Annotated in this window: 16 protein-coding genes (1 of these 16 running past the window's edge); 13 read left to right on the top strand and 3 right to left on the bottom strand. The window is 61.4% G+C overall.

The features are described 5' to 3' along the window. From BZL41_RS14585 to BZL41_RS28025, 9 genes are all read left to right on the top strand, one after another. Positions 1-785, top strand: partial view of a phage integrase N-terminal domain-containing protein gene (locus BZL41_RS14585; RefSeq protein ID WP_095599963.1) — the 3' portion only. Its footprint begins 148 nt before the window's first position; the window shows 785 of its 933 coding nt (coding positions 149-933); its start codon lies off the left edge, out of view; it ends in the stop codon at positions 783-785. A gap of 20 nt (positions 786-805) precedes the next feature. Further along, entirely contained in the window at positions 806-940 is a 135-nt protein-coding gene (locus BZL41_RS29105) for a hypothetical protein (protein ID WP_256578161.1), read from the top strand. Continuing rightward, a complete protein-coding gene (locus tag BZL41_RS14580; protein ID WP_095599961.1) occupies positions 937-1,152 on the top strand; it encodes a hypothetical protein in 216 nt (71 codons plus the stop codon). Before BZL41_RS29105 ends, BZL41_RS14580 begins: the two co-directional genes overlap by 4 nt. Then, a complete protein-coding gene (locus tag BZL41_RS28755) occupies positions 1,152-3,119 on the top strand; it encodes a hypothetical protein (protein WP_174706173.1) in 1,968 nt (655 codons plus the stop codon). Before BZL41_RS14580 ends, BZL41_RS28755 begins: the two co-directional genes overlap by 1 nt. Before the next feature lie 103 nt (positions 3,120-3,222). After that, complete coding sequence (locus BZL41_RS14565; protein ID WP_095599960.1) at positions 3,223-3,594, top strand: hypothetical protein; 372 nt, start codon at positions 3,223-3,225, stop codon at positions 3,592-3,594. After that, the gene (locus tag BZL41_RS14560; protein WP_095599959.1) at positions 3,594-3,848 is read left to right on the top strand and encodes a hypothetical protein; all 255 of its coding nucleotides are present in this window, start codon (positions 3,594-3,596) and stop codon (positions 3,846-3,848) included. Before BZL41_RS14565 ends, BZL41_RS14560 begins: the two co-directional genes overlap by 1 nt. A gap of 587 nt (positions 3,849-4,435) precedes the next feature. Beyond that, a complete protein-coding gene (locus BZL41_RS14550) occupies positions 4,436-4,666 on the top strand; it encodes a hypothetical protein (RefSeq protein WP_095599957.1) in 231 nt (76 codons plus the stop codon). A 76-nt stretch (positions 4,667-4,742) separates the two neighbouring features. Then, positions 4,743-5,099, top strand: a complete 357-nt coding sequence (locus BZL41_RS14545; protein WP_095599956.1) for a hypothetical protein — start codon at positions 4,743-4,745, stop codon at positions 5,097-5,099. Between the two features lie 411 nt (positions 5,100-5,510). Further along, positions 5,511-6,941 carry a hypothetical protein gene (locus tag BZL41_RS28025; protein WP_143518093.1) on the top strand — a complete coding sequence of 477 codons (1,431 nt, stop codon included), beginning with the start codon at positions 5,511-5,513 and terminating at the stop codon, positions 6,939-6,941. Here the strand turns inward: BZL41_RS28025 and BZL41_RS14535 are convergent. The 3 genes from BZL41_RS14535 to BZL41_RS14525 form a co-directional block, all read right to left on the bottom strand. Then, positions 6,938-7,678: a hypothetical protein gene (locus tag BZL41_RS14535; RefSeq protein ID WP_143518092.1), complete on the bottom strand. Its 741-nt coding sequence runs from the start codon at positions 7,676-7,678 to the stop codon at positions 6,938-6,940. The genes BZL41_RS28025 and BZL41_RS14535 overlap by 4 nt on opposite strands. Positions 7,679-8,052: 374 nt before the next feature. Further along, complete coding sequence (gspD, locus tag BZL41_RS14530) at positions 8,053-9,993, bottom strand: type II secretion system secretin GspD (protein ID WP_095599953.1); 1,941 nt, start codon at positions 9,991-9,993, stop codon at positions 8,053-8,055. A 13-nt stretch (positions 9,994-10,006) separates the two neighbouring features. Next, positions 10,007-10,660, bottom strand: a complete 654-nt coding sequence (locus BZL41_RS14525; RefSeq protein WP_095599952.1) for a type II secretion system protein N — start codon at positions 10,658-10,660, stop codon at positions 10,007-10,009. 533 nt (positions 10,661-11,193) lie between these two features. Between BZL41_RS14525 and BZL41_RS14520 the strand changes: the two genes are divergently transcribed. The 4 genes from BZL41_RS14520 to BZL41_RS14505 all read left to right on the top strand — a co-directional run. After that, positions 11,194-53,757 carry an Ig-like domain-containing protein gene (locus BZL41_RS14520; protein WP_095599951.1) on the top strand — a complete coding sequence of 14,188 codons (42,564 nt, stop codon included), beginning with the start codon at positions 11,194-11,196 and terminating at the stop codon, positions 53,755-53,757. A 90-nt stretch (positions 53,758-53,847) separates the two neighbouring features. Then, complete coding sequence (locus BZL41_RS14515) at positions 53,848-54,723, top strand: peptidylprolyl isomerase (RefSeq protein WP_084335897.1); 876 nt, start codon at positions 53,848-53,850, stop codon at positions 54,721-54,723. Continuing rightward, complete coding sequence (locus BZL41_RS14510) at positions 54,710-55,576, top strand: peptidylprolyl isomerase (RefSeq protein ID WP_143518091.1); 867 nt, start codon at positions 54,710-54,712, stop codon at positions 55,574-55,576. Before BZL41_RS14515 ends, BZL41_RS14510 begins: the two co-directional genes overlap by 14 nt. An 89-nt stretch (positions 55,577-55,665) precedes the next feature. Continuing rightward, positions 55,666-57,671, top strand: a 2,006-nt coding sequence (locus tag BZL41_RS14505) for a thrombospondin type 3 repeat-containing protein (protein ID WP_174706172.1), incomplete at its 3' end; no start/stop codon positions are given.

Here is a 57,671-nt window from a genome sequence, read left to right as displayed (position 1 = left end):
TCGGTCAACGCCACCTCCGTGCACTGGTTCAGCATTGGCAGACCTCAGGCGTAACTCCAGCAACCATCAAAAATCGCATGTCACATTTGCGGTGGTCTTGCGAAAAGGCCGGTCGCGCGGGTGTCGCCAAGATCAGTAACGACGACCTGGGTATTGCTCGCCGCTCATACGTCGCCAAAGAAAGCCGTGCCCGGGATCTGCCGAAAGCAAACCTCGATGCGGTTACCGACCCGTATGTCCGACTCAGCCTACGCCTGCAAGCCGAGTTTGGGCTGCGGCGGGAAGAGTCAATCAAATTCATCGCCGCGGTCGCCGATAAAGGCGGACACCTTGAGCTTAAAGGCAGTTGGACGAAAGGCGGGAAAGCCCGAGAAATCCCGATCCGCACGCGGAACCAAGAAGAGCTACTCGCCGAGGTGCATGTATTCACCCAGATGAGAAGCCTTATCCCAGCCGAGCTCAGCTACAAACAGCAGCTCAAACGCTATGAGCACCAAATCGCAGCCGCTGGCCTTTCCAGGATGCATGGGCTGCGGCACCTCTACGCCCAACGGCGTTATCTCGAGTTGACCGGCAAACAAGCCCCCGCCGTAAAAGCCTCAATCACCGGCCAGCTCCTCGCAGGAGCTGAGTCCGGCTGGCTTGGAAAGGTCGCCATTCCCAGCGCGGAAGCATCAATAACGCCCCCTCTTAGTGATCGCGAAGCCCGGCTGCTCATCTCGCATGAACTCGGCCATGAACGAATCGCAATCACGAACACCTACCTCGGCTCCCCTAACGCCTGATCACACAAGGACAAAAGCCCATGAGCATCCGCAGCCTTCTGAACATGCTTAATCGTCTCGAAAGCAGCAACACACCGAGAAAGCGCAAAAAGCCTAAGAAACAGCGCCGTACTGAGGAAAGGAAACAGGAATCCAGCCAGGAGCACCAGGCATGAAGATCTTCGGCCACGATTACCCACCGTTTCGCCTGGCTCTGCTCGCTGCAAGCTACATCGTCGGCATATGGATAGCGGTCCACGGACGGTCGCTTTTCCCCTGGTTGGGCCCATTCGCCCATACGCCGGGCTTGGTGCTGAGCGTCCTTCTCTTCTATCGGCTCACACCAACAGCTGATGCAGCGCAGACGACCAAGGGGGGAGATGCCTAATGGATAGCAACTCGTTAGCCGGCCTATCGTGGCTGTTCAGTTTGTTCGATGGCGTGGTCGACTTCCTCTTGCTGGCTACAGAGCCATTTGTGGCCATGATTGGCGCAGAGATCAGTGGGTGGCTAATCGCTGTTGGCTACATAGCCATGACCATCATCATCTTTCGCATCCCCTTCGACGGCCCATGGCGCGCACTAGGTAGCGGTCTTTTTATATTCATGGTGATCACCTACGGCCTACAGCCGACCACGCTCACGCTGACCAGCGGCGCGACGGTCCAAACTACCCACGCCCAGCGCATTAGCTACAACCTGATCATGAGCTTCAACCAGACACTCAATGGCGCTATCAGCAAGACCATGGCGACTGTGAGCGTGGATGGACAGTTCATTCCAACAGCTGCCCTGGTCGATCACAGCGTTCAACGCACTGCTGCCCAGTATGCCAACAGCGATTTAGGCAGACTGATACGTGACTACAACGAGCAGTGCTCCCCTTCTCCAACCCTATATGCAAACCCAGCGAGTAGCACAGAAGTACAGGCCTATCACGCAATTGGCCTCCTTGGCGGTGCGGGGCTGGGTATACCCGACGATCAAGTCAGCAGATGGGCACAAGTCAAAATTGTCGGTCGCGGGGTCGCTGATATAGCAGCAGCCCTCAATCCTTGGTCCAACAATACGGGCGGCGTGGACACGATCAACAGCGTCCTGGATGCAGGCGCCATAAGAACACGACGCGCAGAGGGTCTTGCGGCGCTAGAGAAAGAAGACCGGGTGTTTTTTGCAGCTAGCTCCCGCCCATACGTCCTGCCCACTCAAGAGCACTGGGCCGCGCTCGCCTCCGGCCAGTCTGATGCCAAGCTCGGCTATCTCAGCCTCTCAGACGCACCCGAGGATGTCCGTGAGAGCCTGGCAGCTCACGCAGTAGTCTGGACCCCAGAAGGCGGTAAAGAGGCAGGGTTCGGGTACAACCCCATGTCATGCGTAGAGGCCTATAAGGTTGCTCAATTCGCAGCTGAGCAGGCCTACCGCGCCTTCACCGAGATCGGGGACAAACGCGCATCCAACGGACAGAACACAGATACCGAGGCGGGCTCCATCGCAGCAGGCCGCTCCTGGATGAAGATCCAGCAAGCTGTTTTTGCCGGAGGACCAGAACAGCAGCCGGGCCAGGCCAATACCCTTTTTGCAGGCACCGTCGCCAGTTGGCAGATGCTCAAATCATACTTGGGCTGGTTAGAGCTTCAGACGCTTCTACCCGCCTATGTTGCCGCCCAAGCCGGGTTTTTCTGGCTGGTTTTCCTTACCAGCCCCATTGCATTAGCCATGTCCCCGATAATGGGGGTAGAGAGCCTAGCCCAGTGGATTGGCAGACTGTTCTTCCCTGTGCTGTGCATCATCTTCGCTCACCTACTTGCAGTCTCGGCCTCCGTAGCGATGAGCTCAGTAGCACTGGCGCAAGCGGCACTTTCAGCAGGCTGGCAAGGTGGTGGGGCTGACCTCGATCTACTTTATGGCGCCCTGCAAATGGTTTTCGGCGTCCTTCTGGCCGCCTGCACCTGGTTAGCAGCCTCAATGACCCGCGTCTCCATGGGCGCCTTGGCTAGAGCCGCGAGAGGCACTGTGGTTTCTGGTCCCGAGGCGGTCAGTGCATCTCTTAACCTGCTCGCGAGGTCTCTAACCTCAATTGGTCTGGGGTCCGACGCGAGTAAAGGAAAACGCCCTCGGCCGGGCAACAACAATGGCGGCGGCGGAGGTGGCATAAGTCGAGCAGAGCAGCAGCATACGAGCAGATCTATCACCGCTCGGGATACCTACTCATCTTCAAGTAACCGCTGGAAGCCCAGCCCCGAACTATCTCGCCCATCCCACCTAAACCAACCAGCAAGCAATAGCGACCGATTCGCTGCAGGGCGTACACCTCGCAGCCAGAAAAGCCGACCCTCAAAGGAAGATCCGAAATGACCGCGGCACAGGTACTCAGTGCCCCAGGCCGGGAACGAAAAAGGGCTTCTGGCACACATAGCAGCGAAGTAAACAGGCAGCTCGTACACCTACTGGAGCCATCATGCTCAGCTTCCCTGCCTGGTTAACCGCCGACTACGCGTCACATTGGGTTACCTCCGTCGACGTCCGCTACATCCTGGATCAAGCAGCCACGCACAAAGGCCTGTGCTGGCTGCTCAGGGGCGATCCTCATCATCAGCGCCCACAACTGAGTGCGATTGCCTACGACCAAGTCGAGGCAGGAAGCACTCCCGTAGAAATCCGGCCAATTAGCTCACCGGACCTAGACGCTACGGACTGGTTCCTGCTCGTCAGCGAGCTGAATAGGCGAGCTGGGATAGATGCTCGCCGGGAAGAGATCCACGAAGAACACTACGAGCAGGTACTCGGCATGCTGCCGCCCGTCACTGTGCCGTATTGGGGAAAAGCCTGATGAACGCCTCGATGGTACGACGCAGCTGGTTCGCATCGGTGCTGCTCTCAATCCCGGCAGCTAATGCAGTCTCGTGGCTAACGGCATTCCCGGCACACCGCATCTACCTGGCCCTCCTGTTGATGGCTACAGCTACTGCAATAGCTGAATTTCACAAGCGCGACCAAGCCAACCAGGAGCAGCAGTTCACCAGCATTTTCCTGGGCCTTTCGATGGCCCTGTTACTTTCCGCATTTGCGGCTGGAGGTAGTTGATGAGTCTTGAGAAAGCACGAGACCCGTTGCGCGTCGTTGCCTTGCTAACCAGTGATGCGGCAGCTAGGGCTGCCCTGTTGGCGATCCTTGGCGAGAACATAGAAGCGGCTACAGAGGCGCTGGCCAGTTCCATCTGGAGATCAACTTTGTACGCCGGCCTCCAGGCGCTGGAGATAAACCTAATGGTCTGCAGCCCTCTACTGCCAGCCGACGCTCCAGAGCGACACCGTATCCGCGCTACCGCTCTTATGACAGATGAACAACTGATTCGAGTGGTGCTATTGCAGATCTTGGGCGAAACCGAGCCGCAGGCGCGGACTGAGCTTGCAGAAAGCTGCTGGGCACACGCAACTGACGATAGGACGCTCGAGCGAGAACGACTAGCCACTGAGCTCGGAGTCGAGCTCGCGAACGATCAATAGATTAACCTTGATAAATCAATATTAAACTATTGACGAGTCGCGCGGCACCAATATACTGGCCCATAGCAGCGCAACAGAGTATGTAGAGGCTCTGCTGCTAGTGAGAGGGAGGAGGACCTACGGGCCGCCTCCCTTCGCTTTTTCAGCCCCGAGAAAAGGTGGCCCATGCCAGTCAAAGAAGCCGATCTGCGCCAATACGTGGCTGCCGGCATTGTGCAGCGTGCTGTGATAACGAAGGCAGCTGATGGCTGGTTGCTGCAGATCCAGCTCGGAAGCAAGCTACATCCCCTCCAGAGGCAACGCGGTGGTAACCGCATCTTCAAAAGCCTCGATAAGCTCGCCGCTCTGGTTGAAGAGCTCGGTCTGGACGCATTCGAAGTCCAGCTGGCGGTTTGAAAACTCATCTGACAGGCTTCTGTCACGGCGATTTAGCGCGAGGATGCGCCAGTAGTAGCCAACATGGAGTAGAGATATGCCAGTAAAGTACCTGAGAGCCTGCACCCTTGCTGCTATGGCCGTCCTGGCCGGCTGTGGGAATGACTATGACGGTGGCTATTCAGCCGTTAGCGGATTCATGGGGCCGCTCGTTGTGATACAGGTTGCAGGAAGCGAAGCCACAGTTTCCCAGGTGGACATGATCAGGAACCGCGTCATGTACGCGGAGGTCTGGAGCGCCGAGAGCAAGGCCGAAAAGCTCTTGCTTACAAACACAAAAGGCAAAACCTACGCCTTCGTGCGGGCCGTCGACGAGAAAGGCTTAGAGTGCCTGAACTGCGGCCTGGGCACTGGCCTTCCGAAATTGTGGCAGCCACTCAAAAAACCGGAATAGGGACGTTCGCTATGGGCTTTGTAGTTTTCTGGCTGCTTATGGGGGTGATATGCGCAATTGTCGCCCTGGCCAAGGGGCGCAGCGCTATTGGGTGGTTCCTCTTGGGATGCCTTTTTGGCCCCCTAGCTCTGCTGTTTGCAGCAGCCATGTCCGCAGCACCAAAGCACCTACCCACTCAGCAGGCGCATACTTTAAAAACGTGCCCCTATTGTGCTGAACAAGTCCAGCGACAGGCTGTTGTTTGCAAACACTGCGGGAAGGGCATCGGGGACATCATTGATCAACATCCGATGAAGCATCAGTGGGACAATGAATTGAAAAAGCTGCCACCTAGAAAGGTTAATAGGTGGGGATCATCTCCCGACTAAAATAACTACAAAATCGCAGCCTCGCTCCCAAAGAATTAGTAAGATGAGCAAGCCGCTTAATGCAGAAAAACAGAAATTTTTAGGCATATGGCGCCGTGCATTAGCTCTTCCTGCTCTTAGCGACCTTAGTACGGAACTTGTTTCGGATTGGGCTAGCCAAGCAGGACTGCATGTTTTAAGCGCAACGGAAAAGAACGTCGGAGCATTCCGACCAATTCGAACCATAGTATTAGCTACAAATCAAGGCGCAGCATGCTTCCCCAAAGTTCCTCATGAAAATGACTCGCAGTGGCTAGCAAATAGAAAAGCTGCAGACCACCAGGCTGGCTTATGGAAAAAGATGGAGTGGTTTTGCCCGCTCTGGATCGCTCAAGGAAAAATTAGCGAGCTACTCAGAGATGTAGAGTATCGATCAAAAGACGAATCAATAAAGCTATTCGACTATCACACATCAACTCTTTATACATTGTCATTTCAAGCTGTCTGCATAGCACAGCTTATCCCAAGCTCCAGAAGCCTAGCCGACTTCGCCCCTATTGCCAGAGAAGCATATCTAGCCTTCTACTCCGGACATAGAGCATCAAGTATCGCTGCACTGATCCCCGTTATAGAGGGTGCGCTTCAAAGGATATCTGGCGCGACGGCAAGCATGCCGATTCTAGATCAGGTTGATCGAATCATTGATAGGGCCTGCACCCTTGCAGGACGCCTGCATTTCGAAAATATGTGGGTACCACGAGAGTATCTCACTACAAATTACTTATATGGCCAGGATGAGCGAATTTTCGTCTTCGAAACTTTCCGCTCCTGGCTGAAAGACTCATTCTTCTGCCGAACAGGAGAATATGATGGAGTGACATGGCTAAATCGGCATCTTTTTGCCCATGGCACTTCAACCGAATGGCAAAATTCTGCAAATTTCTGCCGATTAGTTGTTGCTCTGGCTACTCTGGGAGTGATTGAGTCTTGGCATGATGAATCACATCGTGTCTCGCTCTTCTTCCCAGAAATGAGCGAAGATAGCAAGCTGCTCTGGCAACAAGCCTTACTTCAAGCCCAAGCCCAGTTCGTCATAAAAAATCTAGAAGAAAAAATGTATCACTCCGAGGGGCGGACAGTACCAATTATGCCCACAGACGACGGAGTGTTGCTTCGTAAAGCGCGTCTACAAGATGAATGTATAAATGACTTGGTCCGCCCGCTGCGAAATGCGGGCTGGAGTGTTGAAGTCGGCGAACCCGATGATAGAGCACTACATGTAAAAGTGATCGCAAGAGCAGAGCACAACAAGATATGCATCGCACTTTTGTATAGCTGCGCCACCGAAAACAAACTCTATCGCGAGTTGGCCCAGTCTTGCGATGCAATACTATATTTGGGCGCTCCCTATCACCAAGACCAGTATGCATATGGCATTGATGTGCACGTTGGGCCTGTTGCGGGGTGGCAACCCCCTAAGGCGCCTTCGAACTAGGCGCGCCCCAAAGAGCAAGGTTTAACCAGCTCGTGAATGGCCACACCAGCTTCCGAAAGCTCGCATAGCCATGACTCGTCATGGATGAAGACCTTATCAAAAATCGAGAAAGCCTCCATCTGCACCAGTAACGGGACTAGATACGACGCGGCGACAACATAGTCCACAGCAGGCAGAGGCCAATTGTCATAGATGAGTAGCCAGTTACTGGGGTACCGCTCATAGCCGCCCCCCACCACCTTAGAAAGCTTTTCCGCTGCGTGATAGGCCATCGCACTAGCCCACTCGCGCTCCGGAGAGTCACCGCACCATCCCTCTCCTGGTAGATCAGCCTCGATGTCGCTTCGTAGAATCTCAGCCGCCTTTCTCGCCTCTCCAGGCTCGAAATGCGGTGTGAAGTAGATATCCGGTCCAAGCCCCCTCTCACGCATGGCCTGGCCGCGTGCAAAGTTAACTGGGACTGCCTCCGTATGCTCCACACCTATGGAGCTATCTGACATAGACAGGTGGAAGTCGGGCTTATCTCGGTGAACGAGAATCAGAGGGAAAGCAAGGCTTGTAGTCGGCAGGGTCGATAATAAATGGGCAATACAGTAGCGCTCCGCGTGATGGCTCTTGCGCCGCTCTGAGCGCGCTGGAACGCCAACGTCCATAACAGCAAGCTTCGCCGCCAGCTCTTCGAAACTATTCGCAATGAGCATGATGCTCACCCCCTCAGCAAAGCCGAGCTTCGGCACTAAGAAATACCAGTCCACATGATTGGCAGAGGTACAGCAGAGGTACAGTGCCTGTATGGAGCAGCCGGCCTAAAATTGATCAAAGCCCAGTATATTCAATGGTTTAGACTGTTGTATCCGGGTCTTGCAAGGTCTAGACTGGACGGGCCTCGGTGCATTAGGCTACGACTTGTAATCAGTAGGTCCCGGGTTCGACTCCTGGTGCCGGCACCATAAAATTGAAAAGGCTTACGAGAAATCGTAAGCCTTTTTTGTTTTCGAAATCCGCTTTGGATAGGTTGGCTGCCGCCATGCCTTTCCAGGTTGATCAGCATTCCTTGCCGATCAACCGGAGGGAGCTTGCGTAGCGGTGGCGAACTGACTCGCGTCGAAAATCAATTCAGCGGAACTGTGTTTCGTATCTCGAGTTCTTTCTTCGCGCTGTTCAGGCGATCCGGCAGGGTAGGTGTCCCAGCGGGTACGTCCTGTTCGGCATAGCGCAACTGTCTGTCACGGATGAAGTTGTACTTGCCTTCGGTCAGTTGGTCTGCGTGCTCGAAGTCATTGATGATGGTCGGTTTGATGAAGACCATCAGGTTCTTTTTGCTGACTTCCTTTCTATCGCTGCGAAACAGCTTGCCGATGATCGGAATCTTCGAGAGGAAAGGAACGCGATCACCGGAGTCGCGCACTTCATCGGAAATCAGCCCACCTAGAACCAGGGTCATGTTGTCCTTGATGAGTACCCTTGTTTCGATCGAGCGCTTGTTGGTCACGATATCGGCGGCACTGGTGTCGTTGGTGACGCTGGATATCTCCTGGTAGACGTTGAGCGTGACCGAATCGCCCTCGTTGATCTGGGGCTTTATCTTGAGCGTGATACCGACGTCCTGCCGCTCGATGGTCTGGAATGGGTTGGTGGAAGGATTGGATGCGCTGGTCGAGCTGCCGGTGACGAAGGGAACGTTCTGGCCGACAACGATCTTTCCTTCTTCGTTGTCCAGCGTGACCAGGTTGGGGGTGGACAGGATGTTCATCGAGTCGTCGGTGGACAGCATCCGTATCAGCGCGCGCAGTGATCCATTGTTGTAGAAGCCCATGCTCAAGCCCGCGTCCAGGGCCATATCCTTGCCAGGAAAGCTGTCGATGGCGTTGCCTTTCAACGACGATTTGAAGCCGCCGAACAACCCGTCTCCACCTACCGCGCCATCGGATGTTTTCCACTGAACGCCAAGTTCGTTCACCTTGTTGGTGGAAACTTCGACGATGACAGCCTCTACCAGGACTTGTGCGCGCCTGATATCGAGACGCTCCACCACCCCTTCGATCGTGGTCATGATGGCTGGCGGGGCGCTGATGACCAGGGCATTGGTGGTGTCGCTGGCCTGGATGGATATCTCGGCGCTGCTCACGCCGACGTCCTTGTCCTGCTTCTGGATGCTGGATGCGACGTTTTGCAGAACCTGGGCAACTTCCGACGCCTTCAGATAATGCAAATATAGGACGCGTGTATCGCGAATCAGGTTGCCGGGCTTATCCAGGCTGGCGAGAACGTCGCGCAGTTGCTGGCGTTTGCTGGGATCTCCCGAAATCAGGACGCTGTTGGTTCTCTCATCGACGGAGATGCTGACCTTGATCGCACCTTCCTGTCCCCCGCCTTGTGGGGTGAGATTGCCGAGCATGCCGGAGAGCTCTTTCGCGTTAGCGAACTTGAGCGGAATCACGTCGATTTCGAATTGCCCGGCCTTGTCGATTTCCGCGACCAGCTTGAGCAGTTGATTGATGTTCGAGGCTCGGTCGGAAATGATCAGTGCGTTGCTATCCGGATAGGCAGCCAAGTGGCCGACCTGCGGGACCATGGGGCGCAGGATGTTCACCAGCTGTGTGGCCGGGACATGCTCCGAACGGATCACTCGGACCACTTGTTGGTCATCGTTGAGGCGGTCGTCATCCACCAGCGGCACGCCGCTCTGCTTGGCGTTGGCGTCGGGAATGACCTTCACCGCGCTGTCGGCTTCGATAGCTGAAAAGCCATGTACCTGCAGCACGGAAAGGAAGACGCGGTAGGCCTCCTCGGCAGTCATCGCCTCATTGGAGATCACCGTGACCTTGCCGGTCACTCGCGGGTCGATGATGAAGTTCTTGCCGGTGGCCTTGGCTATCCACTCGATGAAGGAGCGGATATTGGTGTCCTGCATGTTGATCTTTACATGGCTATCCACCTGTCCGTCCTGTTGCTCAGGTACGGCGCCCGCCGGCTGGGCCTCCTCGGCGGACGCTATGGGAGAGACCAGGCACAGGCTCAACAACAGATACGGCAAGATTCGGTTGGACACTTCAATCACTCAACTACTTGTTTTGCGCAAGCTTGCGCTGGATGAATTGCTGATAAGCGGTCGGTGTGGGCTGTGCGGGCGCAGGCGGTTCCAGAGGCTGGCTGGCATATGGATCGCTTTGCTCGGGTACCTCGGCCAGCGGAAGAGAGGCGGAGGTTGAGGAAAGGCCTTCGATCTCACCGAATCCCTTGAGGCTGATTTGTTCGAGCTTGCCGTTTCGCTTAAGGGTGATGCGATTGCTGTCGATCCGATGGACCAGAATGCCAGGCCGCGCCTCGTCGCCGGGATTGAGGATGAGTTCTTTGTCTCCATCCTTCAGGATCACCGTGCTTTTCCCGGGGTTCGTCTTGTGAAAGATCGCCGATACCGAAAGATTCAAATTGCTTTCGGGAAGCGGTTGATTGGCGTCGCTGATATCTCCGGCCTGTAACTCGGTAGAGCCAAACAGTTGAAGGACTGCCATGTTCATTTCCGTAGTACGCGGCTCCGCCTTGTTGGGGGCGGACGGTGGCGTTTTATCGGCGAAGGGCTGCTGAAGTTGGCGGTAAAAACCAATCGCTTGCCAGCCAAGGCTTCCGAGCATCGCCAAGATCAGCAGAGAAAAGATGGCCAAGCGGCTGAAGCGGGCAGTCGCGAGAGCAGTGAGCGTGAGAGGGGTCGAGGCCATGGACGCTTCCCTGTGATGGCGTGGCAATACTATCGGCACGGGTTTCTGCTGCAAAGACAGAGGCTGATAGGCGGAACTTCACAAAGGTTTTCTTTGAATCGCATCACATTTCCTATCAATTCGCCGATGTAGCGGAATTTTTCCACCTTGAAATGAAATATTACGATCTATAGCATTGTGCCACCGAAAAGGCTGGTTCTATCAATGAACTGGTCTTGGATTTACAAAATAAATGGAACTTTTCATCCGCTATGCCGCACGGATGCAGTTTTACCGGGATTCGACGCTTGCTTGCCACGCTCTTCGCGCTGGCAGCTCCCGCACTCGCGTTCGCTGAATTCGATATCCGAGCCGCAGCGCCTCTTGGCAGCTCCGGTGATGCGGTCGACTACACCCTCGCCATAGCCGATTGCCGTAATCTCGTCGAAGTCTCCATTCCTGCTGGCAATCAGCGTTTTCTGCCTACCGATGCTCTACGTGACGGGGACTCGGCGGCCAGTTGTTCTTTCAACTTCCGCCTGGAAGGCAGTGGCATGCTGCAGCCAGCGGTTCGCCTCTCTTACGCCGATGGCACCAAGAAGGACTACAGCGAAAGTTTCGCTTCCGAACGACAGTTGCCCGATCTGCAACTGACGCAGCTGGCTATCGAGATGGAGGACGGGCAGCAATATCTGGTTGCCAGTTTCGATGCTCAGGATGACGTAGACCTGAGTTACCTGAGTATTTCCTTCACCGGTCTGCGTGCTTCGGATTTGCGTGCCGCAGGTGGTGTCGTGAGTCAGGCAGAGAGCCGGGCTTTCCTGCGTATGCCCGAGGCCATAAGGGTCTTTCCTTCCGTCGACGGGCAGAGCCGCTACAGCTTGCGCCAGCGCATCGAACCTTCTTTGTCGGCCGAAGAGGTCGCTCGTAACGCGTTGGTCATGGTCCAGGCGACAGCCGTGGACGCGTCCGGCAACCAGAGCAGCTATTCGGATATCCGCTTCACCGGAGATAGCGTCGACGAAGCGGCCCGCTCCATCAGCGTCAGCCCCGGTAGCCTGATATTCAGTGACGTGCTGCAATCGGCGCGTTTGATCCCTGAGGTGGATTTCGAATTTCGTGGGCCTACGCCTTTGGCGGGGCTGGGGCAAGGCGTCAGTTATCGTTCCTCCAGCCCCGAGAAGGTTTGGGTCAGCGCCGAGGGTGTCGTCTATCCCCTGCAGGAAACCGCCGGTGAGGCGGTTTTCGTTTATTTGAGCTATCCCGGCCTGGCGGAAATCAGCTTGCCGGTGAAAGTCGATTTCAGTCGCCGTCTGACCTCCCTGAAATTCAACGGGCAGGCATCAGGCCAGCCGTTGGTACTGAGTCGTCTGAATGAATTTCAGAAATTGCCTCCCCTGCTGGCTGTCTTCGATGACGGCAGCGAAGCTCCTCTTGCAGACAGCCTGATCGTAGACATGCAGCTCCCGGCTGGTAGCGAGGGCGTGCTGGAACGTAACGAACAGCGCGACCTTCTGGCGAGGGCGCAGATTCCCGAACAAAGCCCTCTGACCATCCATCTGAATCTGCAGCGCTATCCCGACATTGGCGTTGACTTGCAGATCGCGGCCGAGGATGCCGCACCTTCCGTCGATCTCCAGCCGCCAGCCAGTATCGCCGTTGGTTCGGTTCTCGAATTGGCGGCCAACGCCACTGACGATGTCGCGGTGAAAACCGTCGAATTCTGGCTGGATGGCAGTCTGGTCGGTCGCCGCGTAGCGCCGCCCTATGCCTTGAGCCTGCCTATCGAGCAGGAGTTGGAAGGGCGTGAGCTGCATTTGCGCGCCGTGGCGTTCGATAGCGCAGGCAACAGCCAGAGTTCACCCGAGCGAACGGTCCGGGTCGTGGCGAAGAGCAACCCCACCGTCCCGGCCTTTACGTTTGAGACGCCGGTCGATGCCCAGCGCGTCGTTGAAAACAGCCAGATTCGTGCCGTCATCGCCGCCAGCCTGGGCGTGTTGCCGGACGTGGAGTACCAGAGCGGCATCAGCCGCGTCGAGTACTTCATGGATGGCCGTAAGGTCGGCGAGACGATGTTCCCTGTTCTGGAGCAGCGGCCTTTGCCGAACGACCCGAAGCAGAAGGAGCTGTTCGAGCTTTGGTTGGTAGATCTGACTGTTCCCGATATCGCCGTGCGGGAGACCAGCCTGGCGCTGTCCGCACGTGTGTACTCCCGTAATGGGGGCGTGAAAGACGCCCCGGCTCGTCTTTTGCGTGTTCTGCAGAATCAGCGGCCGACTGCCCGCATCACGCAGCCCGCAGTAGGTAGTCTGGCTACTGTCGGTCAGACCGTGACGGTTACCGTCGAAGCCAGCGATGACACACTGGATGCCGGGACCGACCTTTTCCTGCAGGTCAATGGCGAAGAAGTCCAGTCGTATCGCCACCAAGTCAAGAACTACGATGGCAATGCCTTCGGAGTTCGCAGTGCCACCCACTCCTTCCAGCTCCCCATCAAGCCCGAATGGCTTGGCACCACGCTGGAGTTGCGGGCTCGGGTGGTGGATCAGCACGAGCAGAGCAACCTTTCCGAGAAGCTGCTGCTGCCTGTAAAGGGCGATCAGTTGCCCACGGTCTCACTCAGTCATCCGGTAGAGGGTATGCATCTGGTCTCCGGCCAGCCGGTCGAGCTCCGGGCCAATGCGACCGATGACCTGGGCATGCGCCAGGTCGATTTCTTCGTCAACGGCAAGCTGGTGGGGACGGACCTGCGGGCGCCCTTCGCCGTCGTGTACCAGACTCCGCAAGGGGTAGTGAAGGAAGCGCCACTGGCGATCCATGCCGAAGCCACTGACAGCGCCGGTCAGCTTGCCCGTAGTGCCGTGGTCAATGTCACTCTTGGCAAGGACGAGGAGCAGCCCGTCCTCAACCTGGCCTCTCCGAGCATAAACGTCAGTGACGCCGGCAAGGATCTGGCTCCGGTCGTCGAGAACAGCACCTTTGTCCTGAAACTCACCGGTTACGACAATGTTGGCGTGGAGCGCCTGGATCTCTATGGCGTCGCCAAGCGCGATGGGGTGGGGTATGTCCTGACTGGTGACCTGCAGGATCACCTGAGCAATGTGGATGGCAACCTCACGCTGCAATCGATTCCTGGGACGCTCAAGGCGTTTTCCGCGCTCAAGGTTGTTGCGGCGCCAGCGTTCAAGCACCTCGATGGCGTGCGTTATGACACCTATCCGATTCGGGCCATTGCTACCGACGGCACCGGCAATACCTCGGAACTGCAGGCACTCATTGGCATTCAGGATGATGCCAAGCCCAGGGTTCGTGCCATCAATCCCACTCAGAGCCGGGTCTACAGCCAGGACGATGTGGTCGTGGAAGTCATCGCCACCGACGACATCGCCGTCCATGCGCTGGAGGCCAGCTTGTGGCAGGAGGGAGGCGCTGCACCCTTATGGGAAAAACGCATTGATGCCCAGGCAGGTCTGACACCGGGTCCCGAGACCGTCAACCGCCTGACCATTCCCCTGAAGCCATTGGCGCTGGGCAATCAGAACCGCACCTTGAAGCTCCGTGTGGCCGCGGTGGATGACGGTGGCCAGCGCGGCGATGTCGTGAATCTGGATGTTCCAGTGATGGCCGATGTCCTGGGCCCGCGCCTGGCGGTGTTGTCGCCGATACAGGGTGCGCCGATCTATGCCGGCAACACGATCAGCATGAAAGTGCGGGGCGTGGACGATACACGGCTGGTGTCCCTGCGTGCTCTGGCGGGCGCTCGGACGCTGTATAGCGTCGATAACCTCGCGGTTGCGACTTATGAGCAGTCCTTTGCCGTCACCGTTCCCGAGCAGGGTGACGAGCTGGTGGTCGAGTTGCGTGGTGCGGACCAGTACGGCAACGAAGCCGAGCCCACCTTCTGGCGCTTCCCCATCGAGCGGGATCAGCCACCGTTGGTCAGCGTCCGGGCTCCAGCTCCGGGAGCGCGACTGTACGAGGGGGAGTCCTTCAATGCTCAGGTTCTGGCCCAGGACGATCGCAAGCTGACCCGTGTGGAGTTCTTCCTCCGCCAGGGGGGCCAGACCGCGGTCCTGCGCGCTTTTACCGGCAGCGAATTGAATCAGGACCAGGGAAGTTATCTCAGCGCTTCGTTGCGCGTGCCGAACAAGGCCGCCGCCGGGGACGATATCGGTGTGCGGGCCTTCGACAGCGCCAACCAGGTGACCGAGGCGATGTTCGAACTGGATATCGTCGACGACACAGAGGCGCCGACGCTGCAGATGAACAAGCCCATTGCGGACTTCAGTCTAGAGCCGGGGAAAAGCTTCGATCTGCAAGGCAGTGCCGGCGACAACCAGTACGTCGATGCGATCGACGCCGTGTTGATCGACCCCCAGACCCGCGAAGAATACAAACTGCCCTGGGAAATTTTCAGCCGTAAGGACCGTGTCGAGACCGTCAGGATTCCAAACCCCGGCACTCTGGGGTCGATCATTGCAGGGCAACGATTCTATGCCGATTTCGATGCCCGGTTGCGTCTGACGCCTGAACTGAGCCGTCGTTATGCGGGGCAGGTGTTGCAATTGGTCGTGCTTGCCCGTGACCGTGGCATCAACGAGACCCGTAGCAAACCGATCAATATCAAGGTCCTGGCGGATGAGACCGGACCGCGCATCACGATCCAGTCACCGTCGGAGCGGTTGTTCGAACGTCAGACCGTCGAGCTGCGGGCCAGCCTGCAAGACGAAACGGCCGTCGCATCCTATGAGGTGCGGCTGCTGGATGATCAGGGGCGCGACGAAGTGCTCGCCCAAGCGAGCGATCTCAGTGCAGCGGATGTGGCGATTCCCCAGGGAGCGGCTGTCATGCTGGACATTGCTCGCTACCGTCCGCAAGAGGAGCCGGTCGCGTTGACGTTGGTCATCAAGGCCAAGGACCTGCTCGGCAACGAAAGCCAGCAGACCCGACGCCTGCTGATCCAGCGCGACCTGCCACCGAAGTTGGCATGGCGGGACGGCCAGCCGGGCGATAGTCAGCAACGTGGCCAGCCGCTGCGCGGAACCCTGCAGATTACCGACGATTATTCCTCGGGCAATTCGCAGGATACGATCGATCATCTGTTGGTGGTCAGCTCCTTGCGCGAGTTGGGTGGTGCTGCTCGCGACATTCGGGGACTGAGTCGCCAGGAGAGCCAGCCCGCACGCAGCCGTGCCCGTATCAGCCTGGCCTATCCGGAAGCCCAGGGGTGGCAAGGGGCTCTGCTTCTCAATAGCAAGCCGTTCGTTCAGGTGCAGGGCGACCGCCTGTTGTTGGATGGTGGGGAGGAGTCGCAACAACCCAGGAATTTGCGGATTGGCGACCAGACTGGCATCTGGTCGGTGGAGACCTATTCGCGCAGCCTCTGCCAGGCCCGACCAGCTATTCGCGAAATAGAAGCACCCAATGGACTGCTGGCGCTCGATACGCTGTTCAATACCGACACCACGCGTCTGGTGCTTCGTCCTCGTAGTGGCCTTCCCGCTTTCATCCGCGGCATTCAGTTCAGTCTGCAGGAGAGCTTGGCAGCCGATCTGCCGAACGCCAACGGCGCCCGTGTGCCGGGTCGTTATGCGGTCAACCTGCTGTTGCAGGATGGCATGGGCGCGAGCGAGCAGGTCGCATTCCTGCAACTGGCCAATAGTGCCAACCTGCCAGGCGTCGACCAGCGTTATTCATTGCTCATGCCGATTCCGGCCGAGGTACAGAGCGGCAGCGTGACACTGTTCGGTCATGCTATCGATCGCCTTTCCGGCGAGCGCGGCGAACAGGTGCTCCAACCGCTGTTGCAGCAGTCCCTGAGCCTGGATGAGATCGCTCCTACCGCTAAGATCCTGTCTCCGGTAGTCGGTAGCGTGGCCATACCTCTGCAGCAGCTCGATATGAAGGTCGAGTTCAACGACGATAGCCGTGCACTGAAAAGTCTCCGCCTGCTCGAGAACCGCAGTCGGACGATCCATGACCTCGGCGTGACCTTCGGCCAGCGCAGTTGGCAGATTCCCTACCAGGTACCCAAGGCGTTCGACAGCGGCGAACTCGAGCTGACGCTGATCGCCGAAGACTGGAGCGGCCGCAGCACCCAGCACAGCATGGTGTATCCGCTACAAGCCAACGAGAAGCCCGAACTCGCCATCACCGGTTTCAATACCTACTGGGTAGATGGGGTCTACAAGAAAGCGCTGACAGAACCTGCGCGCATTAACTATGGCGAGTTCTGGGTACGTACCAACGAGAAATTCCGCCTCGATACCCGGCTGCGCGACGACGCAGGGCTGGCGGCCTATCGCGTCCAGCGTCTGAAGCGTGATGGCAGCGTTGCCGCTACGGTATACGAGCGGACCTTCCCAGCCCCCTGCCCGCAGCCTGCACCGCTGTCTGCCGAGGACAAGACTGAAATCCTCTTCGACCAGACCGAGCCGACCGAATACCGGGTGGAGCTGGTCGATACCTATGGCCATGTCGCGCAGCGTACCCTGCTGATCCATCCGCTGGTCAACGTGGTGCCGGAAGTTCGTATTACCGCTCCGGCCGAGGAGCAGGACATCGCGGCAGGCACCTTCCGCATCCGGGTTGGCCTGGTAGCGGCGGACGACCGGTTCCTTTCCTCTGATCGGTTGAAAGTATTCGCCAATGGTGTGCCGTTGCCGTTGCTGTCTTCCGCGAGCAATACGGCTGCGGGAGGCGATAAAGTCGTCGAAGCTGCCTTCCTCAGCATTCACGACAGTTTCGCGGCCAACTACGACGCCGACATTGCCGCCGATTTCGGTCGTATGGAAAGTCCCTATGCGCTTCAGCGAACCTTCGTGCTGGAGGTGCCGCAGGGCCTGATCCGTTACAACGAGAAGCTCAAGCTGACCGCGCAGATCACCGACTCCGATGGGGCGGTGGGCCTGTTCCATCGGGAATTCAATGTCGCTGCGGACACCATCGCGCCCAAGGCCGCGATCACCAGACCGGGCGTCGGCTTCGGTGCCATCGAGGACAGCGACTTCACCGTCGGCGTGCAGGCTCTGGATAACGTCAAGGTCAACCGCATCACCGTGTCGCGCGCTTACAGCGTGCTGGTGAAGGGGGAAGCACAGGCACGCATCCAGGACTTCGTCCAGGTGCGCAACATCGAAGGTATTCCGGCGGATGATTACAAGCCGGTTTCCACGGTCGACATCGATACTCCGGAATACACCCAGGTGCTCCATGTGGATCGCCTGCAGCAGATTCTCGACAGTTTTGGCGTCACCCACGATCAGGTGAGTGCCGTCGAGGTCTGGGTCAAGGTGGATGCCTACGACGTCGCCAACAGCTACTCCACCCGCGTCAGCTATCCGGTCCGTGTCGATGAGCGCCCCGTGCTCGATGTGGTGGAACCGCTGGCCGGCGCCAAGGTGGTCGAAGGCAACCCGTTGTATGTCAACGTCAAGGCTTTCGACGATGTCGGCATCGAGTATGTTCATTTGCGGGCCACGTACGGTAATGGCCAGCAGCCCTACGAGATGCGGCTGCGCACCGCGCCATACAACTTCTCCGTTCCGATGCCGGCCTTCGACCCCGCCAATCCGGCGACCAACCGCGTTCACTTGAGCATCGAGGCGGTGGACACCTACGGCGTTGCTCATAACGATCTGGACAAACACCGTGCGGAAGAAGGGCTGGATGTGGAAATCGTCCAGGACCAGGCGCCGAGTGTTGTCATCGGCACACCGAAGGACGGCAGCCAGGTCATCGAAGGCCAGATGATGCTGGTGCAGGTCAACGCGGTGGACGATGTCGGCGTCGACCGCGTAGTGCTCAACGTGGCAGGTCTCAAGGGCGGGGATCGCAGTTTCACCGATCTGGTCTTCCCCTATGAATTCCTCGTCGAGATTCCCTATGGCCAGGCCGGCACCGATCTCTTGCTGACCGCCAGCACGCTGGAGCGCCGTGCCAATGGGCAGGCGCGTAGCGTTAGCACCCCGCGTCCGGTGCGAGTACATACCTTCAAGGACGAGCAACCGCCGCAACTGGTGGTCAAGCTCCCGGTCAGCCCCGGTGCCAGCGCGTCGGAGAAGCGCGCCTTGCCCTATCAGCTCGAAGTCGAGGACAACGTGCGGGTTGGCTCGGTGGGGCTGGGGCTTTACGTGGATCGCGATGGCGATGGCCAATTCCAGGACAGCGAGCGTGTCGCCGACCGGTTGATGATCGCGGCCCCGTTCTTCGGCAGCCTGCCGCTGGGCAGCATCGCCGAGTATCTGGGACGGACCGATGCGTTGCCCGAAGCCTTGTCCATGCAGTTGCGTATTACCGCAAGGGACGGTGCGGGCAACGAAACCGTACAGAACATTCCGGTGACATTGCGCAAGAACCAGCTTCCGGAAGTGAACGCCATCAAGCTGCTGGATGCCCGTGGTTTCGCCATGGGTGATGTCAGCTCGTTGACCGAGGGCCGCGGCATCGTCATCCACATCCAGGCCAGCGACCCGGAAGTGGGCGTGGACAGTGCTTCGCTCTTCTATTCCATCGGTGCAGCGGATGCCACCCCGGTCTACCAGCCGTTGGGCGAGGATTCCGCCGCACCGTACCAGTTCCACTTCAAGGTACCGACCGGGCGGGTGGGCCAAGTGTTGCGCCTGCGGGCCAAGGCCCGCGACCTGGATGGCTACGAGTCGCCCATGGTGGACCTGCCGGGTGCGCTGAAGATCGAGGCGGACCAGGCGCCCCAGGCTCGTATCGTCAAGCCGGACAACGACAACAGCGTGGTGATCGATGGCGAGGATGTGGAAGTCTTCGTCGAGGCCTTCGACGACCTGGGGCCCGAAGGGATCGATCATGTCACCTTCTACGTGAACGGCATTCCTGCCTACACCACGGAGCAGAGCTACGGTCAGCAAACCGGCAGCCACGCCCAGGACCATGTATACCGGGCGCAACTTGCCGCGCCGTCCGGCGTCCAGGGCTTTACCGTCCAGGCCATTGCTTATGACGTACTCGGACAGGCCGGCGAGTCCCAAGTAATCCGCATCGGTCGGCTGGAAGACACCGTGGTGCCGCGCCTGAGCGTACTGGCCCCGATCGACCGCGACGTGTTGACCATGGGCGAGAGCCTGCGGGCGGTGACCTCCATCGAGGACATGGGCGGTGCGATCCAGCATGTCTACATGACCTGGCAACGCGAATACCAGGACGCCAGCGGTGCCTGGGTGGTAGCCGGAGACGACGCCTACAAGCTGGAGCTGTTCCGTAATGACGAACGTGCCGCCGGCGATAGCACCCCGGTAAGCCAGCCGGACAAGCACTACTTCGTCTATTGGGCCGACTTCAGCGACGGCAAGGTATTGCGCCGGACCGGTCTGCGCAACGAGCGTGTGCATGTGCTGACCGAGGTCATCACGCCGAACCACACCGTCAAGAAAGACACCTACCACGAGATAGGCTGGCCGCTCAGCGAGCGGCGCTACATCCTCCCGACTCCCGGCGCCCAGGCGTCCGCCAAGCAGGTTCATTACACCGCCGTCGATCAATATCGCGGCCTTGCGCGCAGCGGTGCCATGCTGGCCGCCTGGTCCAGTGTCGATCCGTTGCGGATCGAGCAGAGGCTCGACCTGCTGACCAAGGGGCAATTGGCTACGACATTGCCTCCGGCCCGTACCGGCATCTTTATTCTCGATGCCGATAATGAGGCGCAGAGCAACCAGAGCGGCGATTTCTTCAATTATTCACCACTGCTCAATGGCGCCGCCGAAATGTTCAGCGGCAGCATCGGGGAGCTGATGACCGACGAAAACATCGTCCTGGCCAGTAAGTCCGGAGTCGCGGGCGGGGCTTGCGAGACCGGTTCGGTGACCTGCCAGTTCATCAGTCAGATGACGGCGGAGATCCGCAAGGACTGGGTCGGCGGCGATCGCCCGAGCGAAGGCACGGGAGCTCTCTATCTGGACAATGACGCCGGCGAACTGCTGCTGTTCGGCCAGAAGAATGGCGATGGCCAATTCGGCCTGCCGTATCTGCTGATGGGCCGCGTGGACATGCCGTACCCGGATGTCTACGGCCTGACCCGCAGCGGCAACTTGGCGCTGGTGGCCAACGGCAACGGCGGCGTGCAAGTCATCGACATCAGCAACATGAGCGCGCCTTATCACGTGGGCTATATCAAGCCCAACGGCTTCAGCCGCGATGTGAAAGTCGTAGGGCATTACGCCTACATCGCCGCCTCCGAAGAAGGGGTGGTGGTCGCCGACCTCAGTACGCCCGCCATGCCCATCGTGGCGCGCGTCGATACCCTGGGGATCGCCAACCGCCTGCATCTAGTCGGCAACCAGCTATACGTCACCGACATGGCGGGCGCTGGCGATAGTGCGCGCCTGTCGCGAATCGATATCAGCGAGCCGGACCAGCCCCGCGTGGCCCAGGTGGTGGAGATCGAGCCGAACCGTCCGGACCTGGCGCCTGACGGTCTGTACGACGTCCATGTTTCCGGCAACCTGGCTTACGTCACCCAGCTTCTGTCCGATCAGGAAGACAAACCGAGCCAGAGCCTGGTGCAGATCATCGATCTGGCTCGTGTCGGCGAGAGTGGGCTGGATGCCACCGTGCCGGTGATGGTGAAGCGCAAAGCGACTGTCGACGATTTCGCCGTGCGTGGCGTGACGCTGGCCCGTGGCGCTATCCAGGTCGCTGCAGGCAAGGGGGGCATCGGCCGTATCGACCTGCCGTCCCTGACCATCCTGCAGCATGCTCCCCAGTTAGGTGAGAACGACGTCAGTACCCAGTTGCCGGCGATTCTCATCGAGCTTTCCGCCGTCCTGCCGGAGCACACGGTCCTGAGCGATTACGTCCAGGTGCTCGAGGGCGATGCCCAGATCGGTCGCGACGTCACTGCGCAATTCGTCCTTGCCTTCGCTGCCCGTGGTGCCGACACCACCAAACGGCGCATCCAGTTGACCCGCAAGGAAGGACAGAGCCTCCTGCCGCGTCAGCGCTACTACGTTCGCATCAAGCAGGGCCTGACTCCGGTTACCGGGCAGCCGCTGCAGGCCGATTACGTATTCAATTTCAACACGGCCTCCGCCGATGCTCGCTATCCGGACATTCTCAGCATCTGTACGCGGGAAAGTGCCGAGCGCGGTGCCTGTGTGAATGCCGGCGACGTTCGCGGCGGTACCGAGCTGATCGTGCGTGGCGTCGATTTTGGTGACACACCGCGTTTGCTGGTAGGTGGCGAGCCGCTGGTGATCGAGAAGCGGGAGCTGGATGCACAGACCGGCATCATCGCCCTCTATGCCAAAACAGTGCCCAATTATCCGGGTCCGGCCACTGTCACCGTGACCAACGATGGCGGATTGAGCGACACCGTGCTGGGCGGCTTCGTCTTCGTCGACGAGCTATCCATTTCCCACCTGACGCCGGCCGTGGTGCGTGTTGCCCAGACCGGTCGGAACGATCTCGTCGCCGTGGTCGGCAAGGGCTTCCATGCCGGCATGAAGTTGACTGCCTATAAGAGCGGCGAGCCGGGCTCGGCACAGACTTTCGAAGTAGGATCGCCCGAACTGCGCCTGTACAGCGCCGAGCGGATGAACTGGCTGGTACCGGAGCTGCGTGACGACGATGGCGCCGGATACCGCGGCTTCATCGATGTGGAGCTCGAGGATGAGCTGGGACGCCGTTATGTGCAGCGCAATGCGTTGTTCTATGGACGCCTCCAGTTGGATCGCGGCCTGGAAAGCGAACCGGCGATGTCGCGCGACATCATCGATCAGCGCCTGCGCAAGCTGGAGAATGGCCAGCTCACCGATTATGTCCCCGACCCATTGAAGCTGCCGCCGGGCAACATCGTCGACCTCGCAGTGGATAGCGACCTGCGCATGGTTTATGTGCTGGGTCGCGGCGAGCTGGGAGACGGCGTGCCACGTCCGGACAAACTGGCCTCGCTCGACGAGCTGAAGAATTACTATGCGCCGGGCTGGCTGAGCCTGGTCAAGTATGACCCGGCCCGGATCGACCAGGCGGCGCCCCGTCACGGCCTGGGTTACTACAACCTGCCCCAGGATCTGCAGCCCAGTGCCATGGCGCTGGCTGAGCATCATGTCTATGTCGCTGCGCGGGGTTACAGCTTCCCGTTCATCGACACCGAATACGAAGGCCGTAGCGTACTGCTCGTCTATGATCGCGAGATTCGCGATCCGGACGATCTCGGCGAACAACCGCCGGGTAAGGATCGCGGTATCCGCTACAGCCTGCCGCTGCCCTTCAACGAGGTGGCGGAAAAGGTCGTGGTTCATCAAGGCCTGGCCATTGTCGCCACGCGCAAGGAGGGCGTTGCGGTCGTGAGTCTTGCCGATCCGCTGCGGCCCAGCGTTGTCCGGCGTATCACCCAGGCGACCCTCGATGGACGCAGCCAGACGTTGAGCTCGATCAGTGATATCGCAGTGATCGGCGACACCCTCCACATCGTGAACGCCAACCGTCGTGTGGTGTTCGACCTGAGCAAGCCATCCCTGCCGCAACTGAGCGATTCCGACAGCGCCGGACTTACCGCATTGGCGGCAGACGGTAGCCGCTTCGCGACCGGTAACGACTTGAAGCTGTATGACGCCAGCCGGCCGGCTTACATCCGGCAAATTGCCCGTTACCAGTCGGGAGGCTTCAGCGTTCCGGGGCAGAGCATGGGCATCCAGGCCTTCGCCACCACCGGGGTGAACCTGACCCGTGCCCCTGCGGCTTCCGAGGAGAAATGCGAAGAGTCTCCGAGCGAATACCTGGGCTTCTACGATTTCAGTCGTCCGGACAACATCAACCTGTTGGATGCACTGGTACTGCCATACCGATGCATGGGCACACCCAACGGTTTGTTGACCAAGAGCAACGCGCGTTATCCGCTGCTGGTCACCGAGCAGGGTATCGGTGTGTTCGCCATGATGGACAAAGCCAAGAAGTCCCATCTGGGGTTGGTCGACCTGCTCACCCTGGAGCTGGTCTCCAGCGTGCCGCGCGACCAGGCCGATGGCGTGCCGCTGGATAGTGCGCTGGAACTGTATTTCACCCGTTCGCTGAACCGCTTGTCCGACGACGACCTGCGCGACTACCTCGTCCTGCAACGCGAGGCGCAATCGGGACAGCCGCCGGAAACTATTCCGTTCGCTCTGGAGCGTAGCGACGACCAACGCGTCCTGCGCATGCTTCCTGAGCAGCAACTGGCTGCCTCGTCGAGCTACCGCATCATCCTCAAGGGCGACCTGGCCAGCCGTCGTACCCGTGGGCTGATGGAACATACGGTACGCTTCCGTACCGGCCTGGCTACGGGCCCGCGCATCGAAATCCTCGGCACTTCGCCATCGACCCTGGACGTATCCGGGGGCCCGCTGACCGTGGTGCTCTCCGGTGTCACCGGCCAGCCGCAGTTCAGCGTTTCCGGCCAGGTGGCTCAGGCCGCACTGGCTGAGACGAGGGCTGACGGCACTGCCCTGTATACCGTCCAGGCGCCGGCCAGTACGCCGGGTGCGGCCAGTCTGCAAGTGGTTTCCGGCAATGGCAGCAAGGCCTCGAAAGTAGGGGCAGTGCAGTACGTGGAGCCGCTGCTGCTGCGCTCCCTGGCGCCGGCGCAAGGTTCCTTCAACGGCGGAACCCGCGTCCTGATCAAAGGCCAAGGTTTCCGTGCCGATCCCGGGGCGATGACCATCCTGTTCGGCGACACCGAGGCGACCCAGTACAAGGTGCTGGATGCCGAGACCCTGGAAGTGATCACCCCTGCATCGTCCCTGGGAACGGTGGACGTCCAAGTCAAGTTGAACGGCAATGCCCAGCAGGGCACCTTGCTCAAGGCCTTCACCTATCAACAGCCGCCGCAATCGTTGATCCGCGACACCGGCCGCGTGTATGACCTCGCGCTGGACCCGTCCGGCAGCTACCTGTTCTCGGCGCAGGGAACCGCCGGCGTGCTGGTCTACGCGGTAAATGCCGGCGACCAGGTAGCCAATCCCGACGATCTGCTGCGTTTGATCGACCGCGACAAGAACAAGCGCGACGACCGTATCCTGTCCCAGGTGACCTTGCCTGGTGGCTTCATCGCCGTGGGTGTGGAGCCCTTCTTCGAGCGTGGCAGCGATCGTGCCTACATTACCGGCGTGCGTCTCGATGGCAGCGGTAACGCCCTGGAATCGCGGCTGTTCACCGTCGGTTTCGACTCGCTGAACCCGGCCAACAGCACGCTGCTCAATTCTCTGGAGCTACCGGGCAAATCCGCCCGTGGCCTACGAGTGCGTAACGCTCGCGTCCTGCTGGCAGCCGGCGAGGCAGGTGTCGGTGTCGTCGATTCGTTCCTGACGAACAAGACTTATCTGGTGGAAAGCCTGGCCAGCGAGCCGAACGTGCCACTGCTGGATGTCGCGACCCAGGATGCGCCGGCCGGAGAGGCGGGCTTGCTGGTAGGCGTCGGCGGTGCCTTCAACTTTGCCACTAACCGCCTGACGACCACCGAGGCCAATGGCAGCGGTGGCTTCCAGGTCTATCGCCAGGACAAGACCAAGGGGCTGCAACGCGTCGCCCATCTGGACCTTCCGGGCACCCGTGTTTCCCTGCAAGGGCGCTACGCTTACGTGGCGGCGGGCGCCAGCGGTGTCGCCGTGGTGGACCTGCAGGATCCGGCCAAGCCGCAGGTGGTCGCGCGGGTCAACGATATCGGCTATGTCTACGATCTCGATTTCAATGGCAACACCCTGTATGTCGCCCGTGGCAACAAGGGTGTGCTGACCATCGATGTCACCGACCCGTTGCGCCCGCAGCCGGGCCGCAGCATGGATGCACCTGCTGGCGGCACCATCGAAAGCGTAGTGGCGGACGCCTACTCGGCCCTCGGTGGTGGCGTCGATGCGACTGGCAGCGTGGTCCAGGTGGTGCCTGACGTGGTCTTGCGCCTGCATCGTGTGGACCCGGTGAACGGTATCCTCGATCGTCAGCCGGACGGCAGCCTGCTGGTCATCGCCCGCTTCAGCAAGGCCATCGACCTGTACCCGGCCAACCTGGCGCGCTTCGCATTGCTCGGCCCACAGGGCGAGACGCTGAGTTCCACGGTGCAGATCATCAACAACGATGCGCGGCTGGTGCTGAACGATACGAGCGCCGGACAACTGGCGGTCGGTTCCCGGCTGACGCTGCTGGTGAAGGCTGGCCTGGCCTCGGTGAAACCGATGAGCGGGCGCGATCCGCTGGTGCTGCATACGCTTGCCCAGGACCAGCGTGTCTCGCTGGTCTACCGTGGCAGCCGCGAGGATGCGCTGTCGCTCGAAGCAGTGGTGCCGCGCCGTGTGGCAAGGGACAAGGCCAGCCTGATCACCGTCAGCGCCCGCGGCTTGCCGGCGAGCATGGCCGACGTCCGTCTGTATGTCGGCGACCAACTCCTGCAGATCGAAGAGGTGGTGCGTGAAAGCGACACCGCCCCCGCTGTACTGAAGGCCAGCGTGCTGCCGCTGCCACGGGCGGGACAGTACAACCTGACCCTGGCCGTAGTGCGCGACGGCGTGACCCAGCAGGACGTACTGGAAGGCGCGCTGCTCGTGGATGCGCCCATTCGCCTGGATGCCCTGACACCGTTGTGGGGGCCGGTTGGCGGCGATACCACCGTTACCCTCACCGGCGAGGGCTTCGAGCCGGGCAACAGTGTCATGGATGGTCTCAAGGTGCGCTTCGGCGGCCTGCCGGTCGGTCGTATCGACGTGCTGTCCAGCACCCGCATGCGCGTGACCACGCCGCGCGGCATGCCGGGCAAGGTCGATGTGCTGGGCGAGGACCGTTACGGTAACCAGAGCCGCCTGACCGGTGACGACAGCTTCGGTTATGGCCTGCGCAAGTTGGCCGAGTTGCATCCGTCGCTGATTTTCCCGAGCGATATCTTCATCGATCGCGAGACCGGCGTGGCCCTGACCAACGGCGGCTTCATGGTGGAAGGCTATGGCAAGCAGGTGCTGCAGGCCGGTGGCTGGATGCCGGAAAACTACCGTGCGGCTGCGTTCTCCGTGCAGAACCCGACCCGTCCGGAGCTGGTGGGTGGCTCGCCCGCCTTGCCGAGCGATGCCCAGCGCCTGAATCTGAAGAACCAGGCACTCAAGATCCAGAAGCGTCTGGAAGGCAGCTTCCTCGGTAGCGGCACCCTCGAGCCGACCGCGGAGGAGCAGGAAATTCTCGATCGTGCGGCGGCACAGGACTTCCGCATCGCCCTGGATTCGCTGCAGATCGCACCTACCTTGGAGTGGGAAGAAAACACTCTGCGTAAGCGCCTCTACGTGGCCAGCGGCCTGGGCGGTGTGGCCCGTCTGAACCTGGACGAACAGAACGGCCTGCAGGTAATCCATGAGGAAGAACTGAGTACGCCGATCAGTCGCCTGATCAAACAAGGCTATGGCCTGATCGCCGCCGGGGCTTCGGTCGAGGCCGAGCCGCCGGACAGCCAGGAATGCGCTTTCAAGACGGGTGGCTCGAACGGCACGGGTCTGATGGCTCTCAATTATCAGGATGGCGAAGACCCGGTTCGCGTCGATGCGCCCGCTGCGCTCTCCGGTGCCGGCGTGCTGCGCCTGGAGGATGGCTGGCTGATCGGCGGGGGCAACATCCGCAGTGCTGCATGGCGCAATTGCCCGGGGTGGAGCGAGTCGCTGGTCAAGGCTAACGATGGCGAAGCCGGCAAGCTGCAGATGCTCAACCTGTTCGACCCGGCTCAGCTTCGCAGCTATGAATTCGAGGCTAACCCGCAGGACGTGGCGATCTACGGTCGTTACATGATCGTTGCGCTGGGCAGCCGAGGCTTGGAGATCTTCGACCGCGACCAGCCGCAGCAGCGCCTGCGCGTCGATCTCGGCAAGCAGTTGCAGGCTTCCGCCGGCCGTGGGGTACGTCTGCGCATGGCTGGCAGCCTGCTGTTCGTCTCGGCCGAGAGTGGGGTCGTGGTGCTCGACATGCGCAACCCGATGCAGCCGCATGTGGTCTCGGCGGGTAACCAGGAACGTATCGAAGCGCTGGACCTGTTCAACAACCGCCTGGTGGCCGGCTCGGGGACGCAGGGCCTGACGGTTCTGGAACTGCCGGGGGCGCTGGTTCTGGATGCGTCGGTGAAGCAGGACGGTGTCCTGCCGGCTGGCGAGCAGACCTTGCAGCTCACGTTCAACGAACCGGTCACCCTCGATTCCCTGCGCAGCGAAGGCGCAATCCGCCTGCTGGATATCGGTAATGGCGAGCAGAACCTGCCGGTGCCGGAAGTCGTTGCCCTCGATGGCGACAACCAGTCCGCGACCCGTGTCGCCCTGCGTTTCACCCCGACTCCGGGCGCCCGGCTCAGCCTGCACTTGGACAGCGCGCGCAATCTGCGCGGCAGTGGCCTGTGGGCGCCGTATCAAGTGGACTTCCGGATCGCACCGGCCGGTGCCAGCCAACCGCGTATCGACTACCTGAAGAACGCGCGTTTCCATCGGGGCCAGCAGGCCACGGTGGAGATTCATGGCTCGGGCTTCTCCCAGTCGGTGAAAGGTTTCGTCAACCAATATCCGATCGATCTGCAATGGGTCAGCGACAAGGAAGTACGCATCGCCGCCCATGCTCTCGACCTGCTGCCGCTCACCCCCGGTCAGTGGCACTTGCGTCTTGAGGACGGTGGTCTACGCGCCGACTTCCTCGGCGCCTTGATGGTGGGAACCGAGCAGCCGCTCGAACAGGTCAAATTCACTGTCTCGCCGGATTCCGCCAGCAAGGCAGGTGGCCAGAAAGTCGCCATTACCGCCAGCCACGACGCCCTGATGCCGGGTACCCGAGTCGTGCTGCGCGCCCGCCACAGCGATACCGAGATCTATACCGGCAGAAGCCCGGTGGTCGAGGCGCCCGGCGTGACGACCATCGATCTGCAGGACGACGTCGAAACCCTGCGCAACTTCAGCTTCACCCTCCCGGGCGTAATCGATCCGGACATTTATGACCTGTACCTGCGCATTCCCAGCGGGGCGGAGACCCGGACCATCAAGGTCGGCTCGCTCTCCTACACGCTGCCCAAGGGCCTGGGTGTCATCCTGCCGAACTACCCGCCGATGCAGATCGGCGCTGCCCAGAGCATCGGCGACCTGCTGTTCGTTGGCGTGAAAGCCGGTTCGGCGCCGACTGCCGGAAACCGTTTCCTGATGACTGCCGGCCTGGAGATCTATGACATTGGCCTTTGGGAGCGCCCGATCCGTCTGTCGCAGCTGCGTCTGAACGATGCGGTGCTGGGGCTGGAGGTGCTCGACAAGGTTGTCTATCTGGCTAACGACCGTGCCGGGGTGAGCGTGGTCGACGTCAACGACCTGAACCGGCCGTTGCTGGTTTCCAGCCTGGCATTGCCGAACCATCGCGCACTCGATGTCGCCATCGAGCCGACCCGCCGTGCCTTGGCCGTGGCGGCGGCGAATGATCTGGGGACCGGCTATGTCCGCTTCCTGCCGCTGGGTCGTAACGAATTGGGCGCCCAGGCGCCGCTGCCGACCATTGCCTTCGATGGCAGCCTGCGTGCCGACCTGCTGGGTGCGCCCGTGGACCTGCAATGGCTGAACGGCGAGCTCTACGTGCTGTTCCTGCGCAACACCCAATTGCACCTGGCGATCTTCAAGGGCTTCGGCGATCAGTTGGAATACCGTGTCCAGGCGATCGAACGGGGCACTGTCTCCGCCAGTTCGGTGAGCGAAGCGCTCAGCCTGGCGTCCCTGCAGGTACAGCAGGGCCTGATCAGCGTATCCACCGGCGACCGCTACCTGCTGCTGGAAGCCAACGCCCAGGGACAATACGAGACCATCTACTGGCAGACCCAGAAGACCGGTGAGCTGCTGGGCATGGGCGGCCAGGTGATGCAAGGCAACGGCAAGGGCGTGGAGATCAACACCCAACCCTACCTGGCCGTGGCTTCCAGTACGCCGGCCAGTGGCGCGGTAATCGGCCTCAACGAGCCGGTGCTGATTGCCTTCAACAACCTGATCAACACCGATGCCGCCCATCTGGCGCAGGCGGTGAACGTGCTCGACGAGCAGGGCCAGCCGCTGGATGGTGCGGCCTATGAAATGGCCGGTACCAATACGTTGCGCGGAGGCCTCATCGAGTTGCGCTTCAAGGGCGAATACCAGGGCAGATTGCGCATCGAGGTTACCCAGGCGCTGCTCGACCTTCAGGGCCACAGCCTGCGCCAGCCGTTCGTCCTGCAGCTCGAGCGCCGCACTGGTGTGCGTCCGCTGGTGAATCAGGTACGTCGCGTGGTCAATGATGTGACCGGTCTGCATTACTTCCATGCCACCGGTGGCGAACAGGCGTTGATCAGTGGTAGCGGCTTCGGTGTCGCGGCGGAACAGCTGGCGGTCTGGATCGGCGAGGTGCGTCTGCAGCCCGAGCAGATCGTCAGCGTCACGGACCAGGAACTGCGGGTGCAGGTTCCGGACCTGCAGCTGGGCGGGATCAGCGCTACCTTGCCGGTCAAGGTGGAGCGTCTCGACCAGAATCTGGCCTACCTGCGGCAGGGCGCGATCACCGTGCTCCCGCAGGTGGAAATCGATGACCTGCAACCGAAGACCGGTCCGCCCCAAGGCGGCAATCTGGTCACCCTGTATGGACGTGGTTTCAACCACTACGTTCAGGTGCGCTTCGCCGGTGCCCTGGCGGGCGATCTGAAAGTGCTCAGCAGCAATCGGCTCGAAGTGCGGGCACCGGCCGGCAGCTTCGGCAAGGCCAAGGTCACGGTAGAAAGCCAGCTATTCCCAGGAGAGCAAGCCGAGGCGAAGGTCGAATACTTCTACACCGGCATACCCACTGGCTCCGTCAATCTGCCGTCGGAAGTGGCCAGCCCGATCTCCGCCATCACCCGCCTGGACAATGCCGAGTCGCAGTTGCTTTACGTCATCACCGGCGGCAGCTTCGACAAGCTGGATCTGCAAGGGCGTGTATCGCGTATCACCAGCAAGGATGCCCGGCTGATCGTTGCCGACATCAGCGATCCGGTGCACCCGGTGATCCTGACCAAGAAGTTCCTCGACACCGAGAAGTACTACCACTACGAGGCGCCGAACGGCCTGGCGCCACGTGGCTTCGTCGACATGACCATCACCGGCGATCAGCTCTTCCTCGCCGGCGGACGCAAGCTGGTGCAGTTCGACCTGACGTTACCGGCCGAGCCCGAGCGCATCGCCGAGATGGAGCTGCCTGCGGACATCAATGCCCTCGCCAGCGGCGATGGTTTGATCTACGTGGCCTATCAACAAGGCGTCCGCCTGTATCGCCTGACTGCCGAGCTGAAGCTGATCGATCTGGGTCTGCTGGATGCCACCCGTCTGGGCGGCATCCCTGGGCGTCTGCGCCTGGCGGGTTCGAGCCTCTGGGCAACCCTGCCGCAGCAGCGGCAACTGGTGGAAATCGAGCTGGCCAGCGGCGAATACCGCATCAAGCGTCGGATAAACACCCGCGATGCGGCAGGCAATCCCTTCGTGCCGGAAGACATCCAGGTCCTGCCGAACCATTTGCTGGTTTCCAGCGGCAGCACAGCCACGGTGCAGTTGTTCGCGCTGGACAGCGATACCGATGCGACCCCCGTTACCGATCTCAAGCTGACTTACCTGGTCAGCCGTGGCGATCTGTTCGCCGGCCAGTTGCAACTGGCCGGGCAGACCCTTTACGTGGCCGGTGGCCAGGGCGACGTGCAGTTGTTCGATATCTCGCCGTGGCTGAACGGTCAGTTGCAAGCGACCATCGCCCTGCGCGACTACTTCAGCGTGATGGGCAACGTCACCAGCCTGTCCCTGGGCAGCCAGGCGCTGTATGCCGGTAGTTCCTTCGTATTCGTCAACGGCGAGCCGGCGGAAAACCCCCTGGAGGATCTGGGTGCCGCGACTCAACTGGGCGGCAGCCTGAATACCCTGGCCTACCAGAACCTGGCGATCCTTTCCCAGTTCCCGCGCCCGATGGGCCGGCTGCCCCGTGAGGCGGCCATCGAAGTGCAGTTCAACCGCCTGCTGGATAACCAGCAGTTGCGTGACCTGGGCAACCAGCTGGTCCAGTTGCGTCTTGATGGTGTGGCTGTACCGGCACAGGTGGCACAGGTCGGCGTCGGACGTCTGGTGATCCGGCCGAACGCGCTCGTTTCGGGTAAACAGTATGAGGTAGTGCTCGGGGCCGCCCTGCAAGACCAGCAGAAGCGTGCGCTGGGCCATGACTACCGCTTCCGTTTCATCGCCGACAGCGAAGCCCAGATTGCACTCGACAGCTTCGGCCCGCGCCAATCGAGCTGGCGCGGTGGCTCCGAGGCGACCCTGAGAGGGCGCGGTTTCGGTGAAAACCTGATCGTCGAGGTCGGCGGCCAGCGGGTGGCCGCCACCGACATCCTGTATCGCGATGAGAACGAACTACGGTTCCGCATTCCGGGACTGGCGGCGTCGCCGGCCAGCAACCGTCTTGTGGGGCTGCGCCTCATCCAAGGCGGCCAGGAAATCTTCCAGGCGGGTGCCCTGACCTACGTGGCCGATCCGCGGATCGACCAGTCCGGTCACTACCTCCCGCTCACCGGTACGCTCAACCCGAGTGTCAAACGCTTCACTTATAACGCCGGCGAGTCGATCGGCCTGCAGGGCCGGGGTTTCGGCGAGGCGACCCAGGTCAGGATCAATGGCCGCCTGATCTCTGGCGTCCGCCTGGAGCGCTCCGATCTGCTCAGCTTCGTGGTGCCGGAAGACACCCTGGGCAGTCTGCAGGTGCAAGTCAGCAACCAGGGCTTTACCGATGACGTGGCGCAGGATGCCACCCTGCGGATCGATTTGCCGTCGCAGCGTCAATTGGACAGCGTTGCGACGTTCCGCCGACAGGGCGACCTGCTGCTGACGGCCCATGACTACGACGTGCAGCTTTACAGCCTGCGCGACAGCGCCAGGCCGCAACTGCTGGCCAAGTGGACCAGCCAGGCCAAGGTGCAAGACATTGCCCTAAGCGAAGGTTACGCGGGTGTCCTCGACGAGAGGGACCAGATCCGCCTGTTCGACTTGGCCAACCTCTATGCGCCGCGCGAACTGGCTCTGGTGCCGAACAGCCGGAAGATCGATTACCAGGCGTTGGCGCTGGCTGACGATCTGATCGTGGCGAGGTCTGGCGACCGGGTCTTCCATGGCCAGGTGCAAGGTGCGGAACTGCGTGAGCTGAGCCTGGAAACGCCGGACAAGTTGGTAGACGTTACCCTGGACGAGCGCGCGCTCTACCTGTTGTTCGAAGATCGCCTCGAGGTCCGCTCCGCTCGCGACCCCGAACAACTGCTCAGCCGCCATGAACAGATGCTGAGCGGTACCCACCGCCTGTGGAAGGATGGCAGCCGCCTCTACCTGCAAGGCAGCGATACGCTGCAGGTCCTGCATCGCGCGGCTCTGCTGCGCGGTCGTGGCGATCCGTTGCTGGGCGAGCTTTCCATCAGTGCCACGGCCAACCTCGCGTCCCAGGGCGAATTGCTGGTACAGCACCTGAACAATGAAATGCAGGTGTTCGACCTGGGCCTGCAGGCCTCGTCCTCGAAGCTGTCCCGCCGACTGCTGGCGGTCATCCCGGCGAGCGGTACGATCGAGCAACTGCAAATTCACGGCAATCTGTTGGAATGGCGTGTAGGCAAGGCCTACTCCAATGCCACACTGCCGATGAACAACACGTGGGCCTTGGCGCCGTCGAGTCTTGCCGCGGCGGACGAGACGCTCGGCCTGCGGCTGGTCGGTCCGGACTATGCCTGGCTGCCGGCACGTGCGCGTTTGAGCGAACTGTCCGGTACGGCCATCGACAGCCTGTCGCAGGCCCAGGGTGCCGAGTTGCGCGTAGCGCCGAAGCAGGCGGTATTCGCTCCGGCCGGCCTCTATCGGGTGGCGGTGGACCAACCGCCGCTGGATTGGCTGCAGGGCGCCGAGGTGAACTTCGACCTGCCGTGGCTGGTGGACGGTGTCGACTTCTTCGGGGCGGCGCTCGTTCGTCTGGACAATCTGCAGCCCAATCGAGCGCTTTCCGGTCAACCTCGTACCTATGTGCTCCGTGGCCGCCAGTTGCAGCTCGTCGATCAGTTGCAGATCGGCGAGCGCGTCCTTGACCGCCAGGCCCTGAGTGTCAATGCGGCCGGCGACCAATTGAGCTTCACCTTGCAGCTCGACCAGGCTGGGATATACGGCGTCCAGGTTCGGTATGGACAGCAACGTGCCCTCCTGCCGACGGCCCTGGTCGTGGCCGAACCGCTGGCGATCGAGAGCGTGCTGTCCGGCAGAGCGGATGGCACCAGCGTCAGCGACAGCGGCGGCACGCCGGTACAGGTCAAGGCCCAGGGACTGTCCGAAGGAATCAGTCTGCATTGGTATCCGGCTGGCCAGGGCATCCAGCCCAACGCTTCCAACCGAGTCGACTTTACCCTGACGGACGAGGCCATCGCTTTCGTCACGCCGCCCAGCCAGCCGGGGTGGAGTTACCAGATCAGTCTGGTGCGTGAGTCCAGCGGTGAACGCGTGGACAGCCAGTCCGCACAATGGCTGACAGTGGTCGACGATACCGCTCCGAAGGTTCGTCTGGTTCGCGCCCTGGATGCCGTCAACTCGCTGATTCTCGAATCCGACACGCCGCTGAGCGCGGATGGTTTCAGCGTGATCAAACAGTTCAAGGATTACGAAGCGCACCCGCAGCCGACCGAAGACGTCAGCGCCCGTTTCGTCGCACCGGCGAGCCAGGGCAACCGCCTGGAGCTGCGTCTGCGCAGCGATGCGCTGTTGGAGGCAAACGCTCACTACGCCATCACTCTGAACGGCATCCGCGACAAGGCGGGCAACCTGGCCATTGGCGACGGCATCCAGGGCGGAACCTACCAGGCTCTGTACAAGGCCGAGGATCGTCTGCCGCCGCGCACCGATTCCCTGGCTGTCACGCTGCAACCGGATGGGCAGCCGCTGAGTCCCGCTGTCCAATTGAAGGTGGGCAACCGCTACAGCTTCAACGTGTCCGCTATGGACAACGTGCAGGAAGCCGACAAGCTGGCCTTCTCCTACCGGGTTTCCGCCGATGGCGGCAAGACCTGGCTGAACGATTGGACCCTGATCCAGAAGCGCGCCTTCAGCCTCGATCTGATCGGCGAGTACCAAGGTTTTGCCCTGTTGCTGCGTGCCAGCGACGGCAAGAATGCAAGCGAGCGCCGCTTCGATGCTCAGGTCAGCCTGCCGAGCCTGCGGCTGCGCCAGTTTGCCACTCAACCGTCGCCGGTGGAAGAAAGCACCACGGCACAGCTGCATTTCGAGCTGGAAGGCGACCTGGATCAGATTCGCAGCACGGAAGTCCGCCTGCAGGACGGCCGCTACGTCGCCGCGCCGCTGGATAAGCAGAGCGGACTGGTCAAGCTGGCGCAGGATCATCCGCGCCTGCGTGACCTGCCGGGTGCGCCATCGGCTCCGTATCCGCTGACTGCCGAACTGCGTGTGGGCATGGGGCTGAATGGCTCTGCCTACCAGTACTTCCAGGGACGCTACGACCTGGTGGCCGACCAGACTCCGCCGACCCTGGCGATCGTTGCGCCGCTGGATGGCGAGTTCGTGCCGCGTGGCGAGACCACCGACGTGATCCTGCGCAGCGCCGACCGCTATGGCATCGACCATGTCGACGCCTGCGTGAACAGTCAGGCCGCCGATCCGTTCAGTGATGCCCTGGCCTGCCGGCGCCTGGCCGATCCGAGCCGACTCCGCGTACCGGTGGCCGCCGACGCCTCCGAGCCGCTGCAAATCGTCGCCCGCGCCGTCGATCTCAACGGCCTGGTCAGTCCGACTGCCGCGATCACTCTGTTGCCCTACGATGCCAAGCAAGGCGCGCCGGAGCTGAGCCTGCTCAGCCCTGTGGACGGTCTCACCGTGCACGGCGGCGAGCCGTTGGCCGTCCGCGTACGCCTGCGCCAATTGCAGCAGGCCACGCTGGCCCTGCAGGTTGGTGGCGATCCACAGCATCCGTCCAATCCGGCTCCGCTCCAGCTTGCTCGCGGGGCGGACGATGACGAATACCTCGATCTTTCCATCCAGGTGCCGAAGGTCGAGCGTGACGGCGTACTGGTCCTGCGCCTGCAGGCTCCATGGCAAGGTCAGACCCTTACCGCCCAGCGAATTCTCAACCTGCGTGCGGATCAGGGCATTGACGAGGAGCCGCTGCTTGACCTGCAACCGGCGCAGAACCTGCTGTCCGGTACCCAGCTATGGATCGATGCACCGCCGCCGGCCGGTATGACGGATTTCAGCGCCGATTCGCGCGTCGAACTGTTCGACCCCAGTACCGCTCCGCTCGTCCGGTCGCTGCCGTTCAGTACCGTGAGGCAGGTCTGGAACAGCGCCAGCGACGGTGATGCGCTGCGCCTGGATGCCGTGTTGCAGGATCGCTCCGGCAATACCAAGACCACTTCTCGCCGCTTGGCCAAGCTGGCCTACCTGCAAGCGGAGGCACGCCGTATCGCCATCGAGCGCGGTTATGTCGCTGGCCTGGCTACTGCTCTGCCGGGGCACCCGCATGGCCTGGCCTGGGTAGAAAACCACGGCAGTGCCGGCTACCGCCTGAACACGCTGGATGGCCTGCTGGAAAGCCGCGACAGCGGTCGCATCGAGCGTCTGTCCTTCACCGGCACCGGGCTGGTGGCTCAGGTTCGTCGCGAGGGCAGCGATGTCTTGCGCTTCTGGCGCTGGTCTGACGGTGCCTGGCAGCCGGCGGTCGAGCAGGCCACTGCCGGTACGCTGGTTGGCGGTAGCGGCGATCTCCTGTTCGTACGCCATGGCCAGTTGTTGTCCGGCTTCGCTGTGACCGGCCAGGGCTTCGTCGAGATGGCTGGATCGAGCCTGGAAGGAGACATTCGCCACGTACAAGTGGATGGCCAGCGTGTGGCCGTCCTCACCGATACTGCGCTGGAGCTGCTGCAATTGGGCGGCGAGCTGCCGGCCCTGCGCCGCGTCGCACGTCTGCCATTGGCGGATCGCGATGGCTTCGCATTGCAAGGTAATCGCCTGCTGGCCTGGAGTGCCGATGCGGTCGAGCAGCGTGAATTGGCCCACGGTACCGAAGGCTGGTCATGGGGCGAAACCATGGTGCTGACGGTAACCGGAATGGTTACTGATGCACGATTCGATGGCGAGCTGGCCTGGCTGCGCGTAAGCGAAAGCCAGTACGGCGATAGTTGGCAGGCCTGGCGCGGCGACGAGCGCGTCGGCGCTCTGGCAGCCTACGAGTCCCTGACCGTTGCGGCTGGCGCGTTGTATGGCCTCCAGCATGGTGAAGACGGCCAGGCTCTGGTGATGTTCCCGCTCGAGGTGAGCGAGCCGTCGCGTACGGAGTTGACTGCGGTGGTCAAGCGTCTGCCTGCCGGCGTACTGGTGGGTGGCCTGCCAGCTTCCTTCGAGGCGGCACTCGGTCAGGCCGACGTGGCCTTCCTCGATGAAGAGGGCCGAGTATTGCCGGTCCAGGCCCTGTGGTACCAGGGCGAGCTGGATGGCTATCTGGGTGAGTCCTTCCCGACTGGGCGTGCCTGGCTGCTGGCCAACCCGCCGGCGAACCTGAAAGTGCGGGTCCGCGACCATGCGGGCGAGCGGAGCCTCGATCTCGTCGTACCGGCTGCCGATGTACAGGCCGCGCAACTGTCCCTGGGTGACGGTGCCGTGCTGACTGCCGGCGCGCGCGTGCCGCTGGTCGCCACGTTCCCGATTGGCGCCAGCGCCGAAGCTGCTGGGCTGCAGCGTGAGGGTATTGCCCTGGCCGGTCTCGCCAGCCCGGCCCAGCGCCTGTACTGGATCGATATACCGGAAAGCGGTCAGGCGACCTATCGATGGGAAGACCCGTCGGCCAGCCAGACTCTGGCCCTGCATGCCCAACCGAACCAGGCAGTTGCCACCCTGACGCTCTCGGGAGCCGGCAATAACCAGATTTTCGCCGAAGGCAGTGCCTTGTCGCTGGGCTACCAGGTCAGCGAAGCGCCGACCTGGGTCGAGGTGGAATTGCGCAGCTTCAACGGCACGCCATTGGCGCGTCTGCTCGCGCTCGGACAGCAAGGTCGTTTCAGCCTGCGTCTGCCACAGGTCGTCACCCAGGAAAGCCTGGTGCTTCGTGCCCGCGCTTATTTCGCCGACGACTTCCACTACAGCGAGCAACAGCTCAACCTGCGCGTGGCACCCCTGCAGCAATTGCCGCAGCCTGTTCTCAGTGGTCTGCCGTCGCAGCTCTATGCCGATAGTCAGGTCGAGCTACGTCTCTCCGGCGTGGATGGCGACCGTTATCGCATGTCGTTGGAAGCGTTGGACGATCAGGACCGCCCGCTGGCCAGCGGTACCGATCGTATCGGCCTGCGCTTGCCTGCCGGCATCGCGGAACTGCGCGTGCGGGCGTTGTTCGACGATGAACTGGGCAATCGTCATGAGCAGCGCTGGAGCGCACCGGTGATCGATGCCTGGCGCTTCCAGCCGATGTCCGAACGCTTGCCGTTCGATGTCATGCTGCCCAGCGTGGGCGGCTACTGGTTAGCCCGTGGCGCTGAGCTGCACGATGGGCAGGGGCTGCGCAAACGCCTGCCTGGCACCATCGCTGCAATGGATTACCTGCAGGGTTACCTGCTGCTGAGCGTCCGCGGCTTCGGCCTGACGCTTCTCGATCCTCGTGACGGACTGAGCGTTGCCGGCGAAACGAGCGCCGCTGCACCGCTGACTCACCTGGCGGTACAGGGCGAGCGCATTCTGGCCGCCAGCGGTCGCGATCTCCATTGGTTCGATGCCCTGGGCGCCCAGCTCAAATCTGCCGGAACGCAGGCATTGAGCGACGATGTGCGCCAGATCCAGGCGTTTGGCAACGGCTTCCTGGTCCTGACCGGCAAACAACTGCTGTTGTTCTCGGCGTCTGGACAGACCGAAGCCACCTTCAACCAGTCTGGCCTGCGTGCCCTGACAACCGTTGACGGCCATGTCTATGTGACGGACTCCGCCGAGCGTCTCTGGCGCCTGACCGGTATCGCCAACAAGACGTGGGTTGGCGACTCCGTGCCCTTGGGCGGCGGTGCCGAGCGTCTGTTCGTCCTGCCGGGCCAGTTACTCGCCCTGACGAGCGATCGTATTCAGGTGGTGGACCTTGCGACCCGTCAGCGAGTCGCGTCCTGGCCGTTCGCCCTGGCAGAGCCGGCCCGTGCCCAGTGGGCGTCCGGCAAGCTCTGGCTGGGTGGCAGCGACGGGCGGATTCTGCAGCCGCTTTCCGGCTCGGCAGGTTTCCTGCCGCTGTATGACAGCAGCCGCGCGGCGGAGCCCACTCACGGTGCGGTAAGCGGGCTCGCTTTGGCTGGCGGTCAAGTACTGGTGGCGGCCGACAACTTCGGGGCGCAACTGCTGCGCCAGGACAGCAACGGTGGTTGGTTGTCCACCCTCTATCCGTCCCAAGCCTTTACCCAGGCTGCCGGACAGGTAACGGCGGGCGGCGACTACTGGTTCGTCATGCAGCCGCAGCAGCAGCGTGTGATGGCGTTGAACCGCAGCACCCTGGCGGCGCAGACCGTCTTCGACAAGCTGGTCGTCAACGATCTGGCCGCCAATGGTTCGCACCTAGTGGTGGCCAGCGGTGGTTCGCTGCGCCTTGCCTCGCTCACTCAATTCGGTCTCAAGCGCGAGTTGGTGGTGACCTCGCAGGAAAGCCTGCGCCAAGTGGCGCTTTTCGGCACCCAGGCCGCCGTACTGAGCGAAAGCGGCCGGGTGTTCCTGGTCGATCTGCGCGAAGAGAACGCACGCCCGGTTCAGGAGCTCAGTGCTCAGTTGGGTGGGGAAGTTCGTCAGTTGGCCTTCTCCGGCGATGCGCTGTTCTATCGTTCCGGTGCCGCCGCGTGGCGCTATGACCTGCATTCCGGGCAGCGGTTCCAGTTGCTGGCGGGTGACGCCATCGACAGTCTGTACTGGGCGGCGGGCCTGCTATGGGTCGAACGGCCCCAAGGGCAGGGCTTCGTTCTATCGGCGCTCGATCCCACTACTGGCCAGCCGATCGCCGATGGCTCGTTGCCGCTGGCACAGCGCACCACCGCCGTTGCCGTGGAGCGTAACCGCCTGGCCGTAGGCCTGGGTGCTCAGGGTGTGCGAGTCTTCACCTTGCCCTATGGTGTCGCCGGGGGCGGCGCTGCACCGTTCGCGCCGTTGGCGAATGCGGTCCTGGCTGCCAATGCGCCGCTGAACCTGAGCCTGGATGGGGCCAACCTGCGCGGCCTGGCCTTCATACTCAATGGGCAGCCGGCCGGCGAACTGAAACAGCCGCTCGATCAGGCCAGTCTGCGTCTACCCGCGAACCTGCCCATGGGGCAGACCTTCACCCTGGGTGTGCGTACCGAAGACGTCCATGGCGTGATCCGTGAATCGGCGGCACGCTCCCTGTATCTGCAACCGAACGATGGCGTGGCGAACCCCTTCACGCTGGCACTGAATTACCCGGAACACAGCTGGCTACCGTCGCCGCTGAACGTCAGCGCCCAGATCGGTGCCAGCCAGCAGCCGATCGCCCAGGTCGAGTTCCTTGTCGCGTCCGCCAGCAGCGGTCCGTGGCAGCGCGTTGCGTTGCGCCGGGCCGAGCCATTCCAGGCCAGCCTGGCGTTGGACGAAACCTTCTCCGGCCAGTACCTCAAGGCTCGCGCGGTAGATGTGTTCGGCAACAGTGCGGAAACCGTCCCGGCGCGCTTCTATCGCCATCTGGATTCGATCAAGCCGACAGTGGCTTTGAGCTACGAAGGCAGCGCCATTCTCGTTGATGTGAAGAAGGCGGTACGTGGCTTCCCCTTCACCGTGAAGGCGCAGATGAGCGACAACGGCGCACTGGACAAGGCCACGCTGTCGCGTAATGGCCAAGTGGTCGCCGTGGCATTCGGTCAGAACCAACTGAGCTACCAGGAGACCGCCTCCACCCTGGGCGAGCAGGTCTTCACCCTGGACGTCAGCGACCGTGCCGGCAACGTCGCCAGCGCCGAGCTGCGCGTTACCGTGATCGACGATGCTTTCCCGGTCGTGGAAAGCCTGACCGCACCGGCACAGTTCATCGAGCAGGGCAGCTTCGACATCAGCCTGACCACCGAAGACGACGTATTGGTCAAGGCGGTGGATATCGTGTGGAACGGCTTTACCGACCACTACGATTTCAACGACAAGCGGCTGGCGAATCGCGTCTTCACCGTCACGGATCGCCGTACCGAGCGTGTGCCGGCTGCCGGCCTGACCCAGGCGCTGCAAGTCAAGGTCACCGATAACCGCGGCCAGGTCACCGAGGCGCAACCGAAGTCGATCAAGGTCTCTCGCGATGCCGCGCCCAACGCCCAGGCCTTGCAAGTCACCTTGCCGGCACGTGGCGTCTTCGGCGGGCTGGCGCGCCTCGAACTGGCCAACCTGAATGCCGCAGACGATACCGGCAGCGTCATCGTGCGCGTAGCACAAGTGGTCGGCGGCCAAGTGCAGGAACTCTTCAGTTGCCAGCTCGCCGCCAACGACTACTTCTATTGTGGCAATGCTGGCGGCTACTGGGACTCCCTTGCCCGCGACCTGCGAATTCCGGACACCTTGCCCGAGGCCGACCAGAGCACCTACCGCCTGCGCCTGGAACTGGTGGACCGTGTCGGTCAGACGGCCAGCCGGGACCTCGGCATCGCCTTGACCCAATCGCCGAACCTGGTTCGTTTCCAGCAACAGCAGGCGAGCGACAACCCGGCCATGGCCCGTGTGCAGGAGCGACCGGTCTATCGCGTCCAGGTGCTGGATGCGGCCGCGCGGCCGGTTGCCGACCAACCTGTGCGCTGGCGCCTGCGGCGTCTGTCCGATGGTGCGCTCTGGAGTCTCGGCACCAGCAATAGCGATGCGAGTGGTTATGCGGCCTGGACGTTCAATGCCGACCGTACCGTGGGCGACTACCAGATTTGGGCCGACCTGCCGCAGTTCACCCAGATCGCCCGTGCCGAGCATGACCTGAGCATCCAGCCGGGGCCGACCCGCAATCTGCTGCTCGGCTATATCCCGGCGATGCCGGCCGGCTCGACCATGGCCGTGACCGTGAAAGCCCAGGATAGCGAGCTCAATGACAACGGCGCCGACCAGACCACCGTTCTGACGCTGACCCTGCCCACTGCGGACTTCCACGTCTTGCCGGGGGATGGGGTTCAGATCGGCACCGTCACCAGCAATGGCCAGACCGTCGAGCGGGTTCAGGTGGCATTGAAGGACGGCCGCGGACAATTCGTATTGCAGGCCGGTCAGACTGTCGGCCAATACGGCCTCGCCTTTGCCAGCACGGGCAACAATATCCGTTACACCTACGACAGCCGTGGCTACACCACCTGCTGCGCATCGACCTTCAACCTGACCGTCATCCCGGCTGCAGCCAGCCATCTGCGGTTGCTCAATGAGAGCGGCCGTCCGCAGGAAGCAGGGGATGTGCTGGTCCGTGGCGTGAAGCAGGATGTGCGTCTGCAGGTTGCCCTTCAGGACCGCTTCGGCAATGCGATCAGCCAGCTTGACGGCAAACCGGCGAACCTGACCGTACAGGCTCGTGCGTCCGGGTCGGCTCAGGTCAATGGGCAGCCGTCGGCCGCACCGATTTCCTTGGTCAACGGTCTTGCCTCGTTTGCCGTCAGCAACGAGATCTACGAAGAAGTTACCGTCAGCCTGGCCGGGCCGGTGGCGAATCTGCCGCAACTCGACCTGGACAGCACCTTCCGGATCAACTTCACGGTTCAACCGCCGGAAATCGTGCGCAGCGTCATCGAGGCCCGCGAAGGGACCCAGTTGCGCGCCTATTTCGAGTACGACGAACCGGTAAGCCTGCCGAGTGGCGAAGCGCTGAAGTTCTATCAAGGCACGACGCTGCGCACGGGCACGATCAGCCTGAGTGGTGACGGGCGCACCCTCACGTTCGTACCGCAACAGGCGCTCGAATTGGGCCGTTGCTATCGTTTCGATACCGCCGGCTCCGGTCTGCGTGGCGTGGCTCGCAACGACGGCGTTCGTGAGCAGGCGGGCGATATCTGTGCACCCCATGCCCTGTTCAACGTCGTAGGACCGGTCAAGGTGCTGGCCGGACAGAACTACCAGGTGCCGTTGCTGCTGGCCAACAACATCAGCTGGTCAGGCGTGAGCAATGGCCGCGCCGAACTGGCCGGTCGTACACAAGGTTTCAATTGGTACCACAGCCCGACGCGTACGCTGGTCGTCCCTGCATTCTTCACCGAGGCGGATAACACCGTCGTCGACGGCAGTGTGCACCCGCTCACGCTCAGCGGCACGCTGTCCGGGTCGCCGGCCAAACCGGTGGTGCTGGGTAACGCCATGCAGTTGCAGGTGTTCGATCCGCTCGCCGACTTCGATGGCGATGGCCTGACCAACAAGCTGGAACTGGAAACCGAAGGGCTCGATCCGAGCCTGCGCGACAGCAATGGCAACGGTATCGACGATGGTGCCGATGACCTGGATGGCGATGGCCTGTCCAACCTGGAAGAGGCCACCCTGGGCACCAAGCTGCGCGTGGTCGACAGCGACGGCGATGGACTATCCGATGGCAGCGAAGTGCGGACCCATGGCACCAATCCGCTGAATCCGGACACCGATGGCGACGGCCTGTCCGACGGAGCGGAAGTCAGCAACATCCCGGCATCCTCTCCGCTGAAGAAGGACACCGATGGCGACGGTATTCCGGACCCGCTCGAACTGCAGGTCGGGCTCAATCCGAACGATCCTGCCGATGGCCTGGCCGACAAGGACAACGATGGCTTGACCAACGCCCGCGAAGCGCTGCTGGGCACCAGCATCAATAATCCGGACACCGACGGCGACACGCTCTCGGACGGCGTGGAAGTCGACCAGCTCGGCACCGATCCGCTGAAGGCGGATACCGATGGCGATGGCCTGCGTGACGACGAAGATAGCGAGCCGCTGGTCAAGGACACCCAGGCCCCCGTCGTGCGGCTGCTCAATCCCGCACCGGGCCAGCAACTGATCAAGGGGCTGCGTCTGACCATTACGCCGAGCCTCCAGGACAACGGCCGTGTGGCCAAGGTCTCGGTACTGCTGAATGGCTCGCAGATCGCATTGCTCACCAGCGCGCCCTTCACCTATCCGATGAACCTGCCTACCGAGGCGGACAGCCTGCGCCTGGAACTGGTGGCCACCGACACCAACAACAACCAGGGGCGTACCGGCGAACACACGTACAGCCTGATCGAGGACCCGCTGACCACCGTGATCGGCCGCGTACTCGACAGTAGCGGTCAGCCGGTTGCCGGTGCCCAGGTCGAGGCCCTTGGCCTGACCGCGATCGCCCAGAGCAACGGCAGTTTCGTGATTCCGGGAGTGCCGGTGGCGCCCGGCAAGATCACGGTCATCGCCAACGGTCTATTGGGTAACGAGGCGGTAACCAATGCTTCGGCCGAGATCGATCCGGTCTGGGGCGGTACCACCGACGTGGGCACCATTACCCTGCAATTGCCGAAGGTACGGGTGGGCTACTTCAATGCCCGCTTCAACGCTGGTCAGGCATATCAGCAGGCGATCATCGAGCGGGCCGGATTCGAGCCGGTGCTGGTGAGCGATCTGGCGACGTTCGATCTGTCCCAACTGGACATGTTGATCGTCGACAGTTCGCGTAATAACCATGGCAATAGCAGTTATTCCAATAACCGCAGCAAAGTGTTCAGCTTCGTGCAGAACGGCGGCGTGCTGGTGCTCAACGAGCACTACAACACCACCAGCAACCTGGCCGATATACCGGGCAGCCCCTCGGCCAGTTCGGTATGGACGGGTAATTCCATCAACTTGCGTCCGTTCTATCGCTGGTCGGAGGTGAGCGAGGGCAAGGTGGGCTCCTGGTGGCCGCAGCGCACTACCGGCTATTCCGGATATGCCTATCTGCCGCTGGATGGCCTCGATCCGTCGGTGACGCCGCTGGCCTTCAGTGACGCCCGCTACGAGAAGCGCGTAACCGCCATTCGTTACCCGTATGGCAATGGCCATGTGTACTTCGGCTATGCGCCGGCCGACCCCTGGTACGTCAACGCCTCCAATGCGATACACAGCGTCTACCACCCGAACGTGCTGGTGATGATGCGTGAGCTGACCCTCAAGGACAGCGACAACGACGGCCTCAAGGACATCTACGAATTCGCCCACGGCACCAGCGCCTTCCAGGTGGACCGTGATGGCGACGGTTTGCTGGACGGTTTCGAGGTCAAGTACGGCTTCAATCCGTTGGTGGCGGGCGAGCAGCACCTGGATACGGATGGCGATGGCCTGAGCAACCTGCGCGAGCAGGAACTGGGCACGCATCCGCGTCAGGTCGACAGCGACGAGGATCAGTTGTCCGACGGTGAAGAGGTCGATCTGCGCAACAGCGATCCGCTGAGCGAAGACACCGATCTCGACCGTGTGCTGGATAACGCGGAAGTGGCGAATAAATCGAATCCGCGCAAAGCCGACAGCGATGACGACGGTATCAGCGACTACGACGAGATTTATACCCACACCACCAGACCGGATCTGGCGGACACCGATGACGATGGCCTGTCCGATTTCATCGAGCTCAAGGGCCCCTATGCGGACATCCTCAATCCGAAGAACAAGGCGGATGCCAACCAGGATTACGACGGCGACGGGCTGACCAACAAGCAGGAGCTGCTCGAGACCCTGACCAACCCGAAAGTCGCCGATACCGATGGCGACGGCATGACCGACAAAGCCGAGATTCTGGCGGGACTCGATCCGCTCGACCCGGATACGGACAAGGATGGCCTGCTCGACGGCGAAGACAGCCAGCCGTTGGAGGAGGATCTCGAACTGCCGCAGGTCAGCCTGACTTCGCCAGCCGCCGGCACCAGCCTGGTACATGGCCAGCAGGTTCGTCTGCAGGCCAGTGCCAGCGACAACGGACGCGTGGTCTCGGTGACCTTCTATGTCAACGGTTCCGCCGTAGCCACATACGACGAGGCGCCGTACCAGCACGTCATCGTCGTGCCGACGCAGGGCAGCGAGTTGCAGGTTGAAGCCAGCGCGGTCGATACCAACGGCAATGAGCGGCGCACGCCGGTTTCCCGTTTCGCCCTGATTGCCGATGTCGGCACCCAGGTCACGGGCCGCGTCGTGGACAGCGCCGGCAATCCGGTGGAAGGCGCTGCTATCTCCATCGTCAATAGCCTGGGCGGCAGCAACATAGAGCCCATGAGCTACGTCATCGACAAGGCCACCTATTCCTCCTACCGGGATGAGTCGGGCGGGCAGTTGATCGATAACCAGATCGGTGTGGCCGGCTACAACGTCAACCTGGGGCAGGGCAACGCCTACGAGTGGCTGGGCTGGAACAACCAGCCGACCATCAATATCGATTTCGACTTCGGCCGTAGCGTCGTCATCGACACCATCAAGGTCGGCTCTACCCAGAGCAGCACCACCGACCGCGTGCTGCCATCGATCGAAGTCTTCCGGAAGGTCGGCGATAACTGGGTGGCTGCGGGTAGCCTCAATGTGCCGGTGAGCAGTGCCAATAACTTCAGCAGCGGTTCCACCGCTCCGCGTCGTTCCCTGGATATCGGCGGGCTCAATATGAGCAGCCGTTACGTCCGGGTAACGCTGAAGGCGAACGGTAACTGGACCTTCGTCGACGAGATCGATTTCTTCCACAACGGCCCGGTTTCCAGCGATGGCGCGGCAGTGGCGTCCACCGACAGCCAAGGGCGTTTTGCTGTCCAAACCTCCACCGTCCTGCTGGAGCCTCAGGTCAAAGCCACGGCGCGCTTCGGCAACCAGAACGTCACGGCTCTGAGTGCGGTGTTCGACGTGGTGCGCGGCGGTTCCCGCGATGTCGGCGACCTGGTGCTGGCTGCCCAGGGCCGCCGTGCGCTCGAGCCAATCCAGGCTCGTCATCTGGCTTACGAAGCCCGCGAGCAGAATCGCTACAAGACGCTGAGCAATCAGCAGCGTTGGGATTTCGAGACTTACTACGGTGTTGTTCTGAATGGCACCAACTATGCGTTCAATAATGCTCAGTATCTGGTAGTCAACGGCTCCCACTACACCAACGATTCACCGTACCCATACCTGCTGCGCCTGTCCGGTCGCGAGCTGGCCCTACCCGAGAGACAGATGGGCTCGGTACGTGTGAGCCGTAAACTGCACGTGCCTGCGGATCGTAGTTATGCGCGTTACCTGGATCTGTTCGAGAACACTTCGGATCAGACCGTCAAGGTTCCGGTGCGGATCGAGGGCAATTTCTATAACGGTGGGCGAATCATCACCGCCACTTCCTCGGGCGACCTCGCGTTCAATACCCTCGACCGCTACCTGATCACCGACGACGGTACAGACAACGGCGGTCGCACGGCGTCCGGCATCCTGTTCGGCGGTTTGAATGCCCCCGTTCAGCCGAGCTCGGCGTCGGCCAGCGCGAGCAATTACTCAGTCACTTATACGCTCACCCTGCCACCGCGCAGTCGCAAAGCGCTGCTGCACTACGCCGTGCAGAACAGCAGCCGGGCTGAGGTCAAGCGCATACTCGAGGAGCTGTCCGCAGCCAATTACGAAGAACGGGACCTGACGGTCGAAGAGCACCGCGACATCGCCAACTGGACGACCCAGGTGGACAGCGACCTGGATGGCATCGCCGACGCCGATGAAGTGCCGCTTGGTCTGCTTCCGAACGTGGCCGACAGCGACGGCGATGGCCTGCTCGATGGTTTCGAGCGGCGCTACGGTTTCGATCCACATGCCAATGATGGCCAAGCCTCGCTCGACAGCGATGACGACGGCCTGACCAACCTGCAGGAGCAGGAAGCCGGCAGCCATCCGCGCGTGACCGACACCGACGGCGATGGTCTGAACGATGGCGCCGAGGTGCTGGTGCACCTGTCCAATCCGCTGACCCGTGACACCGACCTGGATCGTGTCCTCGATGCCGACGAAGTCAGCCGCGGAACCCTTCCGGGCCAGCCGGACAGCGATAACGACGGCCTGGATGACTACGCAGAGATCTATACCCATGGCACCGACCCGCTGAAGCCGGACAGCGACGATGACGGCCTGCCGGACAAGTTCGAGGTCGATCACAACCTGCTCAACCTCAATGCGTCGGACGATACCGACAACGATGGCCTGACCAACCTGCAAGAATTCCAGGCCGGTACCTTGCCGCGTACTCCCGATACCGACAGCGACGAGATGCTGGATGGCTGGGAAGTGCTGGGCGTGCCGCCGAGCGACCCGTTGAAGGCGGATGGCGATGCGGGCGGCCGCCGTGACATCAACGAGCGCTTCGTCGATGGTACCGATCCCAAGCAAGCTGGCGACGATCGGCCGAATATCAATGGGGCTCGCACGGTCAGCGACGAGAACAACCGGAGCTGGACCTTCTACTACAACGGCTATGTGAACGGGACCACTGGCTCTGCCGTCAGCGGCAATGCGGCGTTCCAGCTGTATATCAATGGCAACTACTACGGCCATTGGCAAAATCATGCAACCAGCTCGGCCAATGGCCGCGAGTACCACTATGAGGCGCGCCGGATCAATGATCTGATCGTCAGCCGTCGCGTGCTGGTGCCGAATGTTGGCGGAGCCTATGTCCGCTACCTGGAAATTCTCGACAACCCGACCGGCCAGGAGCAGGTAGCGACCGTGCGGTTGCAGTCCTACTACGGCGCGGCGAGCGACAGCCAGGTTGCCGTGGTGACCAGCAGCGGTGACGCCCAGCTGACCACCGAGGATGACTACCTCGCTCTGCGCGACACCTCGGTGGCGACCCGCCCGGTGCTGTTGCACGTATTCGCCGGGAACGCCCAGCGCCGCCAGGGCGTCAGCTTCGTCAACCAGAACGGCCGCCTGTGGCAGACCGACTATCAAGTACGCATCCCGGCGGGCGAGCGGCGAGTGGTCATGCACTTCGCCACCCTGGAAGGCTCTGCCGAGGCTGCGGTCGCCACGGCGAACAAACTGCGCAGCCTGAAGAACCTGGGGTTGGATAACCTCGATACCACCCTGGCCGGCAAGGTGGTGAACTTCTTCGCCTTCTATGACCAGGACGAAGACGGCCTGAGCGATGCCGATGAAATCCGCCTGGGTTCGGACATCAACGACCCGGATAGCGATGACGACGGTATTCCCGATGGCCAGGACTCCGAGCCGATGGTGCCGGATGCCGTGGGCCCGACCGTCAGCATCCAGCCGTTGACCCCTGCCCGTCGCTACGGTGGCGATCCGCTGGAGGTGACTGCTCTCGTCGCCGACAACGGGATCGTTGCCAAGGTCGAATTGCTGCAGGACGGCGAGTTGGTCGAGACCCGCACCCAGGGCGGCACCCAGACTTTCTCGGTGATTCTGCCGAACACCGAGAACACGCTGCTGCAAGTCCGGGCGACCGACAGTAATGGCAACGTCAGTACGGCGGAGCTGAACGTCCCGATCAATACGGTGCCCGAGCTGCACTTCAGCGGCTCGGTGGTGGACAAGCTCGGCAACGTGGTGGCGGGTGCGTTGGTAGAGGTGAATGCCGTTCAGGCGACCACCGGTAGCGACGGACGTTACAGCCTGGTGGTGCTGAGCAGGGAGACTCGCCTGGAGGTTCGTGCCAGTGCCCTGTTCGGTGCCCAGCGCATGACGGCGCACCTGCCAGTGGATGTTCCGGTCGAAACCGAAGAGGTGTCCGTACCGCCGCTGCGGTTGGAAGCGGAAGGTCGCCGCGCCAGTGGCCTGATCCCGGATAGTGCCCTGAGTTATGAAGGAACGGTTGGGTTCACGTACAACCTTTACGGCAACAACTATCGGTGGGATATCACCAGCACCGGTGGCATCAACGATGGCTCCAGCGATGCCTACGATGGCGGTCAGAATCTGACGGTCAATGGTCAGGGCTTCCCCAGCGGCAGCCAGGGCCAGCTCCGCCTGAACGGGCGTGAAGTGACCTTGCCGGCCCGGAGCATGGCAGGTGGCTTGCTCGTCAGCCGGAAAATCTACGTGCCGGAGAATCGGAACTACGCGCGCTTCCTGGAACTCATCGAAAACCCGGGCGACAGCGCGGTGACCGTGCCGGTTACCATCAGCGGCAACCTGGGCTCGGATGGTTCCACTTACCTCATCAACACGTCCACCGGGGACAGGTCGTTTGGCGCCAACGATTACTACCTGCTGACCGACGACTCCTCGTCCGGTGAAGCGGGCAGTGATCCGGCCATGGGGCATCTGTTCGGCGACCCGCGCTCGACGCTCAAGCCTAGTGCCGTATCGCTGAGCGGCGATAACTACTCGATGACCTTTACGCTGACCCTGCAGCCGCGCAGCCGGCAGGTGCTGATGCACTATGCGGTGCAGAACTATAGCGGCGCCGAGACTCAGCGCATTCTCGACGAGCTGAGTTCGGCCACTTTCGAGGAAGTAGGGCTGACCTACGAAGAGCACCGGCAGTTGGCCAACTGGAGCGGTTTGGTCGATTCCGATGGGGACGGCATGCCCGATGCGGAGGAAATACCGCTCGGCCTGGATTACCAGAACCCCGACTACGACAACGACGGCATTCCGGACGGTCGCGACAGCGAACCCAAGGTGCCGGATAGCGTGGCGCCGAGCATTACCATCAGCCACGGCGAAGGACCGTTCTACGCGGGTGATCCGATCACCTTGACGCTGGACGTACAGGATGCGGGCATCGTGGGGCAGGTCGAGCTGCTGATGAACAGCGAGCAACAGGCCGTCTTCAACGGTGCGGGCCAGCATGTACAGCAGTTGACGCTACCGGCCGAAGGCACCGTGCATTTCGAAGTTCGTGCTACCGACAGCAATGGAAACGTCGGGGTGCAAACGCTCGACCTGGATGTGGAAGCCATCCCGCCGAGCAGCATTGCAGGCCGCGTGACCAATCTCCTGGATGCTCCGTTGGCTGGCGTGAAGGTCACGCTCAGTCGTGGCGGTAACGTCGAAGCGCCTTCGCTGATGGCGACTCTGTTCGGTATTGGCGAAACGTCCGTCGTCACCGATGCGGACGGAACCTTCGTCTTCGACGACATTGACCGCCGCGAAAATGCCGACTGGACCGTCCACGTGGAAAAAGAAGTGCTGGGCTTCCCGGTAACGGTTGAGCGCCAGGTTCATCTGGCAGTCGATGGGCGGGCCGAGGTGGGGGACATCTACCTGTCCGCCGACGAAAGCTACACCGCGCCATTGACCGGCGATCTGGGGCAGGCGTACCAGGACAACTATGTGTCGCTCACGTTGCCGGATGACTTTGCCTTTGCCAGCAAAGCAGTACAGGTCAGCATCATCAATCAGGAAGTAACGATTGGCGGTATCACCGAGGTGCCGTTCCAGTATTACCGTCGCGATCTCGGTAACCGTGAGTTCCATGTTGCCAGCCTCGAAGATCGGATCGTCCTGAGCTGGACCGGCTGGAAGGCGCCGTTCGCCGATTCCGATGACGATGTCGTGGATATGCAGGTTGTGTTGCATCGTGACGGCCGGATCGAGAACCGCTTCTATCGAGTGCCTTACGACACTGTGTGGGGATGCCAGTCCAGCTACTCCATGTTCCGTAATGGTGGCTATGGCCTTACGGATGAGGTCCATTTGCGCGATGTCCAGGGTCGGTATGTTTTCCCGAATGTGACGATGCAGCAGAGCCATTACTGCACTGTGGACCTTCAAGGGATGACCGCCACCTATGTACCGGTCGCCGATGGCTCTTATCGCCTGCAGATCGGCCGGCTCCCGGGCCATGTGGACAGCGACGGAGACGGTATTTCCGATATCAACGAAACCCTGCTGGGAACTGAGCTGGACGAGCGGGACAGCGACGGCGATCTGCTCTGGGATGGGTTCGAGCTGTATCACGACCTGGACCCGCTCCAGGCTGATCCGGGTGTTGCGCAGGAGGATTGGGACGAAGACACGCTCACCAATCTCCAGGAGCAAGAGCTGGGTACCGATCCGCGCAACAGTGATAGCGACGGCGACACCTTGCGCGATGCCGACGAGGTCAATACCTACGAGACCGATCCGACGCTACGCGACACGGATGGCGACTGGCTGACTGACGACCGGGAGATTCAGGTCGGCAGCAGCCCGCTCAAGGCGGACACCGACGACGACGGTCTGTACGACTACGACGAAGTCGAGCGCTATGGAACCCGCCCGGACAAGCGCGATAGCGACGACGACGGCATGGAGGACAAGTTCGAAGTCGACTACGACCTTATGAACGCCTCGGCTGATGGCGACGAGGATGGCGATGGGCTGAGCAACCTGGAGGAATTCCGGAACGGCACCCATCCTCGTGTCCTCGATACGGACGGCGATGGTCTGCCGGATCGATTCGAGGTTGACTTCGGGCTGTCGCCGAAGAAGTTCGATAGCGACGGGGCCGGTCGTGGCGACGGGGATGAGCTGTTTGTCGATGGCACCGATCCGGAGATGCCATCCGATGATCTAGGCGTGGTTTCGTCGGGAACAGAACTGTCGTTACCTACTGAGGCTGGCCTGAGCGTCTATATCGACTCAAGTGGTCGTGTAACTTTTAATGAACCTCATAACTATGGTGAGATCGGTTTCCGGCAAGCGCTCGAACTAGGAGGCTACTCCAGCGAATCCAGTGGCGAGGTGGTTACTCGCGCGGCAAATGATGCCCGCATGCCTCGTCGCTACAGCCAAGTTGCAGATATGCCGATCTGGCGTGGACCTTTGACGGCTCTGAGTGGGGATCTCCTGGTCAGCCGTGAGTATTACGTGCCTCCCACAGGCCGGGCCTATATCCGGGTGTTGGATCGATACTTCAACTTGAAGGGGGCGGCCGCTACAGTCCAACCGGTATACCGCTCTGCGCCTGTTTACTGGCCGATTGGTTATGTCCAGCAGACCTCAAATGGCGACAGTTCTCTAAATGATTTGGATAGCTGGCTTAGTCTGCGTCGAACTGAATACGAGGGGCCGTCTAGCCCAATTTCATCTTTGTATGTTCTCTCCGATGATGTTGGGCGACAGACGTTGGATAGTGAAGTCTTATATAGCGATGCCTATTACGATGTGAGAATCGGCTATCGCTTCGAAATCCCAGCCAACGAACACCGTGTGGTGATGTCCTTCATGGCTGTGGAGCAGGACGAAAGCCCGGTCAAGAACGGGGCCAGCGTGCTGCAATCGCTGGGTGAAAATACCTTGTTTGGCATACCTGCCGAAGATCGCTCGCGCATCGTCAACTTCACACCATGCCCAGACGACGATCTGGATCTGCTGTGTAATGCCGATGAGTTGCAACATGGCAGTCGAAGCAATGCTTCGGATAGTGACGATGATCGCTTCGACGATGCTTTGGAAGTACGTTTAGGAAGTGATCCGGCCAGTGCTCAGTCAATACCGGAGTTCGATGTATATATGGCTGGCGGCAATGATGAGTCCAGCCGCCTGCTTCGCCAGCGTGGTTTCAATGGTGCACTGAACGAAGTAAAGGTGCTCGACGCGACTTATCGCAGCGTCGATATCGATAACACGGGGGCCTTGTGGTTGGCTGGGGCAGATACGTCGGATGGCTTCCGTTACGAAAAATATGACTTGGAAACATTGGCGCAGCGTGACGAGAGCATTTGGGATAACAATCGTGTCGATCTGCTCGAGGATTCAATGAGCAATATTGCGCATTATCTGTATCTCATTGATGAAGAGAGCTCCGAAGAAGGTGATGAAGCTAAGCCGGAGTTGGTTATCAATAGCCTTCGGTCTAGCCGGTGGGGAGAAGAGAGCTACCCAGTAAGAAGCGGTATTCCCGCTGACCTTCGTTGCGGTGCCGCGCTGGCGAATTGGCAAGGCACTCTCCTGCTGCTTAACGGCTGCAAGCTGAGCTGGGACTACGGTGAGAAAGACATCTCCTTCACCCAAGACTTCGGCAACCAACCCCGCATCCTCTCTATGGACGACATGCAGCAGGCCAATGGCGTGCTGGCGCTGGTGGAAGACGAAGTGGACGGATCGAAGCGCCGGAGCCTCGGCTTCATCGACATGAAGACCGGCGAGGTGGAGCGGGTGAAAGACCTGCCGATGGATGTGAAGAGCCTTTCGGTGAAGTTCAAGGGCTTCCAGAATCAGCCGAAATGGCCAGTTGATATCGTTCCTCAGTAAATTGTGAGCGGCGTCACGACTCTGTTCGTGGCCGACCTGTATACCGCAGCCGCGATTAAAAGGAATTTGACCTTTAAAGGTGGTGACCCCATGAAGCAGTTCCAACGCCTCGCCCTGGCGACCTCCCTCCTGGCCCTGACCCTGGCGGGCTGTGACTCCGGTGGCGATTCCATCGCCGTGGTGAACGGCAAACCCGTTTCTCAGGAACGCTTCGATGCCTACCTGAAACTCAAGCGCGTGCCCACGCAGAACAGCGAATGGGTCGAGCGCGAACTCGATGAATACCTTGAACGTGAAGGTCTGGCCGGCCAGATCGAGGCCCAGGGCTTGCTGCCGGTGGAGCAGGTCGAGGCCGAGGTCGCCGAGTTCCGCAAGCAGATGCTCATCAGCCGTTACTTCGAAGAGTTCCTGCGCGAGCGGGTGACCGACGAGGCGGTGCGCAATTTCTACGCGACCAATCCCGACCAGTTCCAGGCCAGGAAGGTCCATGTCGCCCATATCCTCCTGCGTACCAATCCCGGCATGAGCGACGGCGAGCGCCAGGCCTTGCTGACCCGTGCCCAGGAGGTTTACTCGCGGGCGAAGGCCCAGGAAGACTTCGGCGCGCTGGCCAAGCAATTCTCCGAAGACCAGCTTTCCGCCCAACAGGACGGCGATCTGGGCTGGTTGCAGGAAGGTGCCATCGACCCGACCTTCAGCACCAAGGTGTTTTCCATGAAGGCCGGTGAGTTGTCGGAGCCGGTGGTCACGCCATTCGGCTTCCACGTCATCAAGGTCATCGAGGGGCCTCAGGTGATCAAGCAGCCGTTCGAGGCGGTGAGCGGCGACATCCGCTACCGGCTACGCCAGGAGGCCAAGCAGGCCGAGCTGGACCGTTTGAAGCAGGCGGCGAAGATCGAGAAGAAAGAAAAACCGGAAGCCGAGAAGACCGCAGCCAAGGATGACGAAAAACGTGCAGACAGTTAAGTGGGCCTTGGGCTGCGCCATCGCCGGCCTGCTCCTGAGCGGATGCAAGGAGGACTCGCGGGAGGCCTTGCGGGACGTCCCCGTCGAGCCATCCGCGACCCTGGTGACCGTCGAGGGAACGCCTATCACGCGGGCCCAACTGGAGCAGACGATCGAGCGCACGCTGGGCGACTCCGCACCTCTCGTGGCCAATGACGAGGTGGAGCGCAAGATTCTCGAGAGCCTGGTAAGCAGCCGGGCCATGGCATTGCTGGCCGAGCGTGAACTGGGCGCTTCCGAGCGCGAACAGTTGGAACTCAAGACCCAGGCATACCGGGAAGAGCTGCTGGTGCGTCACTACCTGCAAGCCCATGCCACACCGGAGCCGGTTACCACCGAAGCGGTGGCTCAGTATTACGAGCGCCATCCCGAGGAGTTCGGCGGCGGTATCGAGAAAAGCTTCGAGATCATCGCCAGCTCCGGCGAACTCGACGAGAAGCAGCGGACCGAACTGATCGGACTGCTCAGCGGTGCCGAAGTGAAAGGCCAGGACTGGGCCGCTCTGGTAGCCGGCTGGCGGGCGGCCGGCAGACCGCTGGAATACCGGCAGAACCGACTGAAGATCGAGCTGCTGGACCAGCCGTTGCGCAGCCTGGTGGAACCGACAGCCGTGGGCTCCATTGCACCGCTGTATGCCGATGGCCAGTTGCTGTTGGTCCGGGTGACCGGCGAGGAGCGCTTGCCGGGCAAGCCCTTGGCCGAAGTCAGCGGCCTCATTCGCGAAAGACTGGCGCCCCAGGCCCTGAAAGCAGCGGTGAAGGCCTTGAGCGAGCAAGCGATAGAACAAGTGAACGTGCAATACAGCTCGCACTGAGACGAGCGATGCCAACTACGGCCGTCATTTCGCCGGCTGGTTCAAGGGACAGCGGCAGGGCAGCCTGTATCTGAGCGGATGGAAAAGCTATGGGGATGCTGAAGGGGGAGGTCAGGCATAGCCGGCTGCTGGCGGGGTTGGCTTGGCTGCTGCTGTGCGCCGGAAGTCTGGCCCAGGCGGCGGATGCCTGCCGTGCCGTTTTCAGCGGCGGTTTGCAGACCCATGGCAGCGGCGGTGTCGTCTTCCAGTGGGGCGCACAACTGCTGGGCAACACCAACCCGGTGATCGATACCCGCAGTGTGCGGAACCCGTGGGGCACGCCCACGTGCGGTACGCAAAACTGCCAGGCCAGCGGTTTCGACGCATCCTCTCTGAACCTGGCTCTGCCGAATATCGTCGCGCAGCACGACCTGCGCGTGAATTACCTGGGGAATGGCGAAGCGGGTGGCGAGGCGCTGAATCGCTACCGCTCCATCACTCTGGATGCCGGCGCCACCCTGAGCTTCAACCCACGGCACCAGGCCTATTACATCCAGCGGCTCAGCCTCGCCTACGGTGCCAAGGTCACGCTGGCACCGGGGCGCTATTGGATTGGCCAGCTGGACATGGCCGCCAACAGCCAACTGCGAGTGGCGGGTGGAACCGCCAAGGTAATACTGGGCAGCAGTCTCAACCTGCCTTTCCATGCCCGCGTCAATGGCGTCGATGACGGTTCGGGAACGCCGGAGTTCCTGCAGCTCTTCGTACTTGGCGATCTCAACCTGGAGTCTTCCGCCGCGGTCAATGCGCTGGCCTACGTCGAAGGCGACTATCGTGCCGCCTTCGCCGCCCGTTTCAACGGAGCGCTCAATGCCCGCTCGGCGGAACTTGGCACCGCCGCTCGCATCGAGAACCGTCCGGCCGCCATCGCGACGCTACCCTGGAACAGTCAATGCCAGGAGCGGGGCGATCTGGACAGTGACGGCCTGATCGACCTGTTCGACGACGACACCGATGGCGATGGCTACGACGACGAGCGTGAGCGTGTCGCCGGTAGCGACATGCGCGATGCCCAGAGCACGCCGGACGCACCGCCGCCCTCCATCCAGCCGAATCTCTGTGTGGCGGCGTTCGCCAAAGGCTTGCAGAGCCACGCCAGCGATGGCCGCATCGGCTTTGGCTTCAACGCGCAATTGCGCGATGGGCCGACGGCATACCTGCCGGCCATGCGCGTCGACAACAGCTTCGCCTCGGCCGTTCGCAGTTGCGGCAGCAGCGATTGCCAGGCCAGCTTCACGCCAGCCCGGGTGCCGGCCTTGCCGGCGTTTCTCAAGACGACCGACGGCTTTCGCCAGGATGTGCCTTTCGCCGGCAGCGCGACGCTCGACGGCAGTCGCAAGGAGTGGGCTCGCCTGACAGTGGGTGGCCTGGCCAGTGCGCGTTTCACGACGACTGGCAGCTACCGGTTGCGCGAGCTGGAAGTCGGCTACCGGAGCACACTGGAGCTGGCACCGGGGGACTATTGGATCGAGAAGCTGATCGTCGGTACCGAAGCCCGCATCCTGCCCCTGGCCGGTAGCGGTACCGTTCGCCTGCATGTGCTGAATAACCTCGATCTGCCGTGGCAGGCCCGCCTCAATGCCACCGGCTACGAACGGCCAGGCGATCCATCCCGCTTGCTGGTGTTGGCTGAAAATGGCGTCACCCTGGCCTCCAGCACGACGGTCGCGGGTTTCATCTATGCCCGTGGCAATCTCACCCAGCAGTACGGGGCCTTGCTGTACGGGGGAGCCGTGGCAGCCAATCTGTCGCTGGATACCCTGGCGCGTACGCACTTCAACGCCGCTGCCCTGACCAAGGTCGACTTCGGTTCGTTGTGCGATCTGGATGGCGACGGTATCGGCGACAACCAGGACGAAGACCGCGACGGCGACGGCATCTCCAACGAATATGAGGAGCAGGCCGGGACCAACCCGGACGACCCTGCCAGCGTGCCGCCGGATGCCGATCGCGACGGCATCCCCGATAGCCTCGATGACGACCGTGACGGTGACGGCGTGCCCAATGCCCAGGACGCCTTCCCGGATGATCCGGCCGAGAGCAAGGACACCGATGG

Origin of the sequence: Pseudomonas sp. PIC25 (assembly GCF_002286785.1) — a bacterium.
In the GTDB taxonomy this organism is placed as follows: Bacteria; Pseudomonadota; Gammaproteobacteria; order Pseudomonadales; family Pseudomonadaceae; genus Pseudomonas_M.
The sequence above is the reverse complement of the archived record's forward strand: the minus strand, read 5'-3'. Positions and strand labels throughout refer to the sequence as shown.

What these genes read in the sequence shown, in the direction of transcription:
- BZL41_RS29105 (WP_256578161.1), top strand. Translation starts at nt 806, where the DNA reads ATGAGCATCCGCAGCCTTCTGAACATGCTTAATCGTCTCGAAAGCAGC.
- BZL41_RS14580 (WP_095599961.1), top strand. Translation starts at nt 937, where the DNA reads ATGAAGATCTTCGGCCACGATTACCCACCGTTTCGCCTGGCTCTGCTC.
- BZL41_RS28755 (WP_174706173.1), top strand. Translation starts at nt 1,152, where the DNA reads ATGGATAGCAACTCGTTAGCCGGCCTATCGTGGCTGTTCAGTTTGTTC.
- BZL41_RS14565 (WP_095599960.1), top strand. Translation starts at nt 3,223, where the DNA reads ATGCTCAGCTTCCCTGCCTGGTTAACCGCCGACTACGCGTCACATTGG.
- BZL41_RS14560 (WP_095599959.1), top strand. Translation starts at nt 3,594, where the DNA reads ATGAACGCCTCGATGGTACGACGCAGCTGGTTCGCATCGGTGCTGCTC.
- BZL41_RS14550 (WP_095599957.1), top strand. Translation starts at nt 4,436, where the DNA reads ATGCCAGTCAAAGAAGCCGATCTGCGCCAATACGTGGCTGCCGGCATT.
- BZL41_RS14545 (WP_095599956.1), top strand. Translation starts at nt 4,743, where the DNA reads ATGCCAGTAAAGTACCTGAGAGCCTGCACCCTTGCTGCTATGGCCGTC.
- BZL41_RS28025 (WP_143518093.1), top strand. Translation starts at nt 5,511, where the DNA reads ATGAGCAAGCCGCTTAATGCAGAAAAACAGAAATTTTTAGGCATATGG.
- BZL41_RS14525 (WP_095599952.1), bottom strand. Translation starts at nt 10,660, where the DNA reads ATGGCCTCGACCCCTCTCACGCTCACTGCTCTCGCGACTGCCCGCTTC.
- BZL41_RS14520 (WP_095599951.1), top strand. Translation starts at nt 11,194, where the DNA reads ATGCTGCAGCCAGCGGTTCGCCTCTCTTACGCCGATGGCACCAAGAAG.
- BZL41_RS14515 (WP_084335897.1), top strand. Translation starts at nt 53,848, where the DNA reads ATGAAGCAGTTCCAACGCCTCGCCCTGGCGACCTCCCTCCTGGCCCTG.